The organism is Clostridium sp. OM05-5BH (assembly GCF_003481505.1).
Lineage (GTDB): Bacteria > Bacillota > Clostridia > Lachnospirales > Lachnospiraceae > Otoolea > Otoolea fessa.
In genome coordinates, this window is the sequence record NZ_QULJ01000001.1 from 454,356 (window position 1) to 512,026 (window position 57,671).

Here is a 57,671-nt window from a genome sequence, read left to right on the forward strand (position 1 = left end):
ATACGAGACTTCTTCACTGGGATACCTTGAACAGGGCGAGGGCAATTGAAAGTCAGAGCTTTTTATGCTGTACTAATTCGGTCGGAACGGCTGGAAATACAAAGTGCGGCGGACATTCTGCCGTCTATGGACCGATGGGAGAGTGCTTGGTGCTGGGCGGAGAAGCGGAACAGATACTGATGGCAGATATGGAGATTGGAGCAGTCGATGGGGTCAGAGATTCGATCAATGTTTATCGGGATCGGCTGCCGGAAGTATATAAGATATAAAAGAGGGAATGGAATAAGGAGGAAACAGGATGGATACAATGTGTTTTACGGTTCAGGGAAAGAACGGAGAAAAGCCGCTGGAGCTGAATTATGAGAGGGTGTTTGCCATTGGATATGCAGGCAGAAACATTGAAAAGACGATGGAGCATATCAAAGAACTGGAACGGGAATTAGGCGTTCCGGCACCGAAGAAAATACCGACCATTTTCCAGTGTGGCAATTACGTTTTAACACAGGAAAAGAAACTGGAGTTTGTGGGCGAAAAGACCTGTGGAGAAGTCGAGTATGTGATTGTCATTAAAGATAAGACGATTTACATCGGATTGGGAAGCGACCACACAGACCGGGAGCTTGAGGCAGCCAGTGTTCCAAAAGCGAAACAGATTTGTGCGAAGCCGATTTGCGATACCGTTTGGGAGTACGAGGATGTCAAGGATCACTGGGATGAGATAGAGCTTCATTCCTGGCAGACATTGGATGGAACGGAAGTTTTATATCAGGAGGGAACGTTGTCAGATATTCTCCCGGTGGAAACCATCTTAAAAGAACTGGACGAGCGGGTTGGCGGAATTGATAATTGTGTGATCTTTTCCGGAACGGTGCCGGTCAAGGATGGATTCCGTTTCGGCAGTAAATTCCGCTATGAGATGGAAGATAAAAAGCTGAACCGGAAGTTATCGTCGGAGTATGAAGTGGATGTCATCAGCGAGGAGGAACGGTAATGAAAAAAGGTTGGGCAGGGACGTTCGCGGCACTTGTCTTGGGAGCAACGGTGTTGACCGGCTGCGGCAGTACATCAGACAGCGGACATATCAAGTTGAAAATAGCGACAGTTGGAAATGAGAAGCACCAGTCAACGATGGCGGCAGCGGCATTTCAGGAAAAGCTGGAGGAACTGGCAGGTGATCGGTTCGAAGTGACGATTTACCCGAGCGCGCAGCTGGGCGGTGAGCGCGAAATGGCGGAAGGCGTCAAGATTGGTTCGATAGAGCTTGCGATTGTAACAACGGATGGCGCGCTTCCAAGCTTCGTGCCGGAGACGCAGGTTCTGGCAATCCCGTATCTTTTTGCGGATAAGCAGGAAGCATACTATGTCCTGGATAATACGCTGCAGAAAGAACTGGAACCGAAGTTTGAGGCACAGGGCTTTAAACACCTGGGTTTTTGTGAGTTAGGCTTCCGTCATTTTACGAATAATAAAAAAGAAGTGACCAAGGCATCCGACATGAAGGGATTATCGATCCGTGTACAGGAGTCTCCGATCTGGTTCTCATTGGCAGATCACCTTGGATTTATTGCGACGCCGATCGCATTTAACGAGCTTTATACTGCTCTTCAGCAGGGAACCGTAGATGGTCAGGAAAACCCGATCGCGTCTATTTCCAGTTCTGCGTTTGATGAAGTGCAGAAATATATGGTTCTGGATGGTCACACATATGCGCCGGAAAGCATGATCATGAACCTTGACTTTTATAATAAACTGACCGATGAAGAGCGCGCTTGGATCGATGAGGCGGCTGAATACGCAAAAGATACACAGCGTCAGGAAGTAACGGACATGGAAGAAGAGATGCTTGCGTCGATTGAAGCGAACGGCGTAAAGGTATGCAAGGATCCAGATTTACAGTCCTTCCAGGATGCAACGGCCAGCCTGTATCAGGAACCGGCTGTAACGGCACTGGTTCCGCCGGAATTGACGGAAAAGGTAAAACAGGCGGTTGAAGAGTATAGAAATACGCATGGGAAAGAATAGGGGGATGGGAAATGTCTGGTCTGGTCGATAAGATTACAAAAGCTGTCATGGGAATCAGCGCGATTGTGGTATTTGTCATTACCTTTTTACAGGTTTTATGCCGCTTTGTTTTAAAATCTCCGCTTCCGTGGAGTACGGATATCCTGCGTCTGGCATTTACCTATCTGGTATTCTGGGGCGCTGCGTGGTGTGTGCGGGAAAAGGAACACCTGAACGTGGATGTTCTGCTGATGTCGTTTCCAGTTAAAATCCGCAAGGTGGTGGAACTGGGAATTGACCTGGTATTGTCTCTCTTTTTCATTTTTATGATTGTATTTGGAATTAAATTCTGTGCGTTTGGATGGACGCAGACGACTTCCTATCTGCCGATTCCAATGAGTGTTTACTATGCAAGTATTCCAAGTGCCGGAGCGATTATGCTGTTCTATATGATTAAAAATATGGCAGAGCAGCTGAAAAAGAATGATTAGGAGGGAAAGGTATGATTTATATTGTCTTATTATTTGTCTTGTTTTTAATAGGAATTCCGATCTGCTTTTCACTCGGAATGGTATCGGTGGCCGGAATTATCCAGGGAGGAACTCCGTTAATTGTTGTTATCCAGAGAATGTTCACCGGTGCTGACAGCACGGCGCTGATTGCGATTCCGCTGTTTATCCTTGCCGGAGGTCTGATGGTTCAGGGCGGTATTTCCAGAAGAATCGTCGATTTTGCCGATGCGCTGATCGGACATTTTCCAAGTGGTCTGGCACTGGTAAGTATTCTGGCGTGTATGTTCTTTGCGGCGATCACAGGTTCTGCGATCGCGGCAACCGCAGCGATCGGCGGCATTATGATTCCGATCATGCGTGAGAAAAACTATGAAGATACGTTTTCGGCTCCGTTAATCGCCTGCGGCGGTTCGATTGGACCGATCATTCCTCCGAGTATTCCACTTCTGCTGTACGGAACGATGGCAGGTGTGAGCGTTGGTAAATTGTTTATCGGTGGATTTATCCCGGGCATTATCATGGGACTCGGACTGATGATTTACAGTTATTATGTAGGAAAAAAGAGACATTATGTAGGACGTGAGAAAAAGGCGAGCCGTGAGGAGAGAATCCGTACCGGAAAAGATGCCCTTCTTGCCCTGATTATGCCGATTATCATCATTGGAGGTATCTTATCTGGTATTTTTACGGCAACCGAGTCCGGCGCTATCGCGTGTGCATATGCGATTATCATCGGCGGTTTTGTTTACCGGGAGTTAAAGCCGTCCAAGATGTTTGACCTCTTTGTGGACTGTGCAAAATCAACGGGACAGGTTTTAATCGTTGTGTCCTGTGCGAGCCTGTTTACCTGGGTTATCACGGTTGCACAGGTTCCGCAGACCGTCAGCGCCCTGCTGTCCAGCACGGTCAGCAACAAATATGTATTGTTGATGATCATCAATGTGATCCTGTTAATTGCAGGCACCTTCATCGATACGACAAGCGCGCTGGTTATCTTTACCCCACTCTTCCTGCCGCTTGTTAAGGCAATGGGAATTGACCTGATCCATTTTGGCCTGGTCATGGCAGTCAACCTGACAATTGGTATGTGTACGCCTCCGCTGGGCGTGTGCCTGTTTGTATCGGGATCGATTGCCAAGGTAAGCCTGAAAGACCAGATGCGGGATTTGCTCCCTATGTTAGCAGTCCTTCTGATTGTCCTTTTGGTGATTACCTATATTCCACAGACCGTTACATTTTTACCGAATTTATTTGCATAAAATTTCTATAAAAAATCGGACGCCGCTATCATCTGGGGAGCGGCGTCTGTTGTCTGTCCGGATTCTGGCGTTTCTTGAGAAAACTTTTTCATAATCATTCCAAATTTATTCCAAATCTATCAAAAAAACCACTTGACACCCATCAAATCCCATGCTAAGATGGAGAATGCACTATTGTGGAAAACTGTGTTTTCCGGGTATTCGTATGCCCAAATGACAGTGCAGCTCCGGCGGCATGAAACAAGGCTGGTTCGGAGATGGAAAAATGCAAACCATAGAGATAGAAAGAAAACAGGGGTGAAACATCGAATGGAGAAAAGCAGGATGCGTCCGGTAAAAACCGGTAAAGGTGTAAGGATGACCTTCTCAAGACAAAAAGAAGTTCTGGAAATGCCGAATTTGATTGAGATTCAGAAAAACTCGTATCAGTGGTTCCTGGATGAGGGACTGAAAGAAGTGTTTGCTGATATCTCCCCGATCACGGATTTCGCAGGTCACTTGAGTCTGGAATTTGTGGATTTTACACTGTGTAAAAACGATATCAAATATACGATCGAAGAGTGCAAAGAGCGCGATGCGACCTATGCAGCTCCTCTGAAGGTAAAGGTAAGACTTTGCAATAAAGATAAAGATGAGATCAATGAACATGAGATTTTCATGGGTGATCTTCCACTTATGACCGACACCGGCTCCTTCGTTATCAACGGAGCGGAGCGAGTTATCGTCAGCCAGCTTGTTCGTTCCCCTGGTATTTATTATGGAATCGCGCACGATAAGATCGGTACAGAGTTATACAGCTGCACCGTTATCCCGAACCGGGGTGCCTGGCTGGAGTATGAGACAGATTCCAACGACATTTTCTACGTGCGTGTAGACCGGACCAGAAAAGTTCCTGTTACTGTTCTGATCCGTGCTCTTGGTTACGGTACTAACGCCGAGATCATTGACCTGTTCGGCGATGAGCTGAAACTGGAGAAGAGCTTCGAGAAGGATCCGTCCAACAACTACCAGGATGGTCTTCTGGAATTATATAAGAAGATTCGTCCGGGTGAGCCGCTTTCCGTAGACAGCGCAGAGAGCCTGTTAAACAGCATGTTCTTCGATCCGCGCCGCTACGATCTGGCAAAGGTAGGTCGCTATAAATTCAATAAAAAGCTTCACTTTAAGAACCGTATCGTAGGTCATGTCCTGGCTGAGGATGTGGTTGATACAACCACCGGAGAGATTCTGGCGGAGCAGGGAACCAAGGTTACCAAGGAACTTGCTACTGACATCCAGAACGCAGGCGTTCCGTTTGTATGGATTCAGGGCGAGAAGAAGAACCACAAAGTTCTCTCCAACCTGATGGTAGACCTGGGCGCTTATGTGAATTTCGATCCGGAAGAAGTAGGCGTCACAGAGTTAGTATTCTATCCGGTTCTCCAGGGTATTCTGGAAGAAAATGCCGGCGCTTCTGATGAGGAGCTAAAAGAGATTATCCGCAGAGATATCCATGACCTGATTCCGAAGCACATTACGAAGGAAGATATCATCGCTTCCATCAACTACAACATGCATCTGGAAGGCGGCATCGGCAATCCAGATGATATCGACCATCTGGGCAACCGTCGTATCCGTGCGGTCGGCGAGCTGCTTCAGAACCAGTACCGTATCGGTCTGTCCCGTATGGAGCGTGTGGTACGTGAGCGTATGACAACACAGGACATGGAAGGTGTTTCTGCCCAGTCCCTGATCAATATCAAGCCGGTTACAGCAGCAGTCAAGGAGTTCTTCGGAAGTTCCCAGCTGTCCCAGTTCATGGATCAGAACAACCCGCTGTCCGAGCTGACCCATAAGAGACGTCTTTCCGCCCTGGGCCCTGGCGGTCTGTCAAGGGACCGTGCCGGATTCGAGGTACGAGATGTACACTACACACACTATGGCCGTATGTGCCCGATCGAGACACCTGAGGGACCGAACATCGGTCTGATCAACTCCCTGGCATCTTACGCACGTGTCAATGAGTACGGTTTCATCGAAGCTCCGTACCGTGTAGTAGATAAAACCGATCCGTCCAACCCGGTTGTTACGGATGAGGTTGTATACCTGACAGCAGACGAGGAAGATAACTTCGTTGTTGCACAGGCAAACGAGCAGTTAGACGAAGAAGGACACTTCGTCCACAATAACGTATCTGGTCGTTTCCGTGAGGAGACCTCCGAGTTCCAGAAGAAGAAAATCGACCTGATGGACGTATCCCCGAAGATGGTATTCTCCGTAGCTACTTCCATGATTCCGTTCCTGCAGAACGACGATGCGAACCGTGCTCTGATGGGATCGAACATGCAGCGTCAGGCGGTACCGCTTCTGACCACCGAGAGAGCCGTTGTCGATACCGGTATTTCCGCGAAGGCAGCTGTTGACTCCGGTGTGTGTGTCGTTGCAAAGAATGCCGGTGTGGTTGAGCGCTCCGCTTCCAACGAGATCATCATCAAGAGAGATTCTGATGGAAACCGCGATGTATACCATCTGACAAAATTCAAGAGAAGTAACCAGTCCAACTGCTACAATCAGAAACCGATTGTATACAAGAATGACCATGTCGAAGCTGGCGAGGTTATCGCAGATGGTCCGTCCACCTGCAACGGTGAGATCGGTCTGGGCAAAAACCCGCTGATCGGCTTCATGACCTGGGAAGGCTACAACTACGAGGATGCCGTTCTTCTGTCTGAGCGTCTGGTTCAGGAGGATGTATATACCTCCGTCCATATTGAGGAATACGAGGCAGAAGCACGTGATACCAAGCTGGGACCGGAAGAGATCACAAGAGATGTTCCGGGTGTCGGCGAGGATGCACTGAAAGATCTGGACGAGCGCGGTATCATCCGCATCGGTGCAGAGGTTCGTGCCGGTGATATCCTGGTAGGTAAGGTTACTCCGAAGGGAGAGACCGAGCTGACCGCAGAAGAGCGCCTGTTACGTGCGATCTTCGGTGAGAAGGCAAGAGAGGTTCGTGATACCTCCCTGAAAGTACCGCATGGTGCATACGGTATCATCATTGATGCGAAGGTATTTACAAGAGAGAACGGCGACGAGCTGGCTCCGGGTGTAAATAAGACCGTTCGTATCTACATTGCACAGAAGAGAAAGATTTCCGTCGGCGATAAGATGGCTGGCCGTCATGGTAACAAGGGTGTCGTTTCCCGTGTACTTCCGGTTGAGGATATGCCGTTCCTTCCGAATGGCCGTCCGCTCGACATCGTACTGAACCCACTGGGCGTACCGTCCCGTATGAATATCGGACAGGTCCTGGAGATTCATTTAAGCCTTGCTGCCAAAGCACTTGGTTTTGATGTATCCACCCCGATTTTCGACGGTGCAGACGAGAAAGATATTCAGAACACTCTGGAGATGGCAAATGACTATGTCAACACCTCCTGGGAAGAGTTCGAAGCAAAATATAAAGATATTGTAGATCCGGAAGTTATGGAGTATCTGGGTACCCATCTGGAGCACAGAAAACTCTGGAAGGGCGTTCCGATCGGACGCGACGGTAAAGTCCGCCTGAGAGATGGACGTACCGGCGAATACTTCGACAGCCCGGTTACAATCGGACACATGCATTACCTGAAACTGCATCATCTGGTTGATGATAAGATTCATGCACGTTCCACAGGTCCTTACTCCCTCGTTACACAGCAGCCGCTGGGTGGTAAAGCTCAGTTCGGTGGCCAGCGTTTCGGAGAGATGGAGGTTTGGGCTCTGGAGGCGTATGGCGCATCCTACACGCTGCAGGAGATCCTGACCGTGAAGTCCGATGATGTGGTAGGTCGTGTGAAGACATACGAGGCAATCATCAAGGGCGAGAATATTCCGGAGCCGGGTATTCCGGAGTCCTTCAAGGTACTCTTAAAAGAGCTTCAGTCCCTGGGTCTGGATGTCAGAGTTCTGGCAGAAGACGGTTCCGAGATCGAGCTCAAGGAGAACATCGACGAAGGCGATACCGATCTTCGTTCCGTCATCGAGGGTGACAGCAAGCGTTACTCTCAGAATGAGTCCTTCGGCAACTACGGTTACCAGGAGCAGGAATTTAAAGATGGTGAGCTGACCGATGTAGAGCATGATGAGTATACAGCAGAGGCAGACGGCTATACAGACGATGACTATGCAGACGTTTCCGATGATAATGGATCTGACGACGAAGAATAATCGATAGGAGGGAGTACCGCTCATGCCAGAGACAAATGAAACATATCAACCATTGACATTTGACGCAATCAAGATCGGTTTGGCATCCCCTGAAAAGATTCTGGAGTGGTCTCACGGCGAGGTTAAAAAGCCGGAGACCATCAACTACAGAACATTAAAGCCGGAGAAAGACGGCCTGTTCTGTGAGAGAATCTTTGGACCGAGCAAGGACTGGGAGTGCCACTGTGGTAAATATAAAAAAATCAGATATAAAGGTGTTATCTGTGACCGCTGCGGCGTTGAGGTTACAAAAGCCAGCGTCCGCCGTGAGCGCATGGGTCATATCGAGCTTGCAGCTCCGGTTTCCCACATCTGGTATTTCAAGGGAATTCCGAGCCGCATGGGTCTGATTCTGGACATTTCTCCGAGAACTCTGGAGAAGGTTCTGTACTTCGCTTCCTATATCGTGCTGGATCCGGGACAGACCGGACTGCAGATGAAGCAGGTTCTGTCTGAGAAGGAGTACCGTGACGAGATCGAGAAATACGGTTACGGTTCTTTCCGTGTCGGCATGGGTGCCGAGGCGATTCAGGAGCTTTTAAAGGCGATCGACCTGGAGAAGGATTCTGAGGATCTGAGAAACCAGTTACAGGATGCAACCGGACAGAAGCGTGCCCGTATCATCAAGCGTCTGGAAGTCGTAGAGGCATTCAGAAATTCCGGCAACAAACCGGAGTGGATGATCATGACCGTTGTCCCGGTTATCCCGCCGGATATCCGTCCGATGGTACAGCTGGATGGCGGACGTTTCGCAACTTCCGACTTAAACGATCTGTATCGTCGTATTATCAACCGTAACAACCGTCTTGCAAGACTTCTGGAGCTCGGCGCACCGGATATCATCGTGCGCAACGAGAAACGTATGCTTCAGGAGGCAGTTGACGCATTAATTGATAATGGCCGCCGTGGCCGTCCAGTTACCGGTCCTGGCAACCGTGCCCTCAAGTCCCTTTCTGATATGTTAAAGGGTAAACAGGGACGTTTCCGTCAGAACCTTCTGGGTAAGCGAGTTGACTATTCCGGACGTTCCGTTATCGTCGTAGGACCGGAGTTAAAGATTTACCAGTGCGGTCTGCCGAAAGAGATGGCGATCGAGCTGTTTAAACCGTTCGTTATGAAAGAGCTGGTTTCCAACGGAACCGCTCACAACATTAAAAATGCAAAGAAGATGGTAGAGCGCCTTCAGCCGGAGGTTTGGGACGTTCTCGAGGATGTAATCAAAGAGCATCCGGTTATGTTAAACCGTGCTCCTACACTGCATCGTCTGGGTATCCAGGCATTCGAGCCGATTCTGGTAGAAGGTAAGGCAATCAAGCTGCATCCGCTTGTTTGTACCGCGTTCAACGCCGATTTCGATGGCGACCAGATGGCGGTACATCTTCCGCTTTCCGTGGAGGCACAGGCAGAGTGCCGTTTCCTGCTGCTTTCCCCGAACAACCTGTTAAAACCGTCCGATGGTGGTCCGGTAGCCGTTCCTTCCCAGGATATGGTACTCGGTATCTACTATCTGACCCAGGAACGTCCGGGCGCCAAGGGCGAGGGCATGGCATTCAAGAGCATCAACGAGGCGATTCTTGCATACGAAAACAAGGTTGTTACCCTGCATTCCCGTGTCAAAGTAAGAGTAACCCGCACGATGCCGGATGGCACAACGAAGACTGGTATCATCGAGTCTACCGTTGGACGTTTCATCTTCAACGAGATCATCCCGCAGGATCTGGGCTTCGTAGACCGTTCCCAGAAAGAGAACGAGCTGAAACTGGAAGTTGACTTCCACGTAGGCAAGAAGCAGTTAAAGCAGATTCTGGAGAAGGTTATCAATGTCCATGGTGCAACCCAGACAGCGATCACCCTGGATGATATCAAGGCGATTGGCTACAAGTTCTCTACACGTGCAGCCATGACCGTATCGATTTCCGATATGACCGTACCGGCAAGCAAGCCGAAGCTGATTGCTGACGCGCAGGCAACGGTTGACCATATCGCAAAGAACTTCCGCCGTGGTCTTATCACAGAGGAAGAGCGTTACAAAGAAGTTATCGAGACCTGGAAGGCAACCGATGATCAGCTGACTCACGACCTGCTGACAGGACTTGACAAATATAACAACATCTTCATGATGGCTGACTCCGGTGCGCGAGGATCGGATAAGCAGATTAAACAGCTTGCTGGTATGCGAGGACTGATGGCAGATACGACCGGTCATACGATTGAACTTCCTATCAAGTCCAACTTCCGTGAGGGTCTGGACGTACTGGAGTACTTCATCTCCGCACACGGAGCTCGAAAAGGTATGTCCGATACGGCTCTGCGTACTGCCGACTCTGGTTACCTGACCAGACGTCTGGTAGACGTATCCCAGGATCTGATCGTCCGCGAGGAGGACTGCTGCTGGGATAAGCCGGAGATTCCGTATATGGAGATCAAGGCATTCATGGATGGTCAGGAGACCATCGAGACATTGCAGGAGCGTATCACAGGACGTTTCATCGCTGAGACAATCATAGACCCGGATACAGGTGAAGTGGTGATTGAGAAGAATCATATGTGTACGCCGAAGCGTGCAGCGGCTGTTATGGCAGCACTGAAGAAACAGGGCAGAGATTCCATCAAGATCCGTACCGTCCTGACCTGTAAATCCCACATCGGTGTGTGTGCGAAGTGCTACGGTGCCAACATGGCAACCGGTCAGCCGGTTCAGGTCGGTGAGGCAGTCGGCATCATCGCGGCACAGTCCATCGGTGAGCCTGGTACACAGCTGACCATGCGTACGTTCCACTCGGGCGGCGTTGCCGGTGGCGATATCACACAGGGTCTTCCGCGTGTCGAGGAGCTTTTCGAGGCACGTAAGCCGAAGGGACTTGCTATCATCGCTGAGTTCGGCGGTGTGGCAACCATCAAAGATACCAAGAAGAAACGTGAGATCATTATCACGGATAATGAGACGGGCAATTCCAAGACCTACCTGATTCCTTACGGCTCCCGTATCAAGATTCAGGACGGCGCGGTTCTGGAGGCTGGTGACGAGCTGACCGAAGGTAGCGTGAACCCGCACGATATTCTGAAGATCAAGGGCGTCCGCGCCGTACAGGATTACATGATCCAGGAAGTACAGCGTGTATACCGCTTACAGGGTGTAGAAATCAACGATAAGCATATCGAGATGATCGTACACCAGATGTTAAAGAAGATTAAGATTGAGGAAAGTGGAGATTCCGACGTACTGCCGGGCGTATCCATGGATGTACTCGATTTCAACGAGATGAACGAGGCGCTGGAAGCCGAGGGCAAAGAGCCGGCGATCGGACGTCAGGTTATGCTGGGTATCACCAAGGCATCTCTGGCAACCGACTCCTTCTTATCCGCTGCATCCTTCCAGGAGACAACCAAGGTTCTGACCGAGGCTGCCATCAACGGAAAGGTAGATAAGCTGATTGGTCTGAAGGAGAACGTTCTGATTGGTAAGCTGATTCCGGCTGGTACCGGTATGAAGCGTTACCGCTCCATCAAGCTGAACACTGATGTTGAGGAAGAGGATGATATCGATCTGGCAGAGGACGACTTCAACGAGCCGGCTGAACTGGACGAGGCAGACAAGATTGTACTCAACGAGGATGAGCTGAGTGAAGAATAATTAAAAATGAAAAACGGAATCGTTTTTTGGAGATCGCCGCAGAGATGCGGCGGTCTTTTTTTGTGCCAATGATGCGCACTCGCGCGAAGCTGTAGGTTGTCGCAAGCGACCGCGCGAGACGCCCGAATGTGCCAAGGCACATTCGTTCCTGCCATATCATAGACAGAAAACCGTAAGAAATAGAAGCGCGGGATTGGTTGAATCGAAGGGGAAAATCCGTTATACTTATAAAGGAAATGTTTAAAATCCAAAGTAATGTGATTAAATTGTATAAATTTAAAGAACAAATTTAACGATTTTAGACTTTCAAAACAGAAACAATTATTTTAAAAATAGAGACATTGGAAGGAGATTATATAGATGAAGAGACACAATTGGCTCAAAAAACACACACTGGGACTGGCGGCGGCTCTGCTGATGACAGCCGGTATGTCGCAGATCGCGCTGGCAGGTGACTCGGTGTATGTCAATACGTCTTCCCTGCGCTACCGGACATCGGCGCAGATCAAGGACAATAATATCGCGGGCAATCTGTCCTACGGTCAGAAGCTGGAGCGCGTGGGAACCAGCGGGCAGTGGACGATGATTCTTTTGAATGGAAAGAAGTATTACGTTTCATCCGCCTATGTGACAAGCAAAAAACCGGCATCTGCAGGTGCTGTCCAGACAACCAGCCAGACAGCAGCGGGAGCGCAGACATCCGGCGGCACGGCGATCGCACTTTCTTCTAATTATAAATACGCAAATTATTCAAAGATCAACAGCGGAACTGCGACCCTGTACCGCTCGACGGCTTCCAACAAGAAAAATAAAGTGGTCTGTGTCAATGCCGGACATGGAACAAACGGTGGCGGAAGCGTCAAGACCCAGTGTCATCCGGATGGAAGTGCGAAAGTAACCGGCGGCACAACCGGAGCCGGTGCTACCTCAGCAGTGGCAGTTTCCAGCGGTATGACCTTTGCAGATGGAACAGCAGAGAGCAAGGTAACACTTGCTATGGCAAAGGTGCTTAAGACAAAACTTCTGAATGCAGGCTATGATGTACTGATGATCCGTGAATCAGATGATGTACAGCTGGATAATATAGCCCGTACGGTCATTGCGAATAACAACGCGGACTGTCATATAGCCTTGCACTGGGATTCAACCAGCAGCAACAAGGGTGCTTTTTTCATGAGCGTTCCAAGCAATGCAACCTACCGTGCGATGGAGCCGGTTGCCTCTCATTGGAAGCAGCACAACCAACTGGGCGAGTCGCTGATCAGCGGCTTAAAGAGCGCGGGTGTGAAGATTTATTCCAAAGGCAGCATGGAGATGGATTTGACCCAGACTTCCTATTCGACGATTCCGAGTGTGGATATTGAGCTGGGAGATAAGGCGTCCGATCATTCGGGTGCGACGCTTGAGACGCTGGCGAACGGACTGCTGACTGGCGTGAATACGTTTTTTGGACAGTAAAAACTGAAAGGAGGAAAGCGTATGGGATTGGTGGCGTTTATTATGGCATATGCATTATTTGCGTTTATCTTTTATATTCTGCAGGTAATTGCATACTGGAAGATCTTTACAAAAGCCGGGGAAGAAGGATGGAAATCCATCATTCCGATTTACAATGGCTATGTACAGTACCGGCTGACCTGGGATGTGCAGTATTTTTGGGTGGCACTGGGACTGGCGGTCGGCGGAGGTATTTTAAATTCCTTCGGCGGAATCGTGGGAGTTATCGGTTCGCTTGCGCTTCTGGGAACAGCACTCATGAATGTGGTGGCACTCTATAAGCTGGCGTGTGCCTATGGTCACGGGATAGGATTTACGATTGGTTTATTTTTCCTGAATCCGCTTTTTATGCTGATTCTTGGTTTTGGTGATTCGGAGTACATGGGACCGCAGGAGTAGCGGAAATGAAGTTCCGGGATATTTAAGATATTTTCCAGACAAAAAAGAGTCAGACGAGACAATAGAGGGTTTTGCACTGTACCTGGCTACAGCACAAAACCCTTGTTACTGCTCACAGGTAGGCACTTTTGGAACCGAAAGTGCCGTAAGAAAACGTGGTGGCAGCAGGAATTTGCCGTATTTAAATGCGAAGCCACGGCAAATTCCGTTACTGGGCACGTATGCGTGAACAGTAACAAACCCTTTATTTTACGGGAAAAATTTGCATTTTATACCTTGACAGTGCAACTCAAACTAGCTATAATAAGTAAGCGTGCAAAATTCAAGGAATTTCTGCGCGGAAATACAAGCTTAAAAAAGCAACCACAGACAATATCACAGGAGGTGAAAAGGATGCCTACATTTAACCAGTTAGTAAGAAAGGGAAGACAGACATCTGAAAAGAAATCAACAGCTCCGGCTCTGCAGAAAGGATACAACTCTTTACAGAAGAAAGCTATCAACGTTTCTGCACCGCAGAAGAGAGGCGTGTGTACAGCCGTTAAGACTGCAACACCTAAAAAGCCTAACTCTGCTCTTAGAAAAATCGCCAGAGTTCGTCTTTCCAACGGTATCGAAGTAACAAGCTACATCCCGGGTGAGGGACACAACTTACAGGAGCACAGCGTTGTTCTGATTCGTGGTGGTCGTGTAAAAGACTTACCAGGTACCAGATACCACATCATCAGAGGTACTCTTGATACTGCAGGCGTAGCCAACAGAAAACAGGCGCGTTCCAAATACGGCGCTAAGAGACCGAAAGACAAGAAATAATTTTAATTAGGTAGAAGTTCTATTAGATTTAGAATGAATGTGCCGGACTTTGATATTGATCCTGTAGGTTGCAGGGAATCATAGAACCGCGCACGAGACGCAGGTTGAACTTAGAGAGAACCTGCCGAGTAGGAAGAGAGGAAGCACCATGCTCAATGTCGCGCTGAAAGACGCGCTCGTTTCGCAGGTGCGCTTTCACACTAAGCTCGTGAGGAACCTCGCTAAGTGTTCAATGCGAGTACCTAAGATCTAATGAATGGCTCCCGCGGCTCCCCGCCGGAGCAGATATTAAGGAGGGAAGTAACGTGCCACGTAAAGGACATACTCAGAAAAGAGACGTATTAGCGGATCCGCTGTACAACAACAAGGTTGTTACTAAATTAATCAACAACATCATGCTGGACGGCAAAAAGGGCGTTGCTCAGAAGATCGTATACGGCGCGTTTGATCGTGTCGCTGCAGAATCCGGTAAGGAAGCTGTAGAGGTTTTCGAAGAGGCAATGAACAACATCATGCCGGTTCTGGAAGTTAAGGCAAAACGTATCGGTGGTGCTACCTATCAGGTACCGATCGAGGTTAAGCCGGAAAGAAGACAGGCTCTTGCACTTCGCTGGATCACTCTGTACTCCCGTAAGAGAGGCGAGAAGACTCAGGAAGAGAGACTGGCAAAAGAGATTCTGGATGCAGCTAACAACACTGGTGCATCTGTGAAGAAGAAAGAAGATATGCATAAGATGGCAGAGGCTAACAAGGCATTTGCTCATTACAGATTCTAATAGGAGGAAAAAGCTTTGGCTGGAAGAGAATATCCGTTAGAGAGAACCAGAAATATTGGTATTATGGCTCATATCGATGCTGGTAAGACTACCACTACTGAGCGTATTCTGTATTATACTGGTGTTAACTATAAGATCGGTGATACTCATGAAGGTACTGCTACCATGGACTGGATGGCTCAGGAGCAGGAGAGAGGTATTACCATCACTTCTGCAGCGACAACCTGTCACTGGACTCTGCAGGAAAAATGCAAACCGAAACCAGGCGCTCTGGAGCATCGTATCAACATCATCGATACTCCAGGACACGTTGACTTCACGGTTGAGGTTGAGCGTTCCCTGCGTGTACTGGACGGTGCTGTAGGTGTATTCTGTGCTAAGGGTGGTGTAGAGCCGCAGTCTGAGAACGTATGGCGTCAGGCTGATACCTACAATGTACCGCGTATGGCATTCATCAACAAGATGGATATCCTGGGTGCAAACTTCTATGGCTGTGTAGAGCAGATCAAGACCAGACTTGGTAAGAATGCTATCTGTTTACAGCTTCCGATCGGCAAGGAAGATGATTTCAAGGGAATTATCGACCTGTTCGAGATGAAAGCATACATCTACAATGATGATAAGGGTGAGGACATCAGCATCCTTGATATCCCGGAGGATATGAAGGATGACGCTGAGCTTTACCACACCGAGCTGGTAGAGAAGATCTGCGAGCTGGACGACGATCTGATGATGGCTTACCTTGAGGGTGAAGAGCCGTCTGTAGATGAGTTAAAGAAAGTATTAAGAAAAGCAACCTGCGAGTGTCAGGCAATCCCGGTATGCTGTGGTACTGCATACAGAAATAAGGGTGTTCAGAAGCTCCTGGATGCAATCATCGAGTTCATGCCGTCTCCGCTTGACATCCCGCCGATCAAGGGTGTTGACCTGGATGGCAACGAGACTGTAAGACATTCTTCCGACGAAGAGCCGTTCTCCGCTCTTGTATTCAAGATCATGACCGACCCGTTCGTAGGTAAGCTGGCTTACTTCCGTGTGTACTCAGGTGTTATGAACTCCGGTTCATATGTACTGAATGCAACAAAGGACAAAAAAGAGCGTGTTGGACGTATCCTTCAGATGCATGCCAACAAGCGTCACGAGCTGGAAAAGGTTTACTCCGGTGATATCGCAGCAGCGATCGGATTCAAGTTCTCCACCACAGGTGATACTATCTGTGATGAGCAGCATCCGGTAATCCTGGAGTCCATGGAGTTCCCGGAGCCGGTTATCGACATCGCTATCGAGCCGAAGACCAAAGCTGGTCAGGACAAGATGGGCGAGGCTCTTGCAAAACTGGCAGAGGAGGATCCGACCTTCCGTGCTTATACAAACAAAGAGACTGGTCAGACAATCATCGCTGGTATGGGCGAGCTCCATCTGGAGATTATCGTAGACCGTCTGCTTCGTGAGTTCCACGTTGAAGCTAACGTAGGTGCTCCGCAGGTAGCTTACAAAGAGACCTTCACAAAGGCTGTAGATGTAGACAGCAAGTATGCAAAACAGTCTGGTGGTCGTGGTCAGTACGGTCACTGTAAGGTACACTTCACTCCGATGGATCCGAACGGCGAAGAGACCTTCAAGTTTGAGTCCAGCGTTGTCGGCGGTGCTATTCCGAAAGAGTACATCCCGGCTGTAGGCGAAGGTATCGAAGAGGCTGCTAAGGCAGGTATCCTCGGCGGATTCCCGGTACTCGGCGTTCACGCTGACGTATACGATGGTTCCTACCATGAGGTCGACTCTTCTGAGATGGCTTTCCATATCGCAGGTTCCATGGCATTCAAGGATGCTATGCGTAAAGGTAACCCGGTACTGCTTGAGCCGATCATGAAGGTTGAGGTAACCATGCCGGAAGAGTATATGGGTGATATCATCGGTGATATCAACTCTCGTCGTGGTCGTATCGAGGGTATGGAAGATATCGGCGGCGGCAAGCTGGTTAAGGCTTATGTTCCGCTGGCAGAGATGTTCGGTTATTCTACCGACCTTCGTTCCAGAACTCAGGGACGTGGTAACTACTCCATGTTCTTTGAGAAATATGAGCAGGTTCCGAAGAGCGTTCAGGAGAAAGTTCTTGCTGGAAAAGCTGAGAAATAATTAAAAATGTAACTATATTGCCTTTTCCGGGCAGATAACTGCCCGGAAAAGCAATATTAGGCTTGAAAAAACGGCTCTAATCGAATATAATTAGAGTCAGCCTAACATAAATTGAGATACCCGTATTGGGTGTAAATTAAGGAGGACGTCTTAAAATGGCAAAAGCAAAGTTTGAAAGAACTAAACCGCATTGTAACATTGGTACTATCGGACACGTAGACCATGGTAAAACAACCCTGACAGCAGCTATCACAAAAGTTCTGGCTGCAAGAGTAGCTGGTAACACAGCTGAGAACTTCGAGGATATCGATAAAGCTCCGGAAGAGAGAGAGCGTGGTATTACTATCTCTACTGCACACGTTGAGTATCAGACAGAGAAGAGACATTACGCACACGTTGACTGCCCAGGACATGCTGACTACGTTAAGAACATGATCACTGGTGCTGCTCAGATGGATGGCGCTATTCTGGTTGTAGCTGCTACCGATGGTGTTATGGCTCAGACAAGAGAGCACATTCTGCTTTCCCGTCAGGTAGGCGTACCGTACATCGTAGTATTCATGAACAAGTGCGATATGGTAGACGATCCGGAGCTGCTTGAGCTGGTTGAGATGGAGATCAGAGACCTGCTGAACGAGTACGAGTTCCCGGGCGATGACACACCGATCATCCAGGGTTCTGCTCTGAAGGCTCTTGAAGATCCGAACGGCGAGTGGGGCGACAAGATCATGGAGCTCATGGACGCTGTAGATTCCTACATTCCGGATCCGGTACGTGCTACTGATAAGCCGTTCCTGATGCCAATCGAGGACGTATTCACCATCACAGGTCGTGGTACTGTTGCTACCGGCCGTGTTGAGCGTGGTACTCTGAAACTGAACGATGAGGTTGAGATCGTTGGTATTCACGAGGAGACTCGTAAGACTGTTGTAACTGGTATCGAGATGTTCCGTAAGCTGCTTGATCAGGCTGAGGCTGGTGATAACATCGGTGCTCTGCTTCGTGGTGTTCAGAGAACTGACATCCAGCGTGGTCAGTGTCTGGTTAAACCGGGCTCTGTAAAATGCCATAAGAAATTTACTGCTCAGGTTTACGTTCTGACAAAAGACGAGGGTGGTCGTCATACTCCGTTCTTCAACAACTATCGTCCGCAGTTCTACTTCAGAACCACTGACGTAACAGGCGTTTGTGAGTTACCGGCTGGTACCGAGATGTGTATGCCGGGCGACAACGTAGAGATGACTGTAGAGCTGATTCATCCGGTAGCTATGGAGCAGGGTCTTCGTTTCGCTATCCGTGAGGGCGGCCGTACAGTAGGATCTGGTAGAGTTGCTACTATCATCGAGTAATCAATGAATTAAACAAAGGTGCTTCTTGTATGCGCAGCAGGCAAGAAGATGTACCGTATATATATTATAAAGTCGCTTCCAGGAAGCGCATTGTGTCCAGACGTAAGAGATACCCCGGAACCGTAAGGTTTCCGGGGTTTTTCTGTTGTTTCATAGGAAATTGCGTTCTATGAAACAACAAACGCTCCGCGAGGATGCGTACTCGCGCGAAGCAGAAACATGTCGCAAGCGACCGCGCGAGACGCCGAATGTGTCAAGGTACATTCTTTTTCACAGAATTTCAGCCTTTTACGCATTGTCGGTTGCCAGAAGTCCGGCGGCACGCAGGTTGGCAAGAAGTTCATTGAAGCGTTCAACGACATCTTCAGCACTTGTTGCATCTGCGACGGGAGCAGCGGCGGTAACGGTGGCGGCGGGACCGGTAGGACCTGTAGCGCCGGTAGGACCCGTTGCGCCGGTAGCTCCTGTAGCGCCGACAGCTCCTGCAGCGCCGGTAGGACCTGTAGCGCCAGTCGGACCCGCAGCGCCGGTAGCTCCTGTAGCGCCAGTTGGGCCGGTAGCGCCGTCAGCCCCGGTCGGCCCAGTCGGACCCGCAGCCCCGTCAGCGCCAGCCGGCCCAGTCGGACCCGTAGCGCCCGCAGCCCCGTCAGCGCCAGCCGGCCCAGCCGGACCCGCAGCGCCGGTAGCGCCGGTCGGCCCAGTCGGACCAACAGCCCCGGTAGTGCCGGTCGGCCCAGCTGGACCCGCAGGACCGGTAGCGCCGGTCGGCCCGGTCGGACCAGTCGGCCCAGCCGGACCCGTAGCGCCGTCCAGTCCATCGAGTCCGGCAGCACCAGTGGGACCGACAGGTCCGATCGGTCCGGGGCAGCCGCGTGGTCCTATGGGACCGGGACGACAGCAGTTGTAGGGTTCAAAAGAACCGGGACAGCCGCGATCGCGTCCGCAGCGCCCATAGCCGTTATTTTCATAGTCACTATCATCAAAATAGTAGGGAAAATTACATGAATGACGAAACATAAAAAACTCCTTTCCAGATTTAGGACATCCATCCTGATGTAGTATATGTGTGCGATGAAAGAGATGTGCATTAGCAGAAAGGGGCGGGGAAATTGAGGGTTGGGAACTGTGGAATATTATAAGTGTGGAAGACGGTAAGAATGAATGTAGAAAGTGTGGATGCCGCTGGATGGAAGGACTCCCAGTCCGCTGCTCAGACCACTGCAGAGGTCGGAGCGAATGTCACAAGATAGGTAATCCGTTTGTTTTATGGTTTGAGGATATGGTTTGAAAGTATTCTTCATTTGTCAAAACCGCCGGAGAATCCGGGCGGATTTTTTTTGTTTCCTTATGATAATACAGTGCCTTATCATAGTTTCCCATCCGATCATAGCAGACGCATAGCTGGATTAAAGGAATGAAATCATAGTAATCGGCTTCGATAAAGGCATTTGGATGATATTCTGGTCGGTCTTTGAGGGCAAGCTGGTACCAGAAAACAGCCTGGGAAATTTCTCCGAGGGAAAGTTTCAACCGTCCGATCTCACAGCAGGTTTTAGCACGTGGGCGGTCGTAGAGAAAACTCTGGAACAGAGAAAGCTGGCTGGCAGCCGTATTTCTGAGCATTTCATGGCAGCGCGCCAGAAGTAGACAGGCGTCCGCCTTATTTTCATACCACCCGTCCGGTTCGTTTAGGAAATGTTCCAGAACCGGGCGGGCTTTTTCGTATTGTTTGTGGTCGATGAGTTCGCGGGCGTAGTAGTATTGATGGCGCGGATCGAGCAGTTCGCCGTCTGCAAGCATTGTTTCATAGATTTTCAGGTTCCGGTCAGAATGGGTGAGAGCGGAAGCAGGCTTCCGGTGTTCGATCTTAATAGGAGAATAGAGAATTCTGCCGCGTGGCGCGATGGCTTCGTGGACGCGTCCTTTCCAGCGAAAATGCCGGTCCGTTCGCAGAATCCGTTCGCGATCGTAGGTAAATGCAGGTGTGCCGTCCGGCTGGAATCCAGCGATGTATTTCATCATGACAACGTCGGGCTGCGGGGATTTGCTTAAAGTTTCTTTCAACTTTAAAATCGCTGTAATCGATTCTGCGGGAACGACATCGTCGGCGTCGAGCCACATCCAGTATTCGGTTGTGACCTTTTCACAGATGAAATTGCGCGCGGCGGCGAAATCATCGTTCCACGGGTAGTGATAAATATGTTTGGTGTATTGCCGGGCGATTTCTACAGTTCGATCGGTGGAACCGGTGTCGGCGACGAGGATTTCATCCGCAAATTGTATGGCAGATGCTAAAACACGCGTCAAAACGGCTTCTTCATTTTTGACGATCATACATAGGCTGAGGCGGATCATGGGATCTCCAAAATCAATATCAAATTGATATTAATATATGAAAGAAGTTTTTAGATGTGTACAGACATTATATATATAATTATATAAGGATAAACAGGAGAAAAGTAACGTACTTTTCTCCTGAAATGATGGCTGCAATTCACTCTGCGCTATTTAACAGCACTTGAAAAAAATATTATAGAGCTTCGAAAAAAGCATCGGTCAATTTCTGTATATTCAGATACGGGTTCTCATAATCAAAACTACGCATCCGTCCCTTGGCAGCCAGAACACCGAGCTGGATCGGCTCAGCGATATCCGAATTGAGCCGATCATCGAGCATACCGCTGATGAAACCGCCGGCAAAGGAATCACCGGCGCCGGTATCGTTGTTTAGCTGGTACTGGTAGAGCTTTTTGTGGCGGACTGTGCGGATCTGACATACGCCGTCCTTAAAATGGATCAGCTCATGGCGGTCATCGTGCTTGACAATGAGGGTGCGGGTGGGATCCGGGTTGATCGCAGAAAAATACTCACAGAGGTTCGCGTAGAGCGGACGGGCGCTGCGGGCATTGAAGCCGAGGTTTTTCTTTTCGGATTTATTTAAGAAAACATAATCGGCATATGCGATCAGTGGCTGTAAGCGCTCACGGCGCAGCGATGTATACTCAAAACCAGGATCCATGCTGACTTTCATGGCAGGATTTAAATGTTTTGCCTGGATGACCGATTGCATGATTGCCTCGAATTGGTCGAAATCAGACAGGGATGACAGGTGGATCCAGCGGGCCTGCGCGAGGTACTCCGCCAGTGTGGTTCCCGTCCGGGCTTCCTGTTCATGGATGCGGTCTAAGAGAGTGTTGTTGGCACACGGCGCGATCTTGATGCAATTGCGCGTGTGATTATAAAGGCGGACAATCGATTTGGCAATCGCTTTGGAATATGGATCGTCGAAGCGCTCGCGCGTGGTAAACAGCCAGTCACGGTTATCCAGGTGCGCCAGCTCGGCGTCAATGTCATTTGTCTTGCCGAAGCGCAGATCGAATGGACTGGGCGTGCCGCACACGCCGACGTAAGCGACCTGCAGGTTAGGGAGAATATGCTTTGCCACTTTCAGGGTGATGAAAGCAGAACCGCCGATCTGGGTTGTGTATTCCTTGCCTTTTATCGCCAGCTCCTGAATATCGTTTTCCACATCGGAAATCGGGTTGCTTAAGTTCTCGTCGCCTCCACCGGCGGATGTCTCCACCAGATCGAGCCCGGTGCAGTGAAACATATAGTCATAATTGATAGCGCCAATGCAAATAATATCTAAACCTGCCATGAGATTCTACCTCTTTTGTCCGTGTATTTTTTAGTATTTAAAATGAAGAGCGGTGCGGGATTTTTGCTTTTTCAGCAGGATCTCGCACCAGCACCATTTACAGAATATAACACGGTTTTTCGTTTGTCAAATAAAATGTAAAATTAATGTAAAAAAGACGCGGAAAAGTGCCGAAAACCCTTTATTTATAAGAAAAAATGGCATTTTTTTATTAGAGAAAATAGTAACTGTTCAGTAGGTCTGCGCATTTACTGCGCGTGACTGTGAAGGTACTGAACAGTTACAGAAAATTAAAGAAAAAAATGGGTAGAAAGAGTGGAAAATGAGAATGGGAAAATAGGGGAGAAGGAGAAAAAGAGAGTGGAAAAGTGCGGATGGACAGAGAGTGTAATATTCAGTATAATTTGATGGAATAGAGATAGAACGGACAGGGGATGAAGGGAGGAAAGTGCGATAAAAGACCGAATCAATGAAAAGCAGAATGAGAAATCAGAGAAAATGCAAAGAGCGGTTTTAACCCGCCTCCATCTCAGCACGTTCTCCCTTAAATATTTAGCGCTTCTGGCGATGACGGCAGACCACATTGCGGTGATCTGCAGACCGGTTCCGGGATTCCGGACATTTGGGGATCTGGCGTTTCCATTGTTCGCCTTTTTATTAGTAGAAGGTTTTTTTCACACGCGGGATCGCAGATGTTATGGACGGAAGCTGCTTTTGGCGGCGGTTGTGTCGGAGATTCCGTATGATCTGGCATTTTCCGGACGGTGGATGGATGCACAGCACCAGAATGTCTGCCTGACCTTTTTTCTGGCGCTGGTTGCGATGGAGCTGTTAGAGCGGTATGGAAACGGTATCTGGGAGAAGCTGGTGCTGACGGCAGTGTTCTGTACGCTGACAGAAGCGGCGGGAGCAGACGGCGGCGCATGGGGTATGGGACTGGTGCTGGCATTTTATTTTTGTGTAATAGGAAATTCAGGCACTAACGTGCCAAGGCACATTCTTTTTCATGAGAAAACGGCAGGGGTGTTTATGAAGATAATCGTTGCCGTCCTCATCGGAGCGTTCGCGTGGCAGGAACCCCTCTGGGTGCTGGCGCTCACGGCTGTCTGCTTCATGTTATATGATGGCTCCAGAGGTCGGAGCAGATTTCGTTCCTTCTTTTATGTCTATTATCCGGCGCATCTTTTGACGCTGTATTTTGTGGGAAAATGGCTGGGATGACTTTTATCCTATGGGAATTTTTGACAATTTTCGGGCGTAAAACACGCCCTTTTTTTATTTCCAGGTCAGGCAAAAAAACTTGACAATAAAGTTAGCATGTGCTAACCTTATGTATGGGTTAGGAGAAACTAATGAAAATTAGTCTCATCTAATAAAAATTAGCTCTCTCTAACAACTGTTAGCAGGCACTAATGAAAATTAATGTACGCGAATCAATTAGATTACCGGCAGATGAAAACAGCCGTTTCCGCCAAGTGAGACATCATGACGGGCAGAAGGTGGAAAAACAGAGGAAGGAGAATCGTATGCAGGGAGCAATGCCGATTTCGATGGCAACCGTAGGAACCGCCTATACGATCAAAAAGATCAGCGGAAACACAGAGGTTCGTTCTCATTTAAAATCCATGGGATTTAACGAGGGAACCGAAGTAAAATTGATAACCCAGCTGGACGGAGACGTGATTATTCACGTAAAGGAGTCCAGAGTGGCTATAAATAAGGATCAGGCAAGACACATTCTGGTCTAAGACAAGGGAATGGGGATATTCCGGAGCAGGTTGTATGGTAGAAAAGCAGACGGAATCCCGAGTAAAAAATTGGAATGGTTAGGAGGAACAGAGAATGACGCTTAAAGATGCACAGGTTGGATCTACCGTCAAAGTTGTCAAGATTCATGGCGAAGGCGCATACAAACGCCGCATCATGGATATGGGCATCACGAAGGGAAGCGAGATTTTTATTCGAAAAGTAGCTCCGCTGGGCGACCCGGTAGAGGTTACGATTCGTGGATATGAGCTTTCACTTCGTAAAGCCGATGCTGAGTGCGTAGATGTTCAGACAGTTTAATAAGTTTGATTAAAAAAGCAGGAGGATGAAAAATGGCAATTCATATTGCTTTGGCGGGTAACCCGAACTGCGGTAAAACAACCATGTTTAACGCACTGACGGGTGCTAACCAGTACGTAGGTAACTGGCCGGGTGTTACAGTTGAGAAGAAAACCGGTAAATTAAAAGATGCTTCGGGAGAAGAAGTAAATGTAACGGACCTTCCAGGAGTTTATTCCCTTTCTCCGTATACACTGGAGGAAGTTGTAACCCGTGATTTTATCTTAAAAGAGAATCCGGATGTCATCGTAGACTTAGTCGATGCAACCAACATTGAGCGTAACCTGTATCTGACCACACAGCTGATCGAGACAGGTATTCCGGTTGTTATCGCTTTAAATATGTGCGATCTTCTGAAGAAGAACGGCATTAACATTGATGTAAAGGCACTGTCCAAGAAACTTGGCTGCCCGATCATCGAGACTTCCGCGCTGAAGAAAACCGGTCTGAAGGAAGTCATTGCAGAGGCAATCAAAGTTGCAAAGAGCCATGCAGCAGGCACTGTAAGTGCTATTTTCGAGAGCAGCGTAGAGGATAAAGTAAGCGCAATCGAGGCAGAGCTTCCGTCCAGCATTCCGGATGCAGAGAAGAGATGGTATGCAATCAAAGTTCTCGAGAATGACAGCAAGGTTGCAGAGCAGCTTGGCCTTAGTGCAGACAACCGTTTCTCCCGTTACACCAAGGAACTGGAGAAAGAGTTTGATGATGACGCTGAGTCCGTTATCACTGACCAGAGATATGTATACATTCAGAAGGTTATCGAGGAGACCGTAAAGAAACCGGCTCAGAAAATGAGTCTTTCTGATAAGATCGATAGCATCGTAACCAACCGTTTACTTGGTATTCCGATCTTTGTTCTTGTTATGTGGGCGGTTTACTATGTATCCGTTACTACCGTGGGTACATTCGTAACAGACTGGACCAATGATACATTTGTTGGTGCAATTCAGGGCTGGGCTGGCGATGCGCTGGCAGCAGCAGGCGCTTCCGACCTGATTGTAAGCCTTGTAGTGGATGGTATCATCGGCGGTGTTGGCGCCGTTCTTGGTTTCGTTCCGCAGATGGCTATCCTGTTCCTGTTCCTTTCCATTCTGGAAGATTGTGGCTACATGGTACGTATCGCATTCGTTATGGACCGTGTATTCCGTCACTTCGGACTGTCCGGTAAGAGCTTCATCCCGCTGCTGATTTCCTCTGGCTGCGGTGTTCCAGGTATCATGGCGTCCAAGACCATCGAGCAGGACAACGACAGACGTCTTACCATCATGACCGCTACATTCGTTCCGTGTGGTGCGAAACTGCCGGTTATCGCTCTGATGGGCGGCGTTATGGCTGGCTATATGAGCGGCGACATGGATCTGGCTACTATGATGGCTCCGATCATGTACTTTGTAGGTATCGCTGCGGTTCTTGTATCCGCTATCATGTTAAAGAAGACAAAACCGTTCTCCGGCAAACCAGCTCCGTTCGTTATGGAGCTTCCGGCGTACCACATTCCGTCCGCTAAGACCGTTCTCCTTCATGTTTGGGAGCGTCTGAAGGGATTCATCATCAAGGCTGGTACAATCCTGTTCCTGGCTTGCGTTGTTATGTGGTTCCTGTCCTCCTTCGGATTTGTAGACGGTGGATTTGGTCTGGTAGAAGAATCTGCAGATTCTATCCTGGCTATGCTGGGTGGTGCTATCGCAATCCTGTTCCGTCCGCTTGGTTTCGGCGAGTGGCAGCCAGTTGCAGCTTCCATCACTGGTTTCACAGCAAAAGAGGCTATCGTTTCCACCATGGGTGTTCTGGCGAATGTATCCGAGGATCTGTCTGAGGAGACCGATGTCGTAGCAGCAGCTATCCAGACATGGTTCCCGACAACCATCGCAGCCTTTACATTCCTGCTGTTCAACCTGCTTGACTCTCCGTGTCTGGCAGCTATCGCAACGATGGCACAGCAGCTCCAGTCCAGAAAATGGTTCTGGTTCGCTATCCTGTATCAGAATCTCTTCGCTTACGCTGTATCCCTGATTGTATATCAGTTAGGTGGTCTGGTACTTGGCGCAGTTGCATTCAACGTATGGACTATCGTGGCAGCAGTCCTTTTGGTATTCATGCTCTTCATGCTGTTCCGTCCGGATCCATACAAGGATCAGAAGAGCTACACAAGAAGCTCTGTAGAGGCAGCTTCATAAGTTAGTTTCTAAATGAAAAATAAAACAGGTTCTGCCGTCCGGCCGGTGGTTTTGCGTTTCCGCTGACCGGGCATCGGCAGGTGCCTGTAATCATAAGTGATAAAATCAATCCTTTATAAGGCTGCCTCGGATAGCAGAATGAAAGTCTGCTGTTTGGAGGCAGCTTTATTCGATTTCAAAAAAGAAAAGGAGAAAGCATAGATGGGAGATTCATCCGGCTCCATGTTTTATGGTGTGATTGGTTTTCTGGTAGTTTATTTTGTAGGATATTTTATCTGCCGTGTGTATGATAAAATAAAAAAGATACTCCGAAGCCATTCATCGAAAAGTCAGAGAAGAGAGGACGATAACGTATGAGACCGATTGATATTGGAATTTTAATTGTAGTAGCGATTTTGCTTTTGCTGGCATTACGTTCGGCGATCCGTCATTACACGGGAAAGGGCGGCGGATGCTGCGGATGCTCCGGTGGAAGCTGCGGTTCCTGCGGCAGCGATGGGAATGTTGGTGCGCGCGGCGAAGATCTTTCCAAGAAAGCGGTTACAGCGGGTACCCCGTCCAAGATCATGCGGATCGAGGGTATGCACTGTGCAAACTGCAAGAAATCCGTTGAAAAAGCCCTGACCGCCCAGAACGGCGTCATCCGTGCAGATGCGGACGTAGACAGAGGCATTGCCCGCGTGTTCTATGAGAATGGAGTGGACGATGCGAAGCTGCAGGAAGCGGTTGAAAAAGAGGGATTTGTGGTTAAGAATATTGAGACGGTTGTCTAAGAGAAAAAGTGTGATCCTGTTCTGGTGTTACTGTTCACGCAAACGTGCCCAGTAACGGAATTTGCCGTGGCTTCGCATTTAAATACGGCAAATTCCTGCTGCCACCACGTTTTCTTACGGCACTTTCGGTTCCAAAAGTGCCTACCCGTGTACAGTAACGTTCTGGTTTCAGATGTGCTGGATAGGTTTATTTTGTATCGCAAAATAAAAAGACTTGTGGTATACTTGGAAAAAATGATAAAACTTATACAGAGAGGCAGAACGTATGATCAAGATTATAAAAGAAGCACAGGTTCGAAGCGAGGAAGATAATCGGAATCTGCGAGAGACCGTGGCGGGGATTATTGGTGAGGTCCGGGGGCGCGGGGACGCGGCTCTGAGGGAGTACAATGAGAAGTTTGACGGATGTACCCGTGAATCGCTGCGGGTCAGCCGGGAGGAGATTGATGCGGCTTATAAGGAGCTGGGCGAGCAGGAGCTGGCGGATCTGAAAGCGGCGCATCACAATATTGAGGCATTTGCGAACGCGCAGAGGCAGACAGTGAAACCCCTTGACAATTTCAGCCCGGAGCCGGGAGTCTTTTTAGGACACCGCATCATTCCGGTGGAGTCCTGCTGCTGTTATGTGCCGGGCGGCAATTATCCGCTGTATTCGACGGCGCTGATGTTAGCGACTCCGGCGAAGGCAGCGGGTGTAAAACGTATCACCGCCTGCTCTCCGGTAGTGCGGGGAACGGGTCATATCAATGCCAAGACGCTGGTAGCGATGGATCTGGCTGGCGTGGATGAGATCTACGCATTGGGCGGTGCACAGGCGATCGCAGCATTTTCCTATGGAACTGAGAGCATCAAGCCGGTGGATATTATTGTAGGGCCGGGTAACCGCTTCGTAACCGAGGCGAAACGTCAGTGCTACGGGCAGGTCGGCATCGACTTTGTAGCCGGGCCGAGCGAGGTTCTGGTAATCGCGGACGGAAAAGCGAGCGCGAAGGTGGTAGCGGCGGATCTGCTGGCACAGTCCGAGCATGATGTCAATGCGAAAGGCATTCTTCTGACAACCGATGAGGCATTTGGAAAGAGCGTGATTGAGGCGGTAGAGGAAGAGCTGAAGATTCTGGATACGGCAAAGATTGCGAGACAGTCCTGGGATACGTTTGGAGAGATCGGTGTGGTAGACAGCCTGGACGAGGCAGTTCAGTATACGAATGAGTATGCACCGGAGCATCTGGAGCTCAACGTGGAAGACCCGGATGCACTGATTCCGAAGTTGGTTAATTACGGTTCTCTGTTTATCGGTCAGAATACGGCAGAGGTATTTGGTGATTATGCTTCCGGAACCAACCACACACTTCCGACTCTTCGGGCGGCACGTTATACCGGCGGTGTCTGGGTTGGTACATTCTTAAAGACCTGTACCCATCAGAGCATGACACCGGAGGCGTCCGCGCGGATCGCACCGCTTGTATCGCGTATGGCGCATGGAGAAGGATTATCTGGACATGCAGCGGCTGCGGATGCAAGAAAATAGGGAAAATAGAAAATAATAGAATAAAACCCCTCGGATGCTGCAGCATCTGGGGGTTTTGTGTTTCAAAGCATACCGCCTGCTATTCTTGTCTTTTATTCCGGATAAACCAGTCTCTCCGGACCAATTCCATCTAAGACTTCGCGCAGAAAGCGGTCAGCCAGCCAGTTTGCCATCGGCAGGTTCATATCGAGGTAGTTGCCGCAATCTTTTGCACAGGCACCCGGAACCTCGTCTTTGTAGTCGCGCATGAAAGTAAAGAGCCCCTTCATCAGCGGAACGATCTCCTCGGATGTCAGGTCGCCTGCGAGAAGCAGGTAGAAGCCGGTGCGGCAGCCCATCGGTCCGAAGTAGAGGACGCGGTCTTTCCACTCTTCATTGTTGCGAAGCCAGGTGGCAGCCAGATGTTCGATGGTGTGAACTTCAGCTGTATTCATAACCGGTTCAAAGTTCGGCCGTGTCATGCGGATATCAAAGGTTGTGATCACCTGATCCCCTGCGCGGTCCTTGCGGGAAACATAGACACCGGGAAGCAGCTTCAGATGATCGATAGTAAAGCTGGTGATTTTATCCATGAAAAAATACCTCCTAAATCAAAAATGCCAAAATTCTTTTGACCTAACATCATTATATAAAGAGACAGGCATAAGAACAAGCACTTATTTTTTTGCAGTCTTAAAAACGCGGAAGCCAGCTACTACAATTAAAGCAAGAAATGCATAAATGATGTATAAAACACATAAAAATGTATAAAAAATCTCTTGACGCATAGAACTTTCCTATGCTATAATCTTTCAGAATATGAACAAGGGCGTTCATGGGCTTAGGCTCATGGACGCTTTTTCTGCATAATCAGACAATTTATAAAATGTGTCTGTAATGATGTGAAAAAAGCATCTGAGGAAAACGGATTTGCTCAAATGTAAGGTTATTGAGAATGAAAAAGTAAACTGCCGGAACAGACAGTAAAAAGAGCCAGCTGCCGCATACATCCTATGTAAACGGAAGCGGTAAATCGTCCAAATACAAGAAAAAGCGGTCTGGCGACGAAGCGGTTTGAGAAGGCGGGGGACGAGAGAGAAAGGAATGGTGACCAGATGGAGAAACCGGTATATCTTCTGTTGGAAAACGGAGACTATTTTGAGGGAAAAAGCTTTGGCGCTCCTTTACGTGAAGTGACCGGAGAAGTCGTATTCACAACCGGTATGACAGGATACCTTGAGACGATCACAGATCCCAGCTATTTTGGACAGATTGTCGTTCAGACATTTCCGTTAATCGGAAACTACGGAGTGATTCCGCAGGACTTCGAGAATGAAGAGGTATATTTATCAGCCTATATCGTAAAAGAGTGGTGTCAGGAACCTTCCAACTTCAGATGCAGTGGGGATCTTGACACCTTTTTTAAAGAAAGAAACATCCCGGGCGTCTATGGAATCGATACGAGAAAGCTGGCAAAAACCATTCGTGAATCCGGTTCGATGAACGGCTGGCTGACCGAGGTGAAGCCGCCGTATGATGCGAAAAAGCTGGAGGAAGTGAAAAACTTCCACATTACAAAGGCGGTTGAAACCGTTACACCAAAGAAATGTGAGATCAAACCGGCGGATGAGAAAGAAGAGTTCCAGATTGTGCTCTGGGATTTTGGCGCAAAGGAAAATATCATCCGCGAGCTGACCAGGCGCGGATGCCGCGTGGCTGACCTTCCGGCAGGTACGACGGCGGAGGAGATTCTGGCAATGAATCCGGACGGAATCATGCTTTCCAACGGTCCGGGAAACCCAGAGGACAACCCGGAGATCATCGAGGAGATCCGAAAGATTACGAAGGCTGGAAAACCGATGTTCGGCATCTGCCTGGGACACCAGCTGCTGGCGATTGCCAAGGGCGCGAAGACTGGAAAGATGAAATTCGGTCACAGAGGTGCGAACCAGCCGGTCAAGGATCTGACGACCGGACGCGTCTACATCAGCAGCCAGAACCACGGCTATGAGGTACTGCGCGATACGCTGCCGGAGGGCGCGGAGGAGACATTTATCAATGTCAACGACGGCACCTGCGAGGGCATCACCTACCACGATATGCCGGCATTTACCGTCCAGTTCCATCCAGAGGCTTGTGCAGGTCCGAAGGATACGGAAGAGCTGTTTGGGCGTTTCATTCAGATGATGAGAGATTATAAGGAAAAGGAGGGCGCGTCATGCCGTTAAATAAATCCCTGAAAAAAGTTATGGTAATCGGTTCCGGCCCTATCGTCATCGGTCAGGCGGCAGAGTTTGACTATGCAGGAACGCAGGCGTGCCGGGCTTTAAAAGAGGAAGGTCTGGAGGTCGTTTTAGTAAACTCCAACCCGGCAACCATCATGACGGACAGCGCCATTGCGGATCACGTATACATCGAGCCGCTGACCCTGGAATTTGTCAAGAGAATCATTGAAAAAGAGAAGCCTGACAGCATCCTGTCCACCCTGGGCGGACAGACCGGACTGACACTGTCCATGGAGCTTGCCAAAGAAGGTTTCTTAAAGAGCCACAATGTAACGCTTCTCGGCGCGTCCCCGGAGACCATCGATAAGGCGGAGGACCGCCAGTGCTTTAAAGACACGATGGAAGCTATCGGTGAGCCGGTCATTCCGTCCAAGGTTGTCACCACCATTGAGGATGCGCTTGATTTTGCCGAGGTTATTTCTTACCCGGTTATCGTGCGTCCGGCCTTTACCCTGGGCGGTACCGGCGGCGGTATTGCGGCAAATAAAGAAGAGCTTTACAACATCGCGGAGGCGGGTATCCGCCTGTCACCGATCAATCAGATTCTGGTTGAGAAATGTATTTCCGGATGGAAGGAGATCGAGTTTGAGGTAATGCGCGATGCCATCGGCAACGAGATTACGGTCTGCTCGATGGAAAACTTTGACCCGGTCGGCGTCCACACCGGCGACTCCATTGTTATCGCACCGGCTGTGACGCTGGCGGATAAGGAATACCAGATGCTTCGTTCTGCAGCGCTGAATATTATCCAGGCGATGGGCATCGAGGGCGGCTGCAACTGCCAGTTTGCGCTGAATCCGGAGAGCTTTGAATATGCCGTTATCGAGGTAAACCCGCGTGTATCCCGTTCTTCCGCCCTTGCTTCGAAAGCAACCGGATATCCGATTGCCCGCGTGGCAACCAAGATTGCGATCGGTTATCATCTGGACGAGATCCCGAACGAGGTAACCGGCGAGACGATGGCATGCTTCGAGCCGGCCCTTGACTATGTAACGGTTAAATTCCCGAAATGGCCATTTGATAAATTCGTTTACGGACGCCGGAAGCTGGGTACCCAGATGAAGGCAACCGGCGAGGTTATGGCGATCGGCCGCAACTTCGAGCAGGCGCTCATGAAAGCAGTCCGCGGCGCGGAGATCTCCCAGAACAGCCTGAACATGAAGAAACTGGCGCCGATGAGTGTGGAAGAGCTGAGAGAAAAAATTCTGGCGCAGGATGACGAGCGTCTGTTTGCAATCTATGAGAGCTTCAAGCGCGGCGTGACCGTTGCCGAGATTCATGAGCTGACCAAGATCGACGAGTGGTTCTTAAATAAACTGATGCACATCCTGTCCCTGGAACGCCGGATGCAGTCTGAGACTCTGAGCGATGCGCTTTATATGGAAGCCAAACAGAACGGATTCCCGGATGCAGTCATCAAGGAGATGACCGGGCTTTCGGAAATCAAGCATGTTCCGGCATGCTACCGCATGGTTGATACCTGCAGCGCTGAGTTTACGGCAAGTACCCCGTACTTCTACAGCACCTTCGGCGAGGAAGATGAGGCAGAAGAATTTATTAAAGAGAATGCAAGCGGAAAACCAGTTGTTATGGTATTTGGCTCCGGTCCGATCCGTATCGGTCAGGGTATCGAGTTTGATTTCGCATCCGTTCACTGCGTATGGTCGTTAAAGAGAGCCGGTTATGAGGTTGTCATCGTAAATAACAACCCGGAGACCGTTTCCACCGACTTCAACGTAGCAGACCGTCTGTATTTTGAGCCGCTGACACCGGAGGATGTGCTGGATATCATCCGGATCGAGAAGCCGATCGGCGCAGTTGTAGCCTTTGGCGGACAGACAGCGATCCGTCTGACAAAATGTCTTGTAGAGAACAATATTCCGGTTCTCGGCACTCCGGCAGACAGCATCGATATGGCGGAGGATCGCGGACGTTTCGCAGCCCTGCTGAAAAAATTAAATATGAAACAGGCAGCGGGTCAGACCGTTTACACTGAGGATGAGGCAATCCAGGCGGCAAATCATCTGGGCTATCCGGTTCTGATGCGTCCGAGCTATGTATTAGGCGGACAAAACATGATTATCGCGTACAACGACGCCGATATTCATGAGTATATGAAGATTATTCTCTCACACAAGATTGAGAATGCGATCCTGATTGATAAATACCTGATGGGTACCGAGCTGGAGGTCGACGCGATCTGCGACGGCGAAACGGTTCTGATTCCGGGTATCATGGAGCACATCGAGCGTGCGGGCGTCCATTCCGGCGACTCCATCGCGGTATATCCGGCATTTATGCTGACCGAGAGCCAGAAAGACCGTCTGGTGGACTATTCCATTCGTCTGGCGCTTTCCATGAATACGAAGGGACTCATCAACATCCAGTACGTTCTGCATGAGGATACGATCTATATCATCGAGGTCAACCCGCGTTCATCCCGTACCGTGCCGTACATCAGCAAGGTAACCGGAGTGCCGATGGTCGATCTGGCAACCCGCATCATGATGGGCGAAAAGCTGGCTGACATGGGCTATGAGACAGGTTTGTATCCGTGCTCTCCGTACTACGCAGTCAAGGTTCCGGTATTCTCCTTTGAGAAGTTGTCCAACGTAGATACACAGCTCGGACCGGAAATGAAATCGACCGGCGAGGTACTGGGTATCGCCCGGACGATGGAGGAAGCGCTGTTCAAGGGTCTGATAGCAGCCGGATATACGATGAAGCGCGAGGGCGGCGTCTTAATTAGTGTCCGCGATACCGACAAGAGCGACCTGCGCGAGCTGGTCAAAGAGTACGTGGCGATGGGATTCCACATCTACGCGACCTCCGGTACTGCAAGCCGGTTAAACAGCGTCGGCATTTCTTCAACGTTAGTCAAGAAGCCGAAGGAAGCCAAAGAGGGCGAGGAGACGACCATTTCCCTGCTGGAAGAAGGAAAGATCAGCTATGTGATTTCCACTTCCAAGACGGGACGCCAGCCGGGACGCGACAGTGTCCGCCTGAGAAGAAAGGCAGTCGAGCTTGGTATTCCGTGCCTGACATCGCTTGATACCGCGGCTGTCCTGGCGCTGACACTGGAAAGCAAGTACAACGAGGACAACGTTGAACTGGTAGATATCGCGCACATTGCACATGGTGCAGCCGCTAGAAAAGAGCTGAGCCAGATGGAAAAACCGGAAGAAATCCAGATTCCGGGTTATGTGCTTCAGGAGCATGAAAACGACTAAAAAGAACGATGGTCTGCATGGATTCTGCGTTTTGAGGGTTGCGGAATCCGTGCAGGCTGAAATCTTTTGCGAAGGCAAAATCTGACAGAATCATATATGACGGAAAAAGTGGATTAATATTTAAAGAAAGGAAGAGGAGGAAAAGCAGATGGCAAAATTTATTTTTGTGACAGGCGGTGTTGTATCGGGATTGGGGAAAGGTATTACAGCAGCGTCTCTGGGCCGTCTTTTGAAGGCACGGGGATTTAAGGTAGCAGCGCAGAAGCTGGATCCGTATATCAACGTCGATCCAGGAACCATGAGCCCGTATCAGCACGGCGAAGTATTCGTAACAAACGACGGTGCGGAGACGGATCTGGATCTGGGACATTATGAGCGTTTTATAGATGAAGATTTAAACCGGTATTCCAACCTGACGACCGGTAAGGTCTACTGGAATGTGTTAAATAAAGAGCGCCGCGGCGAATATCTGGGCGAGACGGTACAGGTAATTCCACATATCACAAATGAGATAAAATCATTTATCTATTCCGTGCAGGAAAAGACCGATGCGGACATCGTTATCACAGAGATCGGCGGAACAACCGGCGATATTGAGTCACAGCCGTTCCTGGAAGCCATCCGCCAGGTGTCCTGCGAGGCGGGACGCAGCAACTGCCTCTTCATCCATGTAACCCTGATTCCATATCTGGAATCTTCAGGCGAGCATAAATCAAAACCGACGCAGCATTCGGTTAAACAGCTGCAGTCCTTTGGTATCATGCCGGATATCATCGTAGCGCGCTGTGACCGTCCGGTGGACGATCCGTCCATTTTCCGCAAGATCGCACTGTTCTGCAACGTCAAAGAGGACTGCGTCATCGAGAACCTGACCCTTCCGGTTCTCTACGAGGCGCCGATCATGCTGGAGGAAGCAGGACTTGCCAAGATCGTGCTTCGCGAGCTGGGCATCGAGAAAGCGCCGCAGGAGTGCGATCTGACGGAGTGGAAACATATGCTGGACCGCATCAAGAACAGCCGCAAGACGGTCAAGATTTCCCTGGTCGGCAAGTACGTCAAACTGCACGACTCCTATCTGTCGATCGTAGAATCCCTGCACCATGCCGGATGGGAAAATGGCGCGCAGGTGGAGATCAACTGGGTGGATAGTGAGACGATCACTCCGGAGACAGCGCCGGAAATCCTGGGCGGTTCGACCGGTATCATCGTGCCGGGCGGCTTCGGCATCCGAGGCATCGAGGGCATGATTGCGGCAGCTGATTATGCGAGAAGAAACAATATCCCGTACTTTGGCATCTGCCTTGGTATGCAGATCGCGGCGATCGCATTTGCCAGAGGCGTGTTAGGCTATGAGGATGCGAACTCAACCGAGTTTGCGCCGGACAGCAAGCATCCGGTCATCGCTCTGATGGAAGAGCAGATGGATCTGGCTGACATGGGCGGAACGATGCGTCTGGGTGCATATCCGTGCCGCATCAGTCCGGATACGCTGATGATGAAAGCCTATGGAAAAGGTCTGATCGAGGAGAGACATCGCCATCGTTATGAATTTAACAACAAGTTCCGGGAAGTTTATATGGAGCATGGCGCTGTCTTCTCCGGACAGTCTCCGGACGGTACGCTGGTAGAGGCGATGGAGATTCCGGGACATCCGTTCTATCTGGGAGTTCAGTACCATCCGGAGTTCAAGAGCCGCCCGAACCGCGCACATCCGATCTTCCGGGAGTTTGTGAAAGCGGCTCTGGAGGTAAAGGAAAAAAATTCTTAAAATATGGAGAAAATAAAGTATGAAGATCAACGAAAACTATAAAAATCTGGAAGAAAGCTATCTGTTTTCCACCATCGCTAAAAAAGTAGATGAGTATACCAAAGCCCATCCAGAGGCAAAAGTAATCAAAATGGGTATCGGTGACGTAACCCTTCCGATCTGCCAGAAAGCAGCTGACGCATTTGCAAAAGCAGCTATGGAGCAGGGCAAGGCGGCTACGTTCCATGGATATGGTCCGGAGCAGGGATATGATTTTCTGCGCGTAGCAGTTCAGAAGTATTATGCGTCCTTCCAGGTTGAGGTGGCGGCGGAGGATATATTCATCAGCGACGGCGCGAAGAGTGATGTCGGAAATATCCTCGATCTCTTTGATGCGGACAACACGGTCCTGATCCCGGATCCGGTATACCCGGTTTACATGGATACGAACGTGATGGCAGGCAGAAAGATCGTATTTATGGATGCCAATGTGGAAAATGGCTTTCTTCCGATGCCTCCGAAGGGACAGAAAGCGGATATTATTTATCTCTGCTCCCCGAACAACCCGACTGGCGGTGTGTACAACCGTGAGCAGTTAAAAGAGTGGGTTGACTATGCGAACGAGCAGGATGCGATTCTTTTATTTGATGCGGCGTATGAGTCCTTCGTAGCAGATCCGGCGCTTCCGAGAAGTATTTTTGAGATTGAGGGCGCCAAGACCTGCGCGATCGAGTTCTGCTCCCTTTCGAAGCTGGCAAGCTTTACCGGAACCCGCTGTGGCTATACTGTGGTTCCGTCTGAATTAGAGCGCGGTGGTTCTTCCATCCGCAAGATGTGGCTGCGCCGCCAGACAACCAAGTTTAACGGCGTTTCCTACCCGGTACAGCGCGCCGCAGAGGCAGCTCTTTCACCGGAGGGCATGGCACAGTGCCGCGAGCACCTGGACGTATACCGCACCAATGCGAAGATCATGACAGAGACCTTAAAAGAGCTTGGAATCTGGCACATCGGCGGCGAAAATTCACCGTACATCTGGATGCAGTGCCCGAACGGCATGAAATCCTGGGAGTTTTTCGACGATCTGCTTGCCAAGGCAAATGTGGTCGGCACACCGGGCAGCGGATTTGGTAAGAATGGAGAAGGATTCTTCCGTCTGACTGCATTTGGTACGACTGCGAATACAAAAGAGGCAATGGAGCGGATCAAGAAGGTTTACGGAAAATAAATAGCTCTATTTTATAAATGAGGGGGCTGGTGCATCTGGGGCATTGTTATCCTATGCACCGTCCCCTTTTTGCTGAAGCAGGGAGGTGAGGATCATGGTGACCTTAAACGATTATCTGTATTCCGGCGATACGATGTTTAAGATTTTAAAGAATTACAGCCGGGATTTGAAAGCGGAGGCAAAACAGACAAACAATGAGATAGACCTGATACATGCAAATTTTCTGATTCAGATCCGGGAGCTTTTGGAACACAATGATTTCCTGACGACCCAGTCACAGAAGATCCGGGAATTTTATATTCATATGGCAAAGGAATATCCGCTTCTGGCATTTAATTTTAAGGGAAGAATCAAGTCGCTGATCCGCTCGGAGGCGAAATTTAATGGATATATCGTTGAATATATTTATGACTGTTATACGGAACATAAGGCATTTCCGTCGATCTCCGATTTGAAGCAGAGATTGAGCTGTTTCCGCGACCTGATCGCGTACCGGATCGTGATTTCACTGCCGAAGTGTTACCTGAAACCGGGGGAATCGCAGCAGGAGGCAGATATCCGGTACCTCTACCAGATTGCGAATGAACTTCCGGGATTTCTGGAGGAACGCGGGTTTACGGCGGAACCGGCATATGGGGTTAAGGAGAGCACCTCTTTGCTGATGGATGAGGAAGTCAGACCGTACTACCGTGATTATGTCTGCGGAAATAGTTCGGATGATTACCAGTCTCTGCATATTACGTTTTATGATAATTGTTCCAGAAGCTATGTGGAGGTACAGCTTCGCACGAAGCACATGGACGATATCGCGGAGATCGGCGTGGCAAATCATTTAAGCTATGAAAAGCGCCAAGAGGGCGAGCGGGCCAGGCGGGATGAGATACCGGAAGGTGCATGTATTTATTTTGATGAGGCATATGAACGCTGCCAGCGCCTGGTATCGCTCAATTTAGCTGAAGTGGATGTCAATATGTTTTCGGCGATCAACAATGACCTGGTCAATGACGGCTGCGGGCTGTACCGGGGGCGGCTGATTCTGCCGTATGAGCATTTGTCGAGGCATCAGAATGAGCTGGTGGATTGAGGGGTTCACGGGCAGGTATGAATCCGGTTGCAAATAGTTGACGAAATGGGAAGATTCATATATAGTTGCCTGTAAAGGAAAAATGACCGAAAATGATAGGGAGGAACCAGTTTATGGACCATACATCCTGCCGCCTGCGTCTGGCCGCCATCGCCGATGCACCTGCGATACTGGAAATTTATGCACAATATATGGGCACGCCGATCACGTTTGAGACGGAGCTGCCGTCCCTGGAGGAATTTGAGGGGCGCATCCGGGCGATCACGGCAGAATATCCGTGGATTGTCTGCGAGGATGAAACGGGCAGAATCATTGGCTATGCATATGGGAATAAGCAGCTTGAGCGCGCGGCGTACCGTTGGAATGCGGAACTTTCTGAATATCTGGACAGTCGGGTGACGTCGAAGGGCATCGGCAAACGGATGCTTCTGGTGCTTTTAGAGCTTTTAAAGGCGCAGGGCGTCCACACCGTCTACAGTCTGGTAACAAGTCCGAATGTGAAGAGCGATGCGATGCATAACGGATGCGGATTCCGGACGATGGGCGTGTGCAAAAATACCGGTTATAAGAGCGGAAAATGGCACGATGTTACCTGGTATGAGAAAGCGCTGCTGCCATATGAGGACGTACCGGCGGAGATGATTCCGATTGGGGAGATGGAGAAGGAGACGGTAGATAAGATTTTGGCGTCTTTTTGAACAGAGACATAAAACAAATCTGCATAAAATAAACAAGGCGTATGAAAAAGGAATTTTCCATTTTCATACGCCCTCATCAGTTCTCTTTTATTCACCAGCGCCGTAATGCGCTGTCCATTCATTCACTCAGATTAGTTGAAGTATCTCTTTAACAGACCCTCAAATGCCTTGCCATGTCTAGCCTCGTCACGAGCCATCTCATGAACGGTGTCATGGATTGCATCCAGGTTAGCAGCTTTCGCACGTTTTGCAAGGTCAAATTTGCCTTCGGTTGCGCCGTGCTCAGCCTCTACACGCATCTCCAGGTTCTTCTTGGTGGAATCAGTTACAACCTCGCCGAGAAGCTCTGCAAACTTAGCAGCGTGCTCAGCCTCTTCGTGAGCTGCCTTCTCCCAGTACAGACCGATCTCCGGATAGCCCTCTCTGTGAGCTACACGTGCCATCGCCAGGTACATACCAACTTCTCTGCACTCGCCTTCATAGTTAGCTCTTAAATCTTCGAGAATATCCTCGCTGACACCCTGTGCCACACCAACTACGTGCTCAGCTGCCCAGCTCATCTCGCTGGACTGCTCTTTGAACTTGGAAGCCGGAGCGCCGCATACTGGACATTTTTCCGGAGCAGCCTCACCCTCGTATACGTAACCACATACTGTACAGACAAATTTCTTCATAGTCAATTCTCCTTTTCTAAAATAAATTTTTAATTTCGTGTTTTATAGAAACAATAAATAGATAGTAAAGTTGTTTGCAACCATTCTGTTTCATAGGAGCTTTTAAAACGAAATCGTTTATTTGGCTTAAATGAAATCAGTAATGATTACTGATATTAAGATATCATAGATTCCTGTGTTTGTCAATGAAAAAATAGAAATAATTCTTATTTTTTTCATTTTTATCGATAACCTGGATATTCTCAGAACTTTTTCACTGGTGATGTATTCATACCCGGTCAGCGCATGGCAGAAATCGGGAAGCGGCTCATTTGGTCCCGTCTGTTCCGATACAAAATCAGCCGCTTCTATATTAGTGCTTTTCCCCTTTCATACACTCATCGCATATCCCATAGAAAAACACGGTATGGTCGTCGATCGTTCCCGGCACAAATTCTTTGGCGGCTGTCTCCAGCTCCTTGGTTGCTTCCATCGGAATATCCATGACCCGTCCGCACTGGCGGCAGACGTAGTGGTAATGTGGGGATGTATCATAATCGAAATGATCCGTGCCGTCGCCGCAGGACAGCTTCCGGATCTCGCCCAGCTCAACTAACAGGTTTAAATTGCGGTAAACGGTTCCAAGGCTGATATTCGGAAACTGTTCCCGGATGCTGGTGTAAAGGGCGTCGGCGGTCGGATGATCCTTCCGGCTCATCAGGCAGGCTTTGATCGATTCGCGCTGACGGCTGTATTTTAAGGTTTTCATAAGCGACACTCCAATCCTTCTAAATAATATTGATAATGATTATTATTTATATTATGCGTCCTGACGCGATGAAAGTCAATCTTTTTTCAAGGATTTCCGTGAAAAATTTTACTATGAAAATTCTGCCGCCGATTAGGCGGCATGGATTCAGGGATGCCCAATGCGCCTGCCAGAGCTTTCATTTGTGGGGCACACCTGACTGCCAGGCGCATGAAGGTTTAGCATCAAAGTTCAACATCACAGATGCATAAAAGATCCCGTCCTCATACCGGAAATCCACCAGACCCTGGTACCGCTCGGCGATCGAACGGATGGAGGCGGTTCCCGTGCCGAAGCCGTCATGTTTGGTCGAGCGGAACCGCCCATTTTCCTCGATCGGCGGATGGCAGCAGGTGTTGTCAACGGCGATCACGATGTGACCGGCATCCTCCTGGGCGCAGATGCGGATAAACGGCGCGCTGTCTGTACATTCCCGATAGGCATCGAGGGCATTTTCCAGAAGATTGCCGAAGATCGAGCAGAGCTCCGGCTCACGCAGCGGGAGAGATGGGGGAAGCTGGATGCGGACCGAAAAATCGACCGACGCCTTGCGCGCCTCCTCACCGTAATAGCTGATAACCGTGTTGACCGCATAATTTTCACACCAGGTCCGCGCGGTGTCCGGCGGAAGCGTCATGCGGTATTGTTCGATATAGGCTTTCAGATCCTCCGTTTTCCCACTCTGCAGGTAATGCTCGATGAGATTTAAGTGCTGGCGCAGGTCGTGGCGCGCCTCCCGTACCTCTTCGATGTGGCGGGAAAGCTGCTGATACTGTGTGTACTGCATCGCCAGGAGCGTGTCCTGCTGCGCCGCGCGTTCTTCCAGCTGCGCCTGCTGGCGGACTGCATTGAGCGCTTCCAAAAGGACATAGTAGATAAGAATTGTCATGGCAAAGAGCCAGAGCCGCGTGAGGATAAAACGGAACTTGCGGACGGTATCAATGTTTAAATCAAAGTTATAAGCGCAGATAATCAGGGTACATGAAAATGGAATAAACCAGACTTTCTGCCAGAATGCGGAGCTGTCTACCTGAAAAACGCGTTCTGTGGCATTTTTCATAAATTTGAGCCCGAGCGGGAGCGTCAGAAGCAGAAGAATCGAGATGAGCAGCAGGCTTTCATCACGGAGTGAATAATAGGTAATGCTGGGATCGTAAAATAGACGGCTTTCCAGAAAGAAACAGATGCCGCGGACCGTGACAAAATAATTCAGGATGAAGTCTCCCAGAAACAGAAGTTTCCAGAAATTAGCCTTCACACATAAAAAATAGATCGCCAGGGAAACGAGGGCAAATACCGTGTCGGTGACGCGGGTCGGTTTACCGTGGCTGATCAGGTAGGTATACAGGGAGGACTGGAGCAGCTGACCGATAAAAATGAACAGAATCAGGATTTTGATCGGAAATCGCAGCTGCTTTTTAAATGGCAGAATCGATAAAATAAAAAAAGGAATGGAATAGACTGTTTCACAGAGAAATGCCTTGCCAAACACAGACCAGTTCATAGAGTACCTCCCTTCCGCAATGTGTCAAATAAGTAGGTTGCAAATGCTTCTTTTGTCTCTTTTTTCTTCCGGCGGCTGCAGAAAAAGCAGCTGCCGTTTTTCAGATGGACAGAACCGTCCTCGTCCACCGAGGCAACCTGTGAAAAATTGATAAGCAGCCCGCGTCCGCTCATGTAAAAACGTCTGCCCTTCGGGAGCAGTGCCATCAGCTCCGAAAAAGAAATCCGTGTGGCGGTGTCACCGGAACTGGTGTGGATGATCAGCCGGTGGTTCTGCGTCTCCGCATACAGAAAATCATCAAGCAGAATCCGTTGCGTGGATGCCTGTCCCCGTCCGAGCGCCGCCTGAATTTCGATGTAGGCAGGCGCGGCGAGAAATGTCCGGATCTCATCGAGACACCAGGCAAGCGCCTTTTCCTCAACCGGTTTTAAGAGATAATCAAGCGGATGGGCACGGTAGCCCTGCAGCGAATAATCGCGTTCCGATGTGGTGAAAACGATCGGGAGACGTTGCGCGCTCTTGCGAAGCTCCAGCGCCGTGTCAATGCCATTGCGCCCGTTCCGGTCCAGCATAATATCCATAAAAACCGCATTAAAAAGTCCCGGACGGAACGCTTCCAGAAACGCCTCGCCGCTCTCGTAGCAGTCAAAGTGCGCCGTTTCCCCATGCTTCTCCAAGTTCTCCTGTATCAAATGAATCAGATGATTCTGATCTATCTTCAAATCTTCAACAATCGCAAAATGCATCAAAGCTCAACCGCCTCCTTTATTCAAAACCGTGACCATTTAGGTCGAGGTTTGACCGTTTGCGTCGATGTGGTTTTCAGTAAATCGCTCATTTGGTATGTTTATAGTATAAAAGTTATGACCCGAAATGTAAATGAAATATCGTTACAGAAAAATCAAAGTAGCTGTGTGTGAAATGTAACAAATCAAAAAAGGCAGGTGGGATATGGTACGGGTAGTGATATATGGAGAAAAACCGGCCGACATTGAAGGTCTGGAAAAAATGCTGTGTGAAATTTTGACTGAAAACCGCAGATGGCCGATGATTCACACGTATATCAGCGATCTGGACGCATATCTGCACTTTGTAAAGGGGAATCCTTACCTCATTATGCTGGCGTCCGTGCAGGGCAGACAGGGAGCGGAAATCGTAGAAAAAATCCGGGAAAACAACCCGGCGGCGTCCTTGATCTGGCTTTCCGACCGGGACAATGCCCTTGCATCCTGGCGGCTTCATGTGACTGCATTCGGGATATTTCCGACGAAAAAAGAAGAATTAGAAGAACTTCTGGCGGCGTGCAGCGAAAGCCTGCTGGATCGGAAGAAAAAGTATTTTGTTTAGGTGGAAAACAGACTGAAATAGACAAATTTGTTCAGAATAGATGGAGGGAAAACAGCATGAAAAAGAAATATAAGCGTGCCCTGGCAGCGGCGCTGGCGGCGGTAATGATATGGAATACGTGTGACTGGCACCCGCAGGTGCTGGCAGGCAGTTCGGTGCAGTATATCGAGGAAGTGAAGGAGCTTTCGGATGAAATCCTGCATCAGGAGGTTCCGTATGGAACGAAATATAAGGATCTGGAGCTGCCGGGCAAGCTGAAAGTGCGGGTTTTGGCAGAAGAAGCATCGGATGAAGAAGACGGTGCAGAAGATAAAGACGGTGCGGAAAAGATTGCTACGCCGTCGGAGCTTCAAAGCGGAGACGGTGAAGTGGAAACAGAAAAAAAGTCTCAGACACTTTCTTCATCTGAAACAGATGGTACAGTTCGGAAAGCGTCCCCATCTGAGGCAGATGTTACAGAAAAATCGGAAATAGGGGGGTGGATGACACTGAGCAGAAAGCATCCCCATCCGATGCGGACGGGACGAAAACCGATAAAAACTGGAAGGAAGTCAAGGTCCGCTGGGTGCTGGATGAGACATTCAGTGAGAAAGATACATACGATGGAAAAACACCGGGTATCTATGTGTTTGATGCGGAATTGAAAAGCAGCCGCTATGAACTGGATACCGGCTTTTTGCCGCGCATCGAGGTGACGGTGCTGCCGGAGGAAAAAGGTCTGGCAATCATCGGATTTTCGGAGTTAGATGAGGCAGTTGCGGTGCAGAAGCTCCCTCTGGGTGCCAAAGAAAGAGATATCCTCCTGCCGGATACTCTGGAGGTTGAGGTGGAAGAGGCGGATGAAACGCTGGCGGAAGACAGCCAGAACGTGCATCTGGTGGAAGCAGTAGATAAGGGCACAGAGAAAGATACAGATGCGGAAACGGCAGTCTGGCAGATCTCCGGCATAACCTGGAAACTGGACGAAGAGCAGAGTGACCTCCCGGAGTTTCACGGCGGCATTTCCGAAAAAGACTATTTCGAGGAATTTGACGAAAACGGAGAGCCTATCGAAACCTCCGATAAGACTTGGAATGGCTATTATGAGGCAAACCAGGACTACAACGGCTGTGCCTATGTCTACACACCGGTTCTGCCGGAGGAATATTCACTGGGAGAGGAAGCAGAGCTTCCGGAAATCTGCGTTCTCGTAGGAGAGATGCAGCTGATGACTCTGGCAGGCGGGGAGTATAATCTGAATAATGAGCCGCTACTCATTAATAGTGATAAAAAAGATGAGTTTAACGGAAAAACCATAACCGGCAACTATTGCCCGAGTACCCGACCGGATAATTCTCAATACATCAAGGGCGGTATCACAATTGATAATGTTACGGTCGATTTGACCATTAAAAATGTAACGATCCAATCTGATGGAGTCAGGGGATGGAATCTGGCCGGTATTTACCTGAAAGGCAATGCCCAGCTGAATCTGACCTTAGAAGGAACCAATACACTTGTGGGACTGGATGAGGGAGCCGGAATTGAGGTGGGAAAAGGAGCAAAACTGGTTATTACGGAGAATAGTACCGGAAGCCTGAAGGCAGTGGGAGGTGCCTATGGGGCCGCCGGTATCGGAGGAAAAGGAACAGCAAGTGACGAAGGTGCAGATAAGAACTGTAGGACAGGAACGATTATAATCAAGGGCGGAAGCATTACAGCTGAAGGTGGAGCTTATCAGATTCCCAAAACGCAGGATTATTATGGAGGAGCCGGAATCGGAACCGGTCGCTATGGAATCGGCGGAACCATTAAAATACTGGGTGGAACGATAACCGCAGAAGGAGGAAAGCAGACAGGAGCCGGAATCGGAGGCGGAATGAGTGGAAGGGTAGACACGATCGTGATCGGCGGGACGAAAGGCGAAGCTCCCGATATAACCGTATCTTCTTATAAGGATAGTACGAAGGGATACATGGGAGCTGCCATCGGCAGCGGATGGAATGGAGTGAGTGGTTTAATATTATCCTGTGGCGATATCCGGATATTAAGTGGATCTGTGGAGGTAACGGGAGGAAATATTGGTTATGGAGTGTTAAGGCCTCTTAATGGAAATGGCATGGAAGGCGGCAGTATCACTATTTCCGAGGAGGTGCAGTTAGAGCTGCCGGTTGAAAGCTCCATTGCTCCCAGGGGAGAATGTATCTACGGGAAAAAAACATTCCGGATCACCGCGTATGATAACCAGCTAGCTGATGGAACCTATCAGGCTGACATATCCCTGTATCGGGAGGATGATACAAAAAGAACAACTCCGGTTTATAAAACAAGCACTCAGATGACTGTCTCAGAATTCAGGGGAACGATACCGGATATAATCCGGTGGATGGGCTATTCCGGGAATATGCAGATGGTTGTAGATCTGAAGTCTTCCAGTGGCGGGGCAGGTAAGACGATGGAGGGAAGTGTTGTTCTAAACAAAGGAAAGGATGAAACCATCTCCGTCACGCTGGGAAAAGCCGCTTACCAGAAGACAATGGATCTGACCATCCATGATGGTCGTTTGAGGGACGATAAGAATTATACACTGACGGCTCGGATCGGGGAAGAAGCAAGTGAAGGCGGCGCTGCACCGGATGTAGTAACCTATTTATCTCAAAAAGCTTCCGGTTATCAGATAAAGACTGGTAAAGTCAGCTGGTATACGCCTCTGTCCGGAGTGGTTCCGGTATCGGTTCAGGTACAGGAAGAAGGAGGGGAAGGAGAAAGTAATAGCTTTACAGTAACAGGAACCCTCACGATGAACTCAGAGGAGGAAAAGAATCTTTCTCTCACCATCGGAGAACCCCTGTATCCTGTCCGGTTCCACTTCTACTCATCCATGGTGCAGGCGGCAGAGAATGTATCCCTGACAGCCGGACGGCTGACTGGAGCTGCTTCAGAAGCTCTGGTGGAATTAAGGCAGAATGAAGGTCAGTTTGCCTTTGACGGGAAGCTGACAATCGATGCAGCAGCAGGCAATCATGCATATGCTCTGGCATATATTCCGGCCGGAAATTACCAGTTTGTGATAAATACAGGTATTGCAGGTTTAGGCAGCTCCGGCGGAAGATTTACTCTGGACAACAAAACGGTAAAGGCAGAGGCTGCCGGAACGGATATTATTGTATTAAATGCGGCAGAGACGCTGGAGGGAGAATTGGATCTTTCCCTTGGAGATATATCTTTTTACGTGGATAATGGTCAGTTGGCGATTTCCTATTCTAAAAAAGCAGCCGATTCTGATCAGGTGGTTAGTGAGAAGTTAATAAACCAGTCCTATGCTAAATGCTATCGGATCACTTCATCTGGGAATAATGTGAAGAATTATCATCTTTCCGTGAATACACCAGCTTCCAGTGAACTAAAGCTCGTATTAAATAACCTTACGATTACACCGGCACAGGCTATCGTACCGATTCAGATAAACGGAGCGTCCCAGGTGATCACCTATCTGGAAGGGGAAAACATGATTTCGATTAATAAATCAGAGAAGTTTTCTTCACCTGCCGGCATTAGTGTAGCGAAAGGTGCAAAGCTTACGATTGACAAGGAACCGGAACGGCAGGGCTCCATAGAGGTGCTCAATAAGACAAATGTAAACAAGACTGGTGCAGCAATTGGAGGAAATGGAGGGGAGGATGCAGGAACCATTCACATCAAGGGGGGAACTGTAATTGCAACTTCCGCTTCTAACGGAGCGGCTATCGGTGCTTCGGCAAGTAAAAGTGTAAAAGAAATACAGATTAGCGGAGGAGATGTAACTGCAAAAAGTAGTGGTGGTGCCGGAATCGGAACAGGAAGTGCTAATGGCCAGAAAAGAACCGGTAAAATCGTGATAGAAGGCGGAACGGTGAATGCAAGCTCGTGGACCGGTGCCGGAATTGGAAGCGGTATTGGATATGCTCCTGGAAACTTAGCGATAACTGCTGAGATTGAGATTCATGGCGGAATGATTACAGCCTATTCTGAACAGGGAGCCTGCATCGGAAGTGGTAAAGACAGTTCATCGAAGGTGCTGATTGACGGCGGCACCATATGTCTGGATAAAAAAACGACAGGGTATAGGAATGTAGCACATATTGGGATGGGAGAAAGTAGTAATACACAGGTACAAACTGATGTGACGATTACGGGTGGAACGATCTGTTTGAAGGAGGCGGATAAATATATACCGCGACCAATCATTTATGGCTGGGAGCAGGTAGGCCAAACGTGGCAGAAGAATAATACAATAAAAGATGGGAACGGTACCCCGGTTTATTACACCACAGCGGATCTGACCGGTATCTATGAGAATAATACACTGGTTGAAAAAGCAGATATTGAAGGAAGCTCCTACGGCTTTAAGGATGTCCGGACAGATTCCAACGGAAAGCTCTATATGTACCTTCCGGCTTCGGAGGCAGTGAAAGCCTCCTTTGGCGGTGTGGAATTTACCGGAAAGGTTGAGGCAGGCAAGGATGAGAATGTATTAGAGCGTGAACTGACTTCTGTTGATTATGGAAAGGAAGTATTGAAAAACAATTTACAGAGCGCAGTGGAATTTGCACAGTCAAAAGATGCGTCATCCTGGACGGAAATTCCGGTAAATGGTGCGGTATCGTTGACAGAGATTCTGGATAGCCAGCCAGAAGGTACAAATGAGATTTCCCTGTATGTCCGTAAGAAAGCGGACACTTCCGGCGCTGCAACCGAGATAAAGATTCCGGCAAGACCGCCAAAACCGGCTCAGATAACAGATGTAACGAAAGGTAGCTACTCTATCAAGGTAAATGGACAGTTCGATTCCAGTTACGAGTACGGAATTGCCGAATCTGAGTCTGGTGAGCCTGAGTGGTGGACGACGAAGACGTTTACGTCGCCGAAGCCGGCTAACACGTATTACGTAACCCTTCGTGTGAAAGCAACAGACAGCAGTTTTGCATCGAAGCCAGCTGATCGTTTGGAGGTGACAACACCGGATGCATTACTGATCGACGGTCCCGCTGGCGCTGTATCCTTTGAAGCGAAGGGAACCTATGGACAGACGCTTGCTCAGATTCAAGTACGGCTGGCAGAGAAATTTAAGGTTGTTAATTATGGTAGAACGGAGGTTTCTGGAAATTGGCACTTCATTGAAAGGCAGGGCGGAATGTCTGCTTCCTCCATTTATCCGGAGGTAAAGGGAAGCACTGCATATCAGGTCGAATTTATACCTGATAAAGCATCGGAAGGGCAGTATGGAGAACCTTTGACCCAGAGTGTGACTCCGGAGATATCTCCGAAAGAGTTGAAGGCAGTTCTTAAGACACCTATTGTAAAAAATTATGACGGAAGTACCGATATCGCATTAGAGGCGACGGTGGAGATAAAAACTCCGGGTCAGAGCACAGGTCAGAGCTATACCATCCGCGGTCTGAAAGGAAGCTTTGAAGATGCCAATGCCGGAACCGGTAAGACGGTAACCATTGATTCTTCAGAGGCAAAGGTTGAGACGGGTGAGAGTGGAGTGAATCTGCAGAATTACCTTATCACATATCCACCTCAGACCGGAACGATCCGTCCGAAACAGGGTTCGGTTTCAATCGACCAGAAAGCATGGATCGGAGAAAAAACCTATGGAGACGACAGCTTTCCGCTGACAGGTGTGAAGATAGTGGGAGATGGAGTTCTGAACTATACAAGCTCTGATGAAAAGGTTCTCACCGTGGACGCACAGGGACAGGTGACCATCAAAGGAACCGGTTCTGCAAAGGTAAGCATCACCATGGCAGAGGGAACGAATTATCTCGGTACAAGCACACCGGCAGAGGGAACCATAACCATTGAAAAAGGAACCCCCACTCTTACCTTAACGGCTGTGAACCGGACGACCGGAGTGCAGCTTTTGGAAGGAATTCTCGGAACAGAGAAAGAAGATTTCGACATCATTGCCAGAGTGCAGGGCGTTTACCAGGACAAGCTGCAGGGTTATGTTCATTTCTATGATAATGAAAATCCGGATGCAGATATAGTTTCGGTAGAGGAAGATGGAACCGCTGTACTCAAGTGGGCGAAGCCGGGAGAATCATTTGTAGGCACCCACACAATCAAAGCCGAGTTTGATTTTGGTGAATTTGATACGTGGGAATCCAGATACAACACACCGACTCCGACATCCCTTACATTTGAAATCAGTAAGGCAGCTCCACCGGCAGAGGATAAGCCAGATGACTCCGATAAGCCGGATAACTCCGACAAGCCAGACCAATCAGGCAGCCAGAGCGCTTCCTCCGGACGTGACAAGTCTTCCGGCAGCGGAGCGACCAGGCAGGATCCGGTGAAGGGAAGAATCAACAGCAGCATAGGTATTCTCACGGGAACTGTCAACAGTACGGCCAATGACGGAAAGAGTCACTGGATGCAGGATGAACATGGATGGTGGCTGCGCTTCGCAGACAGCAGCTACCCGAAGGCAGAAAAACGCGGTACAAATGGCATTGCATATGCATGGGAGCAGGTAAACGGCAACTGGTGGGCGTTCGATGAAAGCGGCTATATCAAGACCGGCTGGATGCGCGACGAAGACTATGGCGGCTGGTTCTACCTCGATCCGGAACACGGCATGCAGACCGGCTGGGTCCTGATTGACGGCAAATGGCACTATTTCCACCCGACCTCAGACGGAAGAAAAGGCATCCTGTATGTCGGACGTCTGACACCGGACGGCTACTATGTAGATGAAAATGGTGTGTGGGATGGGAAAGACAGACAGTAAAAAGAACATTTAGGTCGAAGTTTGATTGATTGCGGCTTCTATCTAAATACCTTATGAAGCCGAGTCAAAATGAAATTCCAATGTGTTTACAGCTGTATTCATGAAAAAATATAATGAGCGCAGGAGAAAAGAATGCGGCTGCGAAGCAGACATATTCTTTTCTTGCGCCATTAACGAACGAACAGCCATGCGAAGCAGGGCGGTAGAGCGCGATAGCGCGGGTTCGTGAGTGGACGGGTGAGAATACGTATGATATAATGAACCCTGGGGGATCATAATCTGATTCACAAGGGGAAAACAAACCGACACAGGAGGGGGAACACATGAAGAATTTCTACACCGAAGAACAGTGGAATGAGATTCTGAAACAGCAGGAATCCGTACTTTGCTACGACACATTTACCCGGAAACAGGCGCTTGAGCTGGGGCTTTTGATTGCAGAGGTCACGGAGAAAAAATATCACGGTTCGGTCGCTGTCCGCATCGTGGAGGACGAGACGACCGTCTTTGCCTACAAGATGGAGGGCGCGACGCTGGAAGCAGACTGGTGGATGACCAACAAGCTGGCAGCATCGCGGCTCACGGGGATGAGCTCGCTGCGGGCGCTGACGGCATCGAGAGCCGGAGAACTGGAAGCATCTTGGAAAGTGCGCGAGGAGAACTTCTTCGTGTGCGGCGGCTGCATTCCGGTTTTCATGAGAGATGGAAGCCGTCCTTTTGCCTATGTGATGGTATCCGGCATGGAACACTGGGACGATCATCAGGTGATCGCGGATGCGATGGCGAAACAGCTGGGAGTTGAGATTCCGGAGATTCGGAAAGAGCAGCCATAAAACGATTGACTTGTAAAAACAAAGACGTTTGCAGAAATGGAAGGTAGATGAGCTATCTGCATTTTTGCAGGCGTCTTTTGTGGTTTTACTGTGCCGTATGGCGATGAATTATCCGTTATTTTGTATGGCGCACTTCCCCACCTGGTGGTATAATTCAAGTATTATAAAATTTGATATGAAAAGAATATTTGCAATGACTCAGATGGTTTTTGCACAGCAAAGAAGCATCTGAGAGATCCAGAGAATGTGAGGGATGTGGATGAGTAAAAAAGAGGTACGTCAGGCGGCTGCGGAACTGACCGAGCGCCTTTGTGAAAAAGACTTTTTAGACCGGTCGGGGCTGAGCCGGAAAAATGTCATGATGCTCATGAACAAGGATCACTGGGAGGAACAGTTTGCCCATATTTTCCCGATTAAAAAACGGATTTCCTGCAGGGCGGTTTACGAAATCTGCGAGGAACCGTTAAGCCTTTTAGGGCATGAGCCGGAAGAGGGCTGGATGAAGTTTACCTACCAGTATGTGTGCCATATTCTCTACCCGGATGCGGAGTTTAAGAAGAAAAATGCTGCTTTTTCCGCCGGTGCGGAGTTCTATCTGGCAGTGCTTCAGTTCGTGTTTGACCGCGAGCGGGCGGTGCTTCCGTACAAACCGATGGAGGACTTTGCATTTTTGGGTGATGAGGAAGCTTCAAGCTTTGAGTGCGCGGCAGAATACAGCCGTTTCAAGAAGTTTTTCGCACAGGAATACATCTATGAGATGATGCGCCTCAATGCGGAGGTGACGCCGTTTCGGACGCTGGAACACATCGCGGGTGTGCATTATGTCGCGATGACGGTGGCACGCGGGCTTTATGCGGCGGGAGTTCCGATCGATCTGACGCTGACCTCGGGCGCGGCTGCGGGACATGATCTCGGCAAATTCGGCTGCAAGCCGAATGAGCGGGTTCCGTATCTTCATTACTATTATACAAACCAGTGGTTTAACAACCATTCGATGGAATACATCGGTCATATCGCGGCGAACCATTCGACCTGGGATCTGGAACCGGAAAACCTGTCGGTTGAATCCCTGGTGCTGATCTATGCCGATTTCCGTGTAAAACAGAGCCGCGGCGACGACGGGCGTGAGATTACCTACATTTCCAATCTGGATGAGGCGTTCAACGTCATCCTCTCGAAACTCGACAACGTGGACGAGGTCAAATTAAACCGTTACCGCTTTGTTTATTCCAAACTGCATGATTTTGAGGATTATATGCGGTCTCTCGGTGTGGATGTGGATTTGAATGGACACCCGAAAAAGCCGGAGGTGCTGCCGGATATTTCCCTTCGGAATGCAGAGCAGACGGTGCAGTCCCTCGTTTTCATGGGTATCGAGCATAATATCCGCGTTATGCATCAGATGGGGGCGGAACGCCAGTTTGGCAATCTCCTCGAGGCGGCGCGCAGCGAGAAGGATTGGAAGAGTGTCCGCGCGTACTTAAACATTTTCCGTGAATATTTTACATACACAAACGACAAACAGAAAGAGCAGACGCTGGGCTTTTTATATGAGCTTCTGATGCACCGTGAGGGCGACATCCGCGCGCAGGCGGCGAGGCTGATCGGACACGTGATCGCGCAGTTCAACGCCGGTTACCGCAAGGAGCGCCCGGCGGGCATGCCGGATATTGCCGAGGAGCGCGTGATGGAGATCTGGAAGCAATATCTGGAAATGATCATCCGACCGGATCATAAGCTGATGCTGCAGCAGAAAAGGCGCATCCGTTATCACCTGAAAAATGTGCTGGCATCGGTGGTTGATCATGCGACGCCGGGTGATCTGCGGGAATTTCTGGAGGCATTTCTGGTTTGGTATGACCGGGCGGAGGAGCTGGATCCGGGCGAGGCATTTTCCCTGCTGGATACGGTGCATTTCATGCCGTTTGATAAACTGAGCGAAGAGGAACTGGGGAAAATCGCAAAATTTGCCCTGATTGAGTCGCAGAGCGGGGAACCGGATGTGCGGATCGCATCGTGGCGCGCGTTCAAGCTTCTGACGGCGTACCAGCCGGATCATCCGTGCTGTGCCGAGATCGGCGTGTGCGTGAGGGCGGCGCAGGTTGAGGACAATATCACGATGACCTTCCTCAAATACCGCGTGTTAAGTAACCTCGGAGAGGACACGGCGAGAGAACAGGAACTTTTGTATGACCGCGATGTTGTCTCTGATATTTTCCTGGATAACCTCAAAACAGCGACGCCGTGGGTCATCAAGTCGGCCAATATCAAGCTGCTCGTCGATCAGATCGCCCATGGCAAACAGGAACATATGCTGCATATCGCAGCGCATCTCTCAAACCTTGTAAAAGTCAGCGAGCACGTGATCGTGCGCCATGATGCCGGAACCGCCCTGCTTCGCATCATCGGGCTTCTGACACCGGATCAGAGAAATGAGATCGTGGTCGAGCTGATGAAGGGGCTGGAAGTCGGTGAGTACGAATTTTCCAAATATATTCCGCAGTATCTGGGGCAGGCGGCGCTGTGGCTGCCGCCGGAACAGCTGGAGGAGATCGTTTCCTACCTGCATGGCATGATGGCAAATGCAAACGACCAGATAGTCTCGGTTGCGCTTGATACGGTCGGCGTGCTGCTGGAACGGTATTCGTGCTACCCAGAGCGCTTTGCGGAGGAAAAAGAGGTATGCGAGGAACGGCGCGGACGTCTGCTTGGCATCCTGCTCAGCGGTCTGGCGAATTACCGCGAGTCGGTGCGTCAGGAGGCGATGCTGGTGCTGGGGCAGACCGTCTTCGGCTCATCCTGGATGGAGTGCCGGGAGAAAAAAGAGCTGTTCGCCCTGTCCTTCCGCAAGATGCTGTTCTTATTCAATGAAAATAAGGGAAATGAGCTGACGGCATTTTATCGTGCGGCGTCCCTTTCTAATATTTACCGGTTCATCACGCAGTACCATATGACCGAGGGCAATTTAGAGATCAAAGAGCGGAACCAGGTGGCATTCTTCCCGGGCACATTTGATCCGTTTACGCTGTCGCACAAAGAGATTGTCCGCGAGATCCGCGACCTCGGCTATGAGGTATTTCTGGCGGTCGATGAATTTTCCTGGTCGAAAAAGGCGCAGCCGCATCTGATCCGCCGTCAGATCGTGAGCATGTCGGTGGCGGATGAGTTCCATGTGAACCTGTTCCCGGATGATATTCCGGTCAATATCGCCAATCCGGCGGATCTGAAACGCCTGAGAGAGGTGTTTTCCGGAAAAGAGCTGTATATCGTGGTCGGCAGCGATGTCATTGCCAATGCCTCTTCTTATAAGAAGAAACCGGTCAAAAATTCGATTCATTCGATGAACCACATCGCGTTCCGCCGCGTGGGTGATGTCAAGGCGGACAATAAATACAACCGTCAGATGATGGATCAGATCAGCGGCAAGGTTGTGGAGCTGGAGCTTCCGGAGCATCTGGAGGACATCAGTTCGACGAGAATCCGTGAAAATATCGATCTGAACCGCGATATTTCGAATCTGATTGACCCGTCTGTGCAGGAATATATCTATTACAATGGTCTGTATCTGCGGGAGCCGGAATATAAACCATATATCCGCGCGCGTGCGATCTCCTATGAGGAGGTGGAGATGCCGGATGAAATGCTTCTGGCGGAAATTTCGAATTTCGTTCTGCGGGACGAAGAAGATCGGGAGGACCTGTTAAATTCGATGAAGGAGTCGGGCGACCGGCTGCTGCTTCTTAGGAATACCGTGCAGGAAAACCGGCTGGTCGGCGTGGCACGGCTTCGCTATCTGGCGCCGGATGAGCTGTTTGCCGTCCTGGGACAGGTCAGTCTGGCAGATCAGGTGCGCCGCCATACCTACGGTGAGATTCTTCTGATTTCGGGTATCTATGTCGAGCGCGATCCGATGATCTACGACGCGGAACAGCTGCTTTTAACCGAGGCGATCGCACGGTCCTTTGAGTATAAATGCGGCTATGCACTTTTCTTCCCGGCAGACGGTTACTGCCCGGAGCGCGTGCTGTCGGCGGTGGTCCGCCAGGGCTTTGTGAAGGCGCCGGAATCCCCGGAAGACGCGCCGCTCTATCTGGTCGATATGCATGCGCCGCTTGTATTAGTGCAGAATCTGGAAACAACGTTAAAAGAACCATTTTCCAGCAATCCGCGCGTTCTGGATGCGATCTACAAGGCGCATCGGGAATTGCAGATGGCGATGACGCGCTTCTATCCGGGACAGCTGGTTCTTTCGATGTCTGCGAGCGTGATTTACCATCGTCTGGTGGAACGGATCACGGCGTTAAATGGTGTGCCGCGTGACCCAGTGACGCCGAGACGCCTCGGCGGGGCGATGTGCGTGCCGTTCGGCAAGATCCTGCGTGGAAAAGTTATTCCGAATACGGTGACGAAGACGCTGCATACAGATAAAGTGTACGATCCGGAGCTGAAAGAGAAGTCGATCGAAGCATTCCCGTACTATTCGCCGCTGCGAAGCCAGATCAAGGCTATCAAGTCCTTTGACCGCCCGGTGATTCTGGTGGATGATCTGCTGCATCACGGCGGACGTTTCGAGGCATTGGAACCGATGCTGCGCGAAGAGGGCGTGGAAATCAAAAAATTGGTGTTAGGTATGATTTCAGGCTACGGACGCGACACGATGGCGACGAAGGGCGTGCCGGTAGACAGTATTTATTATATTCCGAATCTGCGGAACTGGTTTGTTGAGTCCACACTGTACCCGTTCATCGGAGGCGATACGGTGCGCCGCGATACAGTGAAGGTGGCGGGACTGACGCCGTCGATCAATATGATCCTGCCGTATGCCGCACCGCCGGTACAGGGAAGTACGCCGGAAGCCGCGTTTGAGTTCTCCGCGTGCTGCATCCGCAACGCGCGCAACATTCTTCTGGTGCTCGAATCCGAGTACCGGGCGCTGTTTGCGAGAAACCTGACCTTAAGCCGCTTGTCTGAAGCGGTCATCCTGCCGCTCTGCCCGGATAAAGGCGAGTGCGTCAGCTACGATCCGAATCTGGCAGCGTCGGTGTATCTGGAAAATGATTTGGAGATGCTGTATCGGACGCGGAAGTGAGAAATTTGTGGAAGCACAAGGATAATTACTGGAATAGAAAAATAATATCATATAAGATATCAAAAAGAGCAGGGGGTATACAATATGTACTATTATAAAATTGGAGATAAAATCTGTTGTTCCTTCAATGGAAATTTATCATACGAAAAGGCAGAAATGCCGCACCCGGGCACGCCGCTCACATTCTTATTCGAGCGCGAGCCGGGAACCGGAAGAGATTCTTTTAAGGTAAACTCGCCGCTGCTTTTATTCCAGGAGGCAGAGAATGTTTCCTGGCTGAGCAGCCGGAAGCTGGAGGTGCAGGCGGCAAACAAGAATTGTGAGCTTGACGAGGCAGTCAAAGCCGCGATCGCTCAGGGCGTGATGCGCGCAGTCAACCGCCAGCATCCGGATTTTGAGGCTATTTTGGCAGAAAAACCGCAGAAAACGAAGAAAAGAGTCCATGTTCTGGCGATCGGCGATGTCGGAAGTACGCTGTTGACCGGGCTTCATCTTCTGGGCGGCGACTGCATCAGTTCGATCGGCATCTGTGATATTTCCGATAAAGTGACCGCACGCTGGGAATTTGAGGAAAACCAGATCGCGTATCCGTGGGCATATGACGCGCTGCCGGAGGTCGATGTGGTAAAACCGGAAGACCTCTTCAAATGCGATGTGTTTGTATTTGTTGCTTCCAAGGGAATCCCGCCGGTTGGTTCCGGTGTCAAGGATGTGCGGATGTACCAGTTTGAAAACAACTCCAAGATCGTTGCCCAGTATGCAAGACAGGCGAGAACCGAGCATTTCAAAGGCTTATTTGCCGTTGTCTCCGATCCGGTTGACCCGCTGGCAAAGACGGCATGGCTGGAGAGCAACAAGGACGAAAACGGCATCCTTGATTTAAAGGGACTCCGCCCGGAACAGGTACAGGGCTTCGGACTCGGCGTTATGAATGCGCGCGCGGCTTATTATGCGAAGCGCGACGGGCGGTTTTCACAGTTTTTGACTGAGGGGCGTTCCTTCGGACCGCATGGACAGGATCTCGTCATCGCAGATTCCATTGCAAATTACAACGATGCGCTTTCAAAAGAACTGACCCAGCTGACGGTAACGGCAAACCTGCATATGCGTGCGATCGGTTTCAAGCCCTTTATCGCACCGGCATATTCCTCCGGCGCGATCTCCCTGATTCTGATGATGCGCGGCGAATGGCACTGCGGTTCCGTATTCATGGGCGGCATCTTCATGGGCGTGAAAAACCGTTATACTGAATACGGTCTGGAAACAGAAATCCTGCCACTGCCGGATGCGCTGTATGAGCGGATTGTGACGGCGGAGGAAAATCTGAAAAAGATTGTGTGATTGATGAGTCTTATCGCAGGAAGGAAGCGAAAATAAATGATTCATTCAAATTCAGAAGGAGATATTTATATAGAAGAAATGCCTCTCCTCCTCGTTCATCTGCGCGAGGAGGAAAAAGGCGCGGATGCGCGCCTTTCTGAGGTGTTATCCTATGCGCTGGACGGCTACGCCTACGAGACAGCGGCGGAAATCAGTGCTTTTGAAGATTATGTAAACCGATGGAGGCGCCTGGAGAAGACACAGAAT

Annotated in this window: 41 protein-coding genes (2 of these 41 cut by a window edge); 33 read left to right on the forward strand and 8 right to left on the reverse strand. The window is 49.7% G+C overall.

Annotated features, from left to right (window positions below; all coding sequences use genetic code 11):
• From DXB70_RS02240 to tuf, 13 genes are all read left to right on the forward strand, one after another.
• On the forward strand, window positions 1-269 hold the 3' portion of the coding sequence (locus DXB70_RS02240; protein WP_118469156.1) for a carbon-nitrogen family hydrolase. 517 nt of this gene lie to the left of the window's left edge; 269 of the gene's 786 nt are visible here — the last part of the coding sequence; its start codon lies off the left edge, out of view; the stop codon is at window positions 267-269.
• 29 nt (window positions 270-298) lie between these two features.
• Complete coding sequence (locus tag DXB70_RS02245) at window positions 299-991, forward strand: DUF2848 family protein (RefSeq protein ID WP_118469155.1); 693 nt, start codon at window positions 299-301, stop codon at window positions 989-991.
• Window positions 991-2,022: a TRAP transporter substrate-binding protein DctP gene (gene dctP / locus DXB70_RS02250; protein WP_118469153.1), complete on the forward strand. Its 1,032-nt coding sequence runs from the start codon at window positions 991-993 to the stop codon at window positions 2,020-2,022. Before DXB70_RS02245 ends, dctP begins: the two co-directional genes overlap by 1 nt.
• Window positions 2,023-2,033: 11 nt before the next feature.
• Window positions 2,034-2,492, forward strand: a complete 459-nt coding sequence (locus tag DXB70_RS02255) for a TRAP transporter small permease (RefSeq protein WP_118469151.1) — start codon at window positions 2,034-2,036, stop codon at window positions 2,490-2,492.
• 11 nt (window positions 2,493-2,503) lie between these two features.
• Complete coding sequence (locus DXB70_RS02260; protein ID WP_118469150.1) at window positions 2,504-3,772, forward strand: TRAP transporter large permease; 1,269 nt, start codon at window positions 2,504-2,506, stop codon at window positions 3,770-3,772.
• A gap of 309 nt (window positions 3,773-4,081) precedes the next feature.
• Window positions 4,082-7,960 (forward strand): DNA-directed RNA polymerase subunit beta, encoded by a 3,879-nt coding sequence (locus DXB70_RS02265; RefSeq protein WP_118672574.1) that lies wholly within the window; start codon window positions 4,082-4,084, stop codon window positions 7,958-7,960.
• A gap of 22 nt (window positions 7,961-7,982) precedes the next feature.
• Window positions 7,983-11,633: a DNA-directed RNA polymerase subunit beta' gene (gene rpoC / locus DXB70_RS02270; protein ID WP_118672575.1), complete on the forward strand. Its 3,651-nt coding sequence runs from the start codon at window positions 7,983-7,985 to the stop codon at window positions 11,631-11,633.
• A 360-nt stretch (window positions 11,634-11,993) separates the two neighbouring features.
• Entirely contained in the window at window positions 11,994-13,091 is a 1,098-nt protein-coding gene (locus DXB70_RS02275) for an N-acetylmuramoyl-L-alanine amidase (RefSeq protein ID WP_117796278.1), read from the forward strand.
• A 21-nt stretch (window positions 13,092-13,112) separates the two neighbouring features.
• The gene (locus DXB70_RS02280; RefSeq protein WP_022358471.1) at window positions 13,113-13,529 is read left to right on the forward strand and encodes a DUF5684 domain-containing protein; all 417 of its coding nucleotides are present in this window, start codon (window positions 13,113-13,115) and stop codon (window positions 13,527-13,529) included.
• 393 nt (window positions 13,530-13,922) lie between these two features.
• Complete coding sequence (gene rpsL / locus DXB70_RS02285) at window positions 13,923-14,342, forward strand: 30S ribosomal protein S12 (RefSeq protein WP_022358472.1); 420 nt, start codon at window positions 13,923-13,925, stop codon at window positions 14,340-14,342.
• Window positions 14,343-14,647: 305 nt separating this feature from the next.
• The gene (gene rpsG, locus DXB70_RS02290) at window positions 14,648-15,118 is read left to right on the forward strand and encodes a 30S ribosomal protein S7 (RefSeq protein WP_022358473.1); all 471 of its coding nucleotides are present in this window, start codon (window positions 14,648-14,650) and stop codon (window positions 15,116-15,118) included.
• 15 nt (window positions 15,119-15,133) lie between these two features.
• The gene (gene fusA, locus DXB70_RS02295) at window positions 15,134-17,254 is read left to right on the forward strand and encodes an elongation factor G (RefSeq protein ID WP_118629195.1); all 2,121 of its coding nucleotides are present in this window, start codon (window positions 15,134-15,136) and stop codon (window positions 17,252-17,254) included.
• 155 nt (window positions 17,255-17,409) lie between these two features.
• Window positions 17,410-18,603, forward strand: a complete 1,194-nt coding sequence (gene tuf / locus DXB70_RS02300) for an elongation factor Tu (RefSeq protein ID WP_107000672.1) — start codon at window positions 17,410-17,412, stop codon at window positions 18,601-18,603.
• Between the two features lie 288 nt (window positions 18,604-18,891).
• Here tuf and DXB70_RS14035 read toward each other — a convergent pair whose 3' ends face one another.
• The 3 genes from DXB70_RS14035 to DXB70_RS02315 form a co-directional block, all read right to left on the reverse strand.
• A complete protein-coding gene (locus tag DXB70_RS14035; protein ID WP_147353111.1) occupies window positions 18,892-19,620 on the reverse strand; it encodes a hypothetical protein in 729 nt (242 codons plus the stop codon).
• Between the two features lie 222 nt (window positions 19,621-19,842).
• Window positions 19,843-20,958: a glycosyltransferase family 2 protein gene (locus DXB70_RS02310; RefSeq protein ID WP_118672576.1), complete on the reverse strand. Its 1,116-nt coding sequence runs from the start codon at window positions 20,956-20,958 to the stop codon at window positions 19,843-19,845.
• Window positions 20,959-21,133: 175 nt separating this feature from the next.
• Window positions 21,134-22,261, reverse strand: coding sequence for a carbohydrate kinase family protein (locus tag DXB70_RS02315; RefSeq protein WP_107000661.1), 1,128 nt, complete (start codon window positions 22,259-22,261; stop codon window positions 21,134-21,136).
• A gap of 498 nt (window positions 22,262-22,759) precedes the next feature.
• On the opposite strand from DXB70_RS02315, the gene DXB70_RS02320 reads away from it, so the two are divergent.
• The 7 genes from DXB70_RS02320 to hisD all read left to right on the forward strand — a co-directional run bounded on the left by DXB70_RS02320 (window position 22,760) and on the right by hisD (window position 28,845).
• On the forward strand, window positions 22,760-23,482 hold the full coding sequence (locus DXB70_RS02320; RefSeq protein WP_118672577.1) for a TraX family protein: 723 nt from the start codon (window positions 22,760-22,762) through the stop codon (window positions 23,480-23,482).
• A gap of 191 nt (window positions 23,483-23,673) precedes the next feature.
• Window positions 23,674-24,009 (forward strand): FeoA family protein, encoded by a 336-nt coding sequence (locus DXB70_RS14295; protein ID WP_242995768.1) that lies wholly within the window; start codon window positions 23,674-23,676, stop codon window positions 24,007-24,009.
• A gap of 94 nt (window positions 24,010-24,103) precedes the next feature.
• Window positions 24,104-24,328, forward strand: a complete 225-nt coding sequence (locus DXB70_RS02330) for a ferrous iron transport protein A (RefSeq protein WP_022359013.1) — start codon at window positions 24,104-24,106, stop codon at window positions 24,326-24,328.
• 32 nt (window positions 24,329-24,360) lie between these two features.
• Window positions 24,361-26,544, forward strand: a complete 2,184-nt coding sequence (gene feoB, locus DXB70_RS02335) for a ferrous iron transport protein B (RefSeq protein ID WP_118637883.1) — start codon at window positions 24,361-24,363, stop codon at window positions 26,542-26,544.
• 201 nt (window positions 26,545-26,745) lie between these two features.
• Entirely contained in the window at window positions 26,746-26,901 is a 156-nt protein-coding gene (locus DXB70_RS14090; RefSeq protein ID WP_022359011.1) for a hypothetical protein, read from the forward strand.
• Window positions 26,898-27,317, forward strand: coding sequence for a heavy metal-associated domain-containing protein (locus DXB70_RS02340; RefSeq protein ID WP_118672578.1), 420 nt, complete (start codon window positions 26,898-26,900; stop codon window positions 27,315-27,317). Before DXB70_RS14090 ends, DXB70_RS02340 begins: the two co-directional genes overlap by 4 nt.
• 265 nt (window positions 27,318-27,582) lie before the next feature.
• On the forward strand, window positions 27,583-28,845 hold the full coding sequence (hisD, locus tag DXB70_RS02345; RefSeq protein WP_347474989.1) for a histidinol dehydrogenase: 1,263 nt from the start codon (window positions 27,583-27,585) through the stop codon (window positions 28,843-28,845).
• A gap of 92 nt (window positions 28,846-28,937) precedes the next feature.
• Here hisD and DXB70_RS02350 read toward each other — a convergent pair whose 3' ends face one another.
• Window positions 28,938-29,417: an S-ribosylhomocysteine lyase gene (locus DXB70_RS02350; RefSeq protein ID WP_118672579.1), complete on the reverse strand. Its 480-nt coding sequence runs from the start codon at window positions 29,415-29,417 to the stop codon at window positions 28,938-28,940.
• A 522-nt stretch (window positions 29,418-29,939) separates the two neighbouring features.
• Here DXB70_RS02350 and DXB70_RS02355 point away from each other — a divergent pair.
• The 6 genes from DXB70_RS02355 to DXB70_RS02380 all read left to right on the forward strand — a co-directional run bounded on the left by DXB70_RS02355 (window position 29,940) and on the right by DXB70_RS02380 (window position 39,093).
• Window positions 29,940-31,052, forward strand: a complete 1,113-nt coding sequence (locus DXB70_RS02355) for a carbamoyl phosphate synthase small subunit (RefSeq protein WP_118523904.1) — start codon at window positions 29,940-29,942, stop codon at window positions 31,050-31,052.
• Complete coding sequence (gene carB, locus DXB70_RS02360; RefSeq protein ID WP_118293833.1) at window positions 31,043-34,339, forward strand: carbamoyl-phosphate synthase large subunit; 3,297 nt, start codon at window positions 31,043-31,045, stop codon at window positions 34,337-34,339. The genes DXB70_RS02355 and carB overlap by 10 nt, the downstream gene beginning before the upstream one ends.
• A 148-nt stretch (window positions 34,340-34,487) precedes the next feature.
• Window positions 34,488-36,107 (forward strand): CTP synthase, encoded by a 1,620-nt coding sequence (locus tag DXB70_RS02365; protein ID WP_118672580.1) that lies wholly within the window; start codon window positions 34,488-34,490, stop codon window positions 36,105-36,107.
• A 19-nt stretch (window positions 36,108-36,126) separates the two neighbouring features.
• Window positions 36,127-37,311 carry an LL-diaminopimelate aminotransferase gene (locus DXB70_RS02370; RefSeq protein ID WP_107000653.1) on the forward strand — a complete coding sequence of 395 codons (1,185 nt, stop codon included), beginning with the start codon at window positions 36,127-36,129 and terminating at the stop codon, window positions 37,309-37,311.
• Window positions 37,312-37,405: 94 nt separating this feature from the next.
• Complete coding sequence (locus DXB70_RS02375; RefSeq protein WP_118672581.1) at window positions 37,406-38,395, forward strand: guanosine polyphosphate pyrophosphohydrolase; 990 nt, start codon at window positions 37,406-37,408, stop codon at window positions 38,393-38,395.
• A gap of 113 nt (window positions 38,396-38,508) precedes the next feature.
• Window positions 38,509-39,093, forward strand: a complete 585-nt coding sequence (locus DXB70_RS02380) for a GNAT family N-acetyltransferase (protein ID WP_118672582.1) — start codon at window positions 38,509-38,511, stop codon at window positions 39,091-39,093.
• Between the two features lie 131 nt (window positions 39,094-39,224).
• On the opposite strand, the gene DXB70_RS02385 is transcribed toward DXB70_RS02380, so the two are convergent.
• The 4 genes from DXB70_RS02385 to DXB70_RS02400 all read right to left on the reverse strand — a co-directional run bounded on the left by DXB70_RS02385 (window position 39,225) and on the right by DXB70_RS02400 (window position 42,804).
• Window positions 39,225-39,767, reverse strand: coding sequence for an NADH peroxidase (locus DXB70_RS02385; RefSeq protein ID WP_118482569.1), 543 nt, complete (start codon window positions 39,765-39,767; stop codon window positions 39,225-39,227).
• Window positions 39,768-40,119: 352 nt separating this feature from the next.
• Window positions 40,120-40,515 (reverse strand): transcriptional repressor, encoded by a 396-nt coding sequence (locus tag DXB70_RS02390; RefSeq protein ID WP_118570539.1) that lies wholly within the window; start codon window positions 40,513-40,515, stop codon window positions 40,120-40,122.
• Window positions 40,516-40,693: 178 nt separating this feature from the next.
• Window positions 40,694-42,058: a sensor histidine kinase gene (locus DXB70_RS02395; RefSeq protein WP_118672583.1), complete on the reverse strand. Its 1,365-nt coding sequence runs from the start codon at window positions 42,056-42,058 to the stop codon at window positions 40,694-40,696.
• Window positions 42,055-42,804 carry a LytTR family DNA-binding domain-containing protein gene (locus DXB70_RS02400; RefSeq protein WP_118672584.1) on the reverse strand — a complete coding sequence of 250 codons (750 nt, stop codon included), beginning with the start codon at window positions 42,802-42,804 and terminating at the stop codon, window positions 42,055-42,057. The genes DXB70_RS02395 and DXB70_RS02400 overlap by 4 nt, the downstream gene beginning before the upstream one ends.
• A gap of 205 nt (window positions 42,805-43,009) precedes the next feature.
• Here DXB70_RS02400 and DXB70_RS02405 point away from each other — a divergent pair, with 205 nt between their 5' ends.
• From DXB70_RS02405 to DXB70_RS02435, 7 genes are all read left to right on the forward strand, one after another.
• Window positions 43,010-43,405 carry a hypothetical protein gene (locus tag DXB70_RS02405; protein WP_118672585.1) on the forward strand — a complete coding sequence of 132 codons (396 nt, stop codon included), beginning with the start codon at window positions 43,010-43,012 and terminating at the stop codon, window positions 43,403-43,405.
• Window positions 43,406-43,461: 56 nt separating this feature from the next.
• Window positions 43,462-44,049, forward strand: a complete 588-nt coding sequence (locus DXB70_RS14300; protein ID WP_118672586.1) for a hypothetical protein — start codon at window positions 43,462-43,464, stop codon at window positions 44,047-44,049.
• Between the two features lie 4,508 nt (window positions 44,050-48,557).
• Window positions 48,558-50,162: a YDG domain-containing protein gene (locus DXB70_RS14600; protein WP_347559577.1), complete on the forward strand. Its 1,605-nt coding sequence runs from the start codon at window positions 48,558-48,560 to the stop codon at window positions 50,160-50,162.
• Window positions 50,163-50,485: 323 nt separating this feature from the next.
• On the forward strand, window positions 50,486-50,995 hold the full coding sequence (locus tag DXB70_RS02420) for a heme-binding protein (protein ID WP_118469480.1): 510 nt from the start codon (window positions 50,486-50,488) through the stop codon (window positions 50,993-50,995).
• Between the two features lie 259 nt (window positions 50,996-51,254).
• Complete coding sequence (locus DXB70_RS02425; RefSeq protein ID WP_118672588.1) at window positions 51,255-56,084, forward strand: cytidyltransferase-related domain protein; 4,830 nt, start codon at window positions 51,255-51,257, stop codon at window positions 56,082-56,084.
• Window positions 56,085-56,168: 84 nt separating this feature from the next.
• The gene (locus DXB70_RS02430) at window positions 56,169-57,425 is read left to right on the forward strand and encodes a lactate dehydrogenase (protein ID WP_118672589.1); all 1,257 of its coding nucleotides are present in this window, start codon (window positions 56,169-56,171) and stop codon (window positions 57,423-57,425) included.
• Between the two features lie 36 nt (window positions 57,426-57,461).
• Window positions 57,462-57,671, forward strand: partial view of an NAD(P)H-dependent oxidoreductase gene (locus DXB70_RS02435; RefSeq protein ID WP_243099885.1) — the 5' portion only. It continues 939 nt past the right edge of the window; only the first 210 of its 1,149 coding nucleotides appear in the window; its start codon is at window positions 57,462-57,464; its stop codon lies off the right edge, out of view.

Excerpts from the sequence above, each read along its gene's own strand:
- DXB70_RS02245 (WP_118469155.1), top strand. The coding sequence starts at position 299 with ATGGATACAATGTGTTTTACGGTTCAGGGAAAGAACGGAGAAAAGCCG.
- dctP (WP_118469153.1), top strand. The coding sequence starts at position 991 with ATGAAAAAAGGTTGGGCAGGGACGTTCGCGGCACTTGTCTTGGGAGCA.
- DXB70_RS02255 (WP_118469151.1), top strand. The coding sequence starts at position 2,034 with ATGTCTGGTCTGGTCGATAAGATTACAAAAGCTGTCATGGGAATCAGC.
- DXB70_RS02260 (WP_118469150.1), top strand. The coding sequence starts at position 2,504 with ATGATTTATATTGTCTTATTATTTGTCTTGTTTTTAATAGGAATTCCG.
- DXB70_RS02265 (WP_118672574.1), top strand. The coding sequence starts at position 4,082 with ATGGAGAAAAGCAGGATGCGTCCGGTAAAAACCGGTAAAGGTGTAAGG.
- rpoC (WP_118672575.1), top strand. The coding sequence starts at position 7,983 with ATGCCAGAGACAAATGAAACATATCAACCATTGACATTTGACGCAATC.
- DXB70_RS02275 (WP_117796278.1), top strand. The coding sequence starts at position 11,994 with ATGAAGAGACACAATTGGCTCAAAAAACACACACTGGGACTGGCGGCG.
- DXB70_RS02280 (WP_022358471.1), top strand. The coding sequence starts at position 13,113 with ATGGGATTGGTGGCGTTTATTATGGCATATGCATTATTTGCGTTTATC.
- rpsL (WP_022358472.1), top strand. The coding sequence starts at position 13,923 with ATGCCTACATTTAACCAGTTAGTAAGAAAGGGAAGACAGACATCTGAA.
- tuf (WP_107000672.1), top strand. The coding sequence starts at position 17,410 with ATGGCAAAAGCAAAGTTTGAAAGAACTAAACCGCATTGTAACATTGGT.
- DXB70_RS14035 (WP_147353111.1), bottom strand. The coding sequence starts at position 19,620 with ATGTTTCGTCATTCATGTAATTTTCCCTACTATTTTGATGATAGTGAC.
- DXB70_RS02310 (WP_118672576.1), bottom strand. The coding sequence starts at position 20,958 with ATGATCCGCCTCAGCCTATGTATGATCGTCAAAAATGAAGAAGCCGTT.
- DXB70_RS02315 (WP_107000661.1), bottom strand. The coding sequence starts at position 22,261 with ATGGCAGGTTTAGATATTATTTGCATTGGCGCTATCAATTATGACTAT.
- DXB70_RS02320 (WP_118672577.1), top strand. The coding sequence starts at position 22,760 with ATGCAAAGAGCGGTTTTAACCCGCCTCCATCTCAGCACGTTCTCCCTT.
- DXB70_RS14295 (WP_242995768.1), top strand. The coding sequence starts at position 23,674 with ATGAAAATTAATGTACGCGAATCAATTAGATTACCGGCAGATGAAAAC.
- DXB70_RS02330 (WP_022359013.1), top strand. The coding sequence starts at position 24,104 with ATGACGCTTAAAGATGCACAGGTTGGATCTACCGTCAAAGTTGTCAAG.
- feoB (WP_118637883.1), top strand. The coding sequence starts at position 24,361 with ATGGCAATTCATATTGCTTTGGCGGGTAACCCGAACTGCGGTAAAACA.
- DXB70_RS14090 (WP_022359011.1), top strand. The coding sequence starts at position 26,746 with ATGGGAGATTCATCCGGCTCCATGTTTTATGGTGTGATTGGTTTTCTG.
- DXB70_RS02340 (WP_118672578.1), top strand. The coding sequence starts at position 26,898 with ATGAGACCGATTGATATTGGAATTTTAATTGTAGTAGCGATTTTGCTT.
- hisD (WP_347474989.1), top strand. The coding sequence starts at position 27,583 with ATGATCAAGATTATAAAAGAAGCACAGGTTCGAAGCGAGGAAGATAAT.
- DXB70_RS02350 (WP_118672579.1), bottom strand. The coding sequence starts at position 29,417 with ATGGATAAAATCACCAGCTTTACTATCGATCATCTGAAGCTGCTTCCC.
- DXB70_RS02355 (WP_118523904.1), top strand. The coding sequence starts at position 29,940 with ATGGAGAAACCGGTATATCTTCTGTTGGAAAACGGAGACTATTTTGAG.
- carB (WP_118293833.1), top strand. The coding sequence starts at position 31,043 with ATGCCGTTAAATAAATCCCTGAAAAAAGTTATGGTAATCGGTTCCGGC.
- DXB70_RS02365 (WP_118672580.1), top strand. The coding sequence starts at position 34,488 with ATGGCAAAATTTATTTTTGTGACAGGCGGTGTTGTATCGGGATTGGGG.
- DXB70_RS02370 (WP_107000653.1), top strand. The coding sequence starts at position 36,127 with ATGAAGATCAACGAAAACTATAAAAATCTGGAAGAAAGCTATCTGTTT.
- DXB70_RS02375 (WP_118672581.1), top strand. The coding sequence starts at position 37,406 with ATGGTGACCTTAAACGATTATCTGTATTCCGGCGATACGATGTTTAAG.
- DXB70_RS02380 (WP_118672582.1), top strand. The coding sequence starts at position 38,509 with ATGGACCATACATCCTGCCGCCTGCGTCTGGCCGCCATCGCCGATGCA.
- DXB70_RS02385 (WP_118482569.1), bottom strand. The coding sequence starts at position 39,767 with ATGAAGAAATTTGTCTGTACAGTATGTGGTTACGTATACGAGGGTGAG.
- DXB70_RS02390 (WP_118570539.1), bottom strand. The coding sequence starts at position 40,515 with ATGAAAACCTTAAAATACAGCCGTCAGCGCGAATCGATCAAAGCCTGC.
- DXB70_RS02395 (WP_118672583.1), bottom strand. The coding sequence starts at position 42,058 with ATGAACTGGTCTGTGTTTGGCAAGGCATTTCTCTGTGAAACAGTCTAT.
- DXB70_RS02400 (WP_118672584.1), bottom strand. The coding sequence starts at position 42,804 with ATGCATTTTGCGATTGTTGAAGATTTGAAGATAGATCAGAATCATCTG.
- DXB70_RS02405 (WP_118672585.1), top strand. The coding sequence starts at position 43,010 with ATGGTACGGGTAGTGATATATGGAGAAAAACCGGCCGACATTGAAGGT.
- DXB70_RS14300 (WP_118672586.1), top strand. The coding sequence starts at position 43,462 with ATGAAAAAGAAATATAAGCGTGCCCTGGCAGCGGCGCTGGCGGCGGTA.
- DXB70_RS14600 (WP_347559577.1), top strand. The coding sequence starts at position 48,558 with ATGTCTGCTTCCTCCATTTATCCGGAGGTAAAGGGAAGCACTGCATAT.
- DXB70_RS02420 (WP_118469480.1), top strand. The coding sequence starts at position 50,486 with ATGAAGAATTTCTACACCGAAGAACAGTGGAATGAGATTCTGAAACAG.
- DXB70_RS02425 (WP_118672588.1), top strand. The coding sequence starts at position 51,255 with ATGAGTAAAAAAGAGGTACGTCAGGCGGCTGCGGAACTGACCGAGCGC.
- DXB70_RS02430 (WP_118672589.1), top strand. The coding sequence starts at position 56,169 with ATGTACTATTATAAAATTGGAGATAAAATCTGTTGTTCCTTCAATGGA.